Origin of the sequence: Vibrio sp. T9 (assembly GCF_003123985.1) — a bacterium.
In the GTDB taxonomy this organism is placed as follows: domain Bacteria; phylum Pseudomonadota; class Gammaproteobacteria; order Enterobacterales; family Vibrionaceae; genus Vibrio; species Vibrio diabolicus.
On the sequence record NZ_NIGY01000004.1, the window covers coordinates 288,358 to 346,028 of the forward strand.

The 57,671-nt window shown below is 45.4% G+C and carries 48 protein-coding genes (2 of these 48 only partly in view); 24 read left to right on the top strand and 24 right to left on the bottom strand.

Going from position 1 to position 57,671, the window contains the following annotated elements:
• Positions 1–452 carry the 5' portion of a YbhB/YbcL family Raf kinase inhibitor-like protein gene (locus tag CBX98_RS10160; RefSeq protein WP_005482606.1) on the bottom strand. It extends 82 nt beyond the left edge of the window, so only the first 452 of its 534 coding nucleotides appear in the window; the start codon lies at positions 450–452; the stop codon falls past the left edge of the window.
• A gap of 188 nt (positions 453–640) precedes the next feature.
• Here CBX98_RS10160 and CBX98_RS10165 point away from each other — a divergent pair, with 188 nt between their 5' ends.
• Entirely contained in the window at positions 641–1,432 is a 792-nt protein-coding gene (locus CBX98_RS10165; RefSeq protein WP_109169128.1) for a PhzF family phenazine biosynthesis protein, read from the top strand.
• An 86-nt stretch (positions 1,433–1,518) separates the two neighbouring features.
• Here the strand turns inward: CBX98_RS10165 and CBX98_RS10170 are convergent, their stop codons facing one another.
• Positions 1,519–2,553, bottom strand: coding sequence for a lactonase family protein (locus tag CBX98_RS10170; RefSeq protein WP_109169129.1), 1,035 nt, complete (start codon positions 2,551–2,553; stop codon positions 1,519–1,521).
• 406 nt (positions 2,554–2,959) lie between these two features.
• Between CBX98_RS10170 and CBX98_RS10175 the strand changes: the two genes are divergently transcribed.
• Genes CBX98_RS10175 through CBX98_RS10185 form a run of 3 tightly spaced genes read left to right on the top strand, consistent with a single transcriptional unit; the run spans position 2,960 to position 5,935 of the window.
• Complete coding sequence (locus CBX98_RS10175; RefSeq protein WP_109169130.1) at positions 2,960–3,907, top strand: HlyD family efflux transporter periplasmic adaptor subunit; 948 nt, start codon at positions 2,960–2,962, stop codon at positions 3,905–3,907.
• A 4-nt stretch (positions 3,908–3,911) separates the two neighbouring features.
• Positions 3,912–4,838, top strand: a complete 927-nt coding sequence (locus CBX98_RS10180; RefSeq protein WP_109169131.1) for an ABC transporter ATP-binding protein — start codon at positions 3,912–3,914, stop codon at positions 4,836–4,838.
• Entirely contained in the window at positions 4,838–5,935 is a 1,098-nt protein-coding gene (locus CBX98_RS10185) for an ABC transporter permease (RefSeq protein ID WP_172605955.1), read from the top strand. The genes CBX98_RS10180 and CBX98_RS10185 overlap by 1 nt, the downstream gene beginning before the upstream one ends.
• Before the next feature lie 108 nt (positions 5,936–6,043).
• Here the strand turns inward: CBX98_RS10185 and CBX98_RS10190 are convergent, their stop codons facing one another.
• The 3 genes from CBX98_RS10190 to fdhF form a co-directional block, all read right to left on the bottom strand.
• The gene (locus CBX98_RS10190; protein ID WP_005391248.1) at positions 6,044–6,415 is read right to left on the bottom strand and encodes a hypothetical protein; all 372 of its coding nucleotides are present in this window, start codon (positions 6,413–6,415) and stop codon (positions 6,044–6,046) included.
• Between the two features lie 176 nt (positions 6,416–6,591).
• A complete protein-coding gene (locus CBX98_RS10195) occupies positions 6,592–7,533 on the bottom strand; it encodes an endonuclease/exonuclease/phosphatase family protein (protein ID WP_172605950.1) in 942 nt (313 codons plus the stop codon).
• A gap of 78 nt (positions 7,534–7,611) precedes the next feature.
• The gene (gene fdhF / locus CBX98_RS10200; RefSeq protein WP_109169134.1) at positions 7,612–11,880 is read right to left on the bottom strand and encodes a formate dehydrogenase subunit alpha; all 4,269 of its coding nucleotides are present in this window, start codon (positions 11,878–11,880) and stop codon (positions 7,612–7,614) included.
• A 244-nt stretch (positions 11,881–12,124) separates the two neighbouring features.
• Between fdhF and CBX98_RS10205 the strand changes: the two genes are divergently transcribed.
• The 5 genes from CBX98_RS10205 to CBX98_RS10230 all read left to right on the top strand — a co-directional run bounded on the left by CBX98_RS10205 (position 12,125) and on the right by CBX98_RS10230 (position 19,791).
• Positions 12,125–12,544 (top strand): hypothetical protein, encoded by a 420-nt coding sequence (locus tag CBX98_RS10205; protein WP_109169135.1) that lies wholly within the window; start codon positions 12,125–12,127, stop codon positions 12,542–12,544.
• A gap of 217 nt (positions 12,545–12,761) precedes the next feature.
• Complete coding sequence (locus CBX98_RS10215) at positions 12,762–14,183, top strand: TolC family protein (RefSeq protein ID WP_172605951.1); 1,422 nt, start codon at positions 12,762–12,764, stop codon at positions 14,181–14,183.
• Positions 14,184–14,286: 103 nt separating this feature from the next.
• Positions 14,287–16,002: an efflux RND transporter periplasmic adaptor subunit gene (locus CBX98_RS10220; protein ID WP_109169136.1), complete on the top strand. Its 1,716-nt coding sequence runs from the start codon at positions 14,287–14,289 to the stop codon at positions 16,000–16,002.
• A gap of 2 nt (positions 16,003–16,004) precedes the next feature.
• Complete coding sequence (locus CBX98_RS10225) at positions 16,005–19,145, top strand: efflux RND transporter permease subunit (protein WP_109169137.1); 3,141 nt, start codon at positions 16,005–16,007, stop codon at positions 19,143–19,145.
• A gap of 64 nt (positions 19,146–19,209) precedes the next feature.
• On the top strand, positions 19,210–19,791 hold the full coding sequence (locus tag CBX98_RS10230; protein ID WP_053313544.1) for a cupredoxin family protein: 582 nt from the start codon (positions 19,210–19,212) through the stop codon (positions 19,789–19,791).
• A gap of 98 nt (positions 19,792–19,889) precedes the next feature.
• Here the strand turns inward: CBX98_RS10230 and CBX98_RS10235 are convergent, their stop codons facing one another.
• Positions 19,890–21,239: a ferric reductase-like transmembrane domain-containing protein gene (locus CBX98_RS10235; RefSeq protein WP_172605952.1), complete on the bottom strand. Its 1,350-nt coding sequence runs from the start codon at positions 21,237–21,239 to the stop codon at positions 19,890–19,892.
• A gap of 239 nt (positions 21,240–21,478) precedes the next feature.
• Here CBX98_RS10235 and blaCARB point away from each other — a divergent pair, with 239 nt between their 5' ends.
• Complete coding sequence (gene blaCARB / locus CBX98_RS10240; protein ID WP_053809595.1) at positions 21,479–22,330, top strand: CARB family carbenicillin-hydrolyzing class A beta-lactamase; 852 nt, start codon at positions 21,479–21,481, stop codon at positions 22,328–22,330.
• A gap of 341 nt (positions 22,331–22,671) precedes the next feature.
• Complete coding sequence (locus tag CBX98_RS10245) at positions 22,672–23,673, top strand: sensor domain-containing diguanylate cyclase (protein ID WP_226977544.1); 1,002 nt, start codon at positions 22,672–22,674, stop codon at positions 23,671–23,673.
• Between the two features lie 118 nt (positions 23,674–23,791).
• On the opposite strand, the gene CBX98_RS10250 is transcribed toward CBX98_RS10245, so the two are convergent.
• On the bottom strand, positions 23,792–23,944 hold the full coding sequence (locus tag CBX98_RS10250) for a hypothetical protein (RefSeq protein WP_005375418.1): 153 nt from the start codon (positions 23,942–23,944) through the stop codon (positions 23,792–23,794).
• Positions 23,945–24,189: 245 nt separating this feature from the next.
• Between CBX98_RS10250 and speG the strand changes: the two genes are divergently transcribed.
• Positions 24,190–24,729 carry a spermidine N1-acetyltransferase gene (speG, locus tag CBX98_RS10255; protein ID WP_041853120.1) on the top strand — a complete coding sequence of 180 codons (540 nt, stop codon included), beginning with the start codon at positions 24,190–24,192 and terminating at the stop codon, positions 24,727–24,729.
• A gap of 48 nt (positions 24,730–24,777) precedes the next feature.
• Here the strand turns inward: speG and CBX98_RS10260 are convergent, their stop codons facing one another.
• The 7 genes from CBX98_RS10260 to CBX98_RS10290 form a co-directional block, all read right to left on the bottom strand.
• Positions 24,778–25,575, bottom strand: a complete 798-nt coding sequence (locus tag CBX98_RS10260) for a hypothetical protein (RefSeq protein WP_046873738.1) — start codon at positions 25,573–25,575, stop codon at positions 24,778–24,780.
• Between the two features lie 175 nt (positions 25,576–25,750).
• Positions 25,751–26,851, bottom strand: a complete 1,101-nt coding sequence (locus CBX98_RS10265) for an outer membrane protein transport protein (RefSeq protein ID WP_109169139.1) — start codon at positions 26,849–26,851, stop codon at positions 25,751–25,753.
• A 120-nt stretch (positions 26,852–26,971) separates the two neighbouring features.
• Entirely contained in the window at positions 26,972–30,112 is a 3,141-nt protein-coding gene (vmeQ, locus tag CBX98_RS10270; protein ID WP_109169140.1) for an efflux RND transporter permease subunit VmeQ, read from the bottom strand.
• A gap of 10 nt (positions 30,113–30,122) precedes the next feature.
• On the bottom strand, positions 30,123–31,265 hold the full coding sequence (vmeP, locus tag CBX98_RS10275) for an efflux RND transporter periplasmic adaptor subunit VmeP (protein ID WP_109169141.1): 1,143 nt from the start codon (positions 31,263–31,265) through the stop codon (positions 30,123–30,125).
• A gap of 90 nt (positions 31,266–31,355) precedes the next feature.
• Entirely contained in the window at positions 31,356–32,147 is a 792-nt protein-coding gene (locus CBX98_RS10280; protein ID WP_021450687.1) for a hypothetical protein, read from the bottom strand.
• 530 nt (positions 32,148–32,677) lie between these two features.
• Positions 32,678–34,837 (bottom strand): prolyl oligopeptidase family serine peptidase, encoded by a 2,160-nt coding sequence (locus CBX98_RS10285; RefSeq protein ID WP_109169142.1) that lies wholly within the window; start codon positions 34,835–34,837, stop codon positions 32,678–32,680.
• Positions 34,838–35,043: 206 nt separating this feature from the next.
• Positions 35,044–36,615 carry an ATP-binding cassette domain-containing protein gene (locus CBX98_RS10290; RefSeq protein WP_109169143.1) on the bottom strand — a complete coding sequence of 524 codons (1,572 nt, stop codon included), beginning with the start codon at positions 36,613–36,615 and terminating at the stop codon, positions 35,044–35,046.
• 391 nt (positions 36,616–37,006) lie between these two features.
• Between CBX98_RS10290 and CBX98_RS10295 the strand changes: the two genes are divergently transcribed.
• From CBX98_RS10295 to CBX98_RS10305, 3 genes are all read left to right on the top strand, one after another.
• Positions 37,007–37,432 (top strand): universal stress protein, encoded by a 426-nt coding sequence (locus CBX98_RS10295; protein ID WP_005392539.1) that lies wholly within the window; start codon positions 37,007–37,009, stop codon positions 37,430–37,432.
• 167 nt (positions 37,433–37,599) lie between these two features.
• Positions 37,600–38,217: an NAD(P)H-dependent oxidoreductase gene (locus CBX98_RS10300; protein WP_005392538.1), complete on the top strand. Its 618-nt coding sequence runs from the start codon at positions 37,600–37,602 to the stop codon at positions 38,215–38,217.
• Positions 38,214–40,172 (top strand): monovalent cation:proton antiporter-2 (CPA2) family protein, encoded by a 1,959-nt coding sequence (locus CBX98_RS10305; protein WP_065645746.1) that lies wholly within the window; start codon positions 38,214–38,216, stop codon positions 40,170–40,172. Before CBX98_RS10300 ends, CBX98_RS10305 begins: the two co-directional genes overlap by 4 nt.
• Positions 40,173–40,271: 99 nt before the next feature.
• Here CBX98_RS10305 and CBX98_RS10310 read toward each other — a convergent pair whose 3' ends face one another.
• Positions 40,272–40,565, bottom strand: coding sequence for a hypothetical protein (locus tag CBX98_RS10310; protein ID WP_012842444.1), 294 nt, complete (start codon positions 40,563–40,565; stop codon positions 40,272–40,274).
• A gap of 245 nt (positions 40,566–40,810) precedes the next feature.
• On the opposite strand from CBX98_RS10310, the gene CBX98_RS10315 reads away from it, so the two are divergent.
• Entirely contained in the window at positions 40,811–41,104 is a 294-nt protein-coding gene (locus tag CBX98_RS10315) for a metalloregulator ArsR/SmtB family transcription factor (protein WP_005375388.1), read from the top strand.
• Positions 41,105–41,212: 108 nt separating this feature from the next.
• Here CBX98_RS10315 and CBX98_RS10320 read toward each other — a convergent pair whose 3' ends face one another.
• Positions 41,213–42,562, bottom strand: coding sequence for an alpha-amylase family protein (locus CBX98_RS10320; protein ID WP_012842443.1), 1,350 nt, complete (start codon positions 42,560–42,562; stop codon positions 41,213–41,215).
• A gap of 517 nt (positions 42,563–43,079) precedes the next feature.
• On the opposite strand from CBX98_RS10320, the gene CBX98_RS10325 reads away from it, so the two are divergent.
• Together CBX98_RS10325 and CBX98_RS10330 are read left to right on the top strand one after the other, a co-directional pair.
• Positions 43,080–43,436 (top strand): MerR family transcriptional regulator, encoded by a 357-nt coding sequence (locus CBX98_RS10325; protein WP_005392533.1) that lies wholly within the window; start codon positions 43,080–43,082, stop codon positions 43,434–43,436.
• 58 nt (positions 43,437–43,494) lie between these two features.
• On the top strand, positions 43,495–43,872 hold the full coding sequence (locus CBX98_RS10330; RefSeq protein ID WP_006742181.1) for a carboxymuconolactone decarboxylase family protein: 378 nt from the start codon (positions 43,495–43,497) through the stop codon (positions 43,870–43,872).
• An 82-nt stretch (positions 43,873–43,954) separates the two neighbouring features.
• Here CBX98_RS10330 and CBX98_RS10335 read toward each other — a convergent pair whose 3' ends face one another.
• Entirely contained in the window at positions 43,955–44,185 is a 231-nt protein-coding gene (locus tag CBX98_RS10335; RefSeq protein ID WP_005375384.1) for a PAS factor family protein, read from the bottom strand.
• A gap of 285 nt (positions 44,186–44,470) precedes the next feature.
• Positions 44,471–46,897: a M9 family metallopeptidase gene (locus CBX98_RS10340; protein WP_109169144.1), complete on the bottom strand. Its 2,427-nt coding sequence runs from the start codon at positions 46,895–46,897 to the stop codon at positions 44,471–44,473.
• 448 nt (positions 46,898–47,345) lie between these two features.
• Between CBX98_RS10340 and CBX98_RS10345 the strand changes: the two genes are divergently transcribed.
• Complete coding sequence (locus CBX98_RS10345) at positions 47,346–48,323, top strand: hypothetical protein (protein WP_109169145.1); 978 nt, start codon at positions 47,346–47,348, stop codon at positions 48,321–48,323.
• 31 nt (positions 48,324–48,354) lie between these two features.
• Here the strand turns inward: CBX98_RS10345 and accD are convergent, their stop codons facing one another.
• On the bottom strand, positions 48,355–49,218 hold the full coding sequence (gene accD / locus CBX98_RS10350; protein ID WP_047008421.1) for an acetyl-CoA carboxylase, carboxyltransferase subunit beta: 864 nt from the start codon (positions 49,216–49,218) through the stop codon (positions 48,355–48,357).
• Between the two features lie 142 nt (positions 49,219–49,360).
• Here accD and CBX98_RS10355 point away from each other — a divergent pair, with 142 nt between their 5' ends.
• Complete coding sequence (locus CBX98_RS10355) at positions 49,361–50,260, top strand: LysR family transcriptional regulator (RefSeq protein ID WP_109169146.1); 900 nt, start codon at positions 49,361–49,363, stop codon at positions 50,258–50,260.
• A 131-nt stretch (positions 50,261–50,391) separates the two neighbouring features.
• Here the strand turns inward: CBX98_RS10355 and CBX98_RS10360 are convergent, their stop codons facing one another.
• From CBX98_RS10360 to CBX98_RS10370, 3 genes are all read right to left on the bottom strand, one after another.
• The gene (locus tag CBX98_RS10360) at positions 50,392–51,951 is read right to left on the bottom strand and encodes a methyl-accepting chemotaxis protein (RefSeq protein ID WP_047008423.1); all 1,560 of its coding nucleotides are present in this window, start codon (positions 51,949–51,951) and stop codon (positions 50,392–50,394) included.
• Positions 51,952–52,296: 345 nt separating this feature from the next.
• Complete coding sequence (locus CBX98_RS10365) at positions 52,297–52,647, bottom strand: DUF3147 family protein (protein WP_005392525.1); 351 nt, start codon at positions 52,645–52,647, stop codon at positions 52,297–52,299.
• Positions 52,648–52,698: 51 nt separating this feature from the next.
• Positions 52,699–53,775, bottom strand: coding sequence for a nickel/cobalt efflux protein RcnA (locus CBX98_RS10370; RefSeq protein WP_109169147.1), 1,077 nt, complete (start codon positions 53,773–53,775; stop codon positions 52,699–52,701).
• 136 nt (positions 53,776–53,911) lie between these two features.
• Here CBX98_RS10370 and rcnR point away from each other — a divergent pair, with 136 nt between their 5' ends.
• The 3 genes from rcnR to CBX98_RS10385 all read left to right on the top strand — a co-directional run bounded on the left by rcnR (position 53,912) and on the right by CBX98_RS10385 (position 55,732).
• Positions 53,912–54,184 carry a Ni(II)/Co(II)-binding transcriptional repressor RcnR gene (rcnR, locus tag CBX98_RS10375; protein ID WP_046873754.1) on the top strand — a complete coding sequence of 91 codons (273 nt, stop codon included), beginning with the start codon at positions 53,912–53,914 and terminating at the stop codon, positions 54,182–54,184.
• 196 nt (positions 54,185–54,380) lie between these two features.
• On the top strand, positions 54,381–55,307 hold the full coding sequence (locus CBX98_RS10380) for a zinc dependent phospholipase C family protein (protein ID WP_109169148.1): 927 nt from the start codon (positions 54,381–54,383) through the stop codon (positions 55,305–55,307).
• Positions 55,304–55,732: a hypothetical protein gene (locus tag CBX98_RS10385; protein WP_109169149.1), complete on the top strand. Its 429-nt coding sequence runs from the start codon at positions 55,304–55,306 to the stop codon at positions 55,730–55,732. Before CBX98_RS10380 ends, CBX98_RS10385 begins: the two co-directional genes overlap by 4 nt.
• Positions 55,733–55,856: 124 nt before the next feature.
• Here the strand turns inward: CBX98_RS10385 and ppiC are convergent, their stop codons facing one another.
• Positions 55,857–56,198, bottom strand: coding sequence for a peptidylprolyl isomerase PpiC (ppiC, locus tag CBX98_RS10390; RefSeq protein ID WP_074189873.1), 342 nt, complete (start codon positions 56,196–56,198; stop codon positions 55,857–55,859).
• 214 nt (positions 56,199–56,412) lie between these two features.
• On the opposite strand from ppiC, the gene CBX98_RS10395 reads away from it, so the two are divergent.
• Complete coding sequence (locus CBX98_RS10395) at positions 56,413–57,327, top strand: chemotaxis protein (RefSeq protein WP_005392519.1); 915 nt, start codon at positions 56,413–56,415, stop codon at positions 57,325–57,327.
• Between the two features lie 100 nt (positions 57,328–57,427).
• Here the strand turns inward: CBX98_RS10395 and CBX98_RS10400 are convergent, their stop codons facing one another.
• Positions 57,428–57,671, bottom strand: partial view of an ATP--cob(I)alamin adenosyltransferase gene (locus tag CBX98_RS10400; protein ID WP_048625311.1) — the 3' portion only. 293 nt of this gene lie beyond the right edge of the window; the window shows 244 of its 537 coding nt (coding positions 294–537); its start codon lies beyond the right edge, outside the window; its stop codon occupies positions 57,428–57,430.

Here is a 57,671-nt window from a genome sequence, read left to right on the forward strand (position 1 = left end):
TTCTCATCCAAGTTCAACTTGTCACTTGGCAAGGCCCAAACGGTAAACTGGTAGCGGTGCATACCATCTTTTTCTGGAGGACATGCGCCGCCAAAACCAGTAGTACCGTAATCGATACGAGACTCCTTACCGCCGAGCTTGCTAATATCAACGCCACGAGGCAATTCGTTAACTGAGGCTGGAATATCAAACGCTATCCAATGCCAAAAACCACTGCCTGTTGGTGCATCAGGATCGTACGCGGTAATCGCAAAACTTTTTGTACCCTTTGGAACGTCTTTCCACATCAGTTGTGGAGACTGGTTCGCACCATCACATCCCCAACCTGAATATTCAAATGTCTTCGCCATTGGATGACCTTCTTGAATATCTTTGCTCGTTAGTTCAAAAGCGTGGGCAGAGCCGATAACCAAAACGCTAAGGGCCAAAACAGACTTGTGAATCGCTTTCATGTGTTTATTCCTTTCAATGAGTTCAATTCAAGTCTATTCATCAACCCAAGCCAAGATACATCAATAAGTATCACAAAATATAAAACCATCGTCTATTTTGATACTTTAAGATTCAAATATAAATTTCTTATTCTCTGAGTTGCATCTGGTTTATGCTAACTAACCACTCATAGAACAAGGAAGACAAAATGGAACTGGATATCTACGTCGTTGACGCATTTACAGACACGCAATTTAAAGGCAACTCAGCCGCAGTTGTACCCTTGCAAGAGTGGTTAGAACCAGATCTAATGCAAAACATTGCAGCGGAAAACAACCTCTCTGAAACCGCGTTTGTTAAAACGATTGGTACGAATCAATATGAAGTACGCTGGTTTTCTCCACTCACAGAAATCGACTTTTGTGGACACGCAACGCTCGCTGCTTCCATGGTGTTGTTCGACCAACTCGGCGTTACAGGAAGTATTGAGTTTCACACATTAAAAGTGGGCACCTTAACCGTAATTAAGAACGCACTTGGCAAGATTGAAATGACATTTCCGACAAGAGTGCCACAGCCCGTCAACGCCATTCCTACGCAATTAATTGAGGGATTAAACTGCGAAGTCACACACGTACTGCTTAGCCCACAAGCTTACTTCGTCATCGTGGAAGATGAGCAAACCGTTTTCGATGTTCAATATCGATCCGACCAACTGAAACAACTCGCCCCTTACGATGTCGTCGTCACATCAAAAAGCAGTCAATACGACTTTGTATCTCGCTACTTTTGGCCAGCAAACGGCGGAGATGAAGACCCTGTCACAGGATCAATCCACGCAGGCTTAGCACCATATTGGGCGCAAGAGCTCGGCAAAGCATCTTTAGTGGCGTATCAAGCATCAGCGCGTGGTGGCGTTCTGTACTGCGAAGTCAAAGAGGATTGCGTCAATGTATCTGGTGATGGTGTGTTGTATATGAAAGGCAAAATTTACGTCTAAGTGTGCCTCGAAGATTGGCGTTAACTGTTTTTATCCTTGAGAGCCTAGCCGCCCGCTAGGCTTTTCTATTTCCTGCTGCTTCTGCGTTAATCGTTACAAAGGTGTTCGACAATACACACTGGAGAGCCTATCTCACAGTCATAACCCGTTGCAGTAATTTCCCCTGTTTGAGGATTGCGACGAAAGCTCACCACATTGTTGGAATGTTGATTGGCAACCAGCAACCACTTTTGATCATGAGACAACACAAAATCTCGTGGAAAAGCCCCTTCACAGTGAATGGCTGCTCGCCTTTTGGGCGTATCACCAGACACATCAAACACACTGATTTTGTTCTGAGCTCGGCAAGAGACATACAAAAACGTTTCATCTAACGAAAGACGAATCGCCGCCGCCGCTTGCTGATTCTCTTCCCCTCCTAATAATTCTGTTTGATTCAAGATAAGCCATTTATCTTGATGCTTAACTAGAACAATCAAGGTTTCTGACAGTTCGCAAACCACATACGCTGTCGACTCTTGTTGGTTAAACACCACATGGCGCGGTCCCGAACCTGCGGGTAAATGAATCACTTGCGACAGTGAAAAATCCGGCTGCTGGGCATCGTAATCATAAATAAGGACGCTATCGCTGCCTAAGTCTACGACAACCAATTGATCACTGTGCTTTAAAAACGTGACTTGATGAGCATGAGGAGAAGTTTGGCGTTCTAAATTTGGCCCGCACCCATCAACGTATAAATCCGTCAACAAACTAAGCGGTTTACCATCGCGATCCAATTGAAATACGTTAACATTTCCAGAGCCATAATTAGCAACCGCCAACAACGGTTTTTTGATATCCAAATGACACGGATAATCGCCATTAATCGGCAAAGAGACGGATTCACTACCGCGAAAAAACGCGAGCTCTGCACCTTCATTTCTATCCATTTCGCTAAACGTATACAGCCCGTGTTCGGTGGTCGTGAGATAGGACGGATTACGTTGAACTACAGCATCGTCAAGCCGAGTTAGTTCACCCGTTTCAGTGTTCAGCGCTACACGCGCGATGCCCGTGCTCGTACTCGGTGGGTTGGTGTAAGTGCCAATATAAAAATGCACGTGACCAGTTGTTGTCATGGATGGCCTTATATGAGTGATTCGTATTATTCAACACCTTGCCTATTGTCATGGCCGACCGCAATCCATTTTACGAATCAACCACTTAAAATGTGAAGTGATTTCTAATTCAGAATCAATTGACAACTTGCAGCCTCAACTAGCCTAGTGTTTATCGCTGGGCATTTAATTTTACTTATCAGGAAAAACCTGACCTCGTTCAAGGTTTTTTCATTCCACCTCGCGACAAGCTTGTTCCAACGCTAAGCCTCTCTATTTAAAAAGAATCGCTTGTAGATAAAATGCTAAGCTCTAAAAAGAAATCGTTATGGATGGCGGTTAGCGACGGGTTGGCGGGCTCAATTAACACGCTCCCGTTCGCAAGTTATCTATTCATGCATTACTTCTTCAAAGGAAGCACCGCACTATGAAGCGAATCATTTTTGGCACATTGATTATTGCCCTTTTAAGCGCCTGTTCAAAAGATAACATGCACCAAGCGCTTGGCACTCTAGAGCGTGACCGCGTAACGTTTACCGCCACATCTAATGAGATAATTAGAGCCCTTCCTGTCAAAGAAGGCAGCTTGGTCAGTGAAGGGGAAGTGTTGGTTCAGCTCGATACTAAGAATCAACAAGCCGTTCTTGCACACGCCGTTGCCGAGCAAGCCAAAGCGGGAGCGTATTTGCTTAAATTGACCAATGGTGAACGCCCAGAAGACATTGCTGCCGCATCAGCACGCGTAGCCCGAGCGGAAGCGCAGCTCACCGAAGCGCAGAAAAACTATCAACGCAAAGCAGAACTGGTGCGTAAAAAGCTCATCAGCCAATCCGAAAAAGATTCCGCTCTTGCGGCAAGGGACTCTGCGAGAGCGGAATTAGACTCAGCAAAAGAAGAGTTCAGTAAGCTCACCGCAGGTTCTCGCCTAGAAGACATCGAACAAGCTAAAGCCGCTTTAATGGCGGCAAAAGCCGAAGTGGCGTTGCAAGAGCAAAAACTGGCAGAACTCACCATCACGGCCACGCGTGACGGTACGCTCGATAATTTGCCTTACAACCTTGGCGAACGCGTACCAGTGAACGGTGTGGTTGCCGTGATTCAAGCCAACCGCGTGCCGTATGCGCGAGTGTATGTTCCTGCCGATTATCGAATCGGGTTTATTCCTGGGAAAACCGTGACGGTAAATGTCGATGGCCTGGAGAGTCCATTACAAGGCACCGTTCGTTGGGTGGCTAGTGAGCCGTCATTCACGCCCTACTTCGCACTAACCGAAGAAGAACGTTCACGATTGATGTATCTAGCAGAAGTTGATTTACCTGAGACTGCCAAAACGTTGCCGTCCGGTGTGCCTGCCCAAGTAGATTTGATGGAGTAAGCCAATGACCGAGTATGCAATTCAAGCTCAAAATGTGGTCAAAAAGTTCGGCGACTTTACTGCTATCAATAACATCACACTCAACGTGCCCAAAGGCAGCATTTACGGATTTTTGGGGCCAAATGGTTGTGGTAAGTCGACCACCATTCGTGTGCTCACCGGCCTTCTTAGCCCAAGCGAAGGCAGTGTGAATGTGCTTGGATTAGAAATCCCAAAGCAATCCGAACAACTGCGGCTCAAAATTGGCTACATGACACAAAAGTTCTCGTTGTACGACGACCTATCCGTTCAAGAAAACCTCGAATTTATTGGGCAAATTTTTGGTTTAAGCAGCAAGTCGCTGAAAGAGCGGATCGAAGAGCAGCTCACCACTTACGGGTTGGATCAATTGCGCAAACAGCGCGTAAGCGGCATGAGTGGCGGTCAAAAGCAGCGCCTTTCACTCGCCGCGGCAACCATGCACAAACCCGAACTGCTGTTTTTGGATGAGCCAACATCCGCCGTTGATCCCGAAAATCGACGCGATTTTTGGGAGCAGTTGTTCGACTTGTGCGATCAAGGTACGACGATTTTGGTCACCACGCATTACATGGACGAAGCGGAACGCTGCCACCGTCTGGCGATCATGGAATCAGGCGAAATTCGTGCCGATGGCGAACCCGAACAGTTAATGGAACAGATGGGCGTTAATATCATTGAGGTGAAAGCCGACAAACTTCGTGAACTCAAAGAAAAGCTAATTCAACGTGACGAAGTTCGCTCTGCGGCGCAGTTGGGGATTCGTTTACGCATCCTTATCCACCAGCATGTCGAGCAGCCGATTGAATGGTTAAAGCAGACGTTTCCCGAACTTCAAAACACTGAAATGAACCACGCTCGCCCAAGCTTAGAAGATGTTTTTGTCAGCGTGACAGGGAAAGGCCGCCAATGATGAAACCTATCGCTCGCATGAAAGCCGTCATGATCAAAGAGATTCGCCAACTTTCCCGTGACCGAATCACATTTGGCATGGTGGTGATGATCCCGCTTATCCAGCTTTTGCTGTTCGGCTTCGCAATCAATACGGACATTCGCAACATTCCGGTAGGGGTTGTCGACCAAAGTGGCAGCACTGCCGGGCGGATCATTACCCAGTCCGTCAAAGTCACTCAAGTGGTGGATATCAAAGAAACCTATGCCACCGCGCAAGAGGCTGAACAAGCGATTCAAGATGGTATTGTGCGCGCCGTGCTGATTTTGCCAAGCGATCTCACACAACGCATGATGCAAGGTCGAGAGCTTGGGCAATGGATTGTGGATGGGTCAGATACCATGATCAGCTCGGCAATATTGTCGTTGCAAACCATGCCATTGACCGATTTTGATTTCGAGATTCGCCCAGCGCCCAGCAAAACATTCGAAGTCGCACTCTACTACAACCCAAGTCGGCGTTCTGCGGTCAACATCGTACCCGGCTTACTCGGTGTGATTCTCACCATGACGATGATTTTGTTCACCAGTGCCGCGATTGTACGAGAACGTGAACGGGGAAATTTGGAGCTATTGATCACCACGCCCATCCACTCGATAGAGCTAATGGTGGCGAAAATCGTGCCGTATATCTTTGTCGGCTTAATTCAGGTTTTCATCATTCTAGGGTTGGGACATTGGATTTTCGGCGTGCCGATTAACGGTGCAATCAGCCAAATTCTGTTTGGAACCTTGTTGTTTATCGCCGCCAGCTTAACTTTAGGATTGGTCATATCCACCATCGCCACAACTCAGCTTCAAGCCATGCAAATGACGGTGTTCATTCTTCTGCCTTCAATTCTGCTGTCTGGATTTATGTTCCCTTACGAGGGCATGCCAGTCGCAGCACAGTGGATTTCAGAAGCCCTGCCCGCCACTCACTTTATGCGCATGATTCGAGGCATAGTGTTGCGAGGAGCGGATCTGATCGACTTATGGCGAGATACCCTTTGGTTGCTCGGGTTTACCGTATTTGGATTGGTCGTTGCGTCACTGAGGTTTAAGAAATCGCTCGATTAAACTTGCCAATTTTTCTCTTTCGCAGAAACAAAAATAGCCTCGACAATGAGGCTATTTTTGTTTGGATATTCAAATTTAGTTTTACCGGACTTAACTAAGCAACTCACCTTAATAATATTCGCCGTACGAGCAGTCTCGTAAGTCTGAAATACTGTAGTTTTTCAAAGAGTTGATTTTAAAGTTAAACACCACCTGTTTACAGACGACACCTTCACGATCGGTATAGGTAATAAAGCCTTCACTGTAAGCACGTTTGCCATCAGAAGACGTAACATCGGCCACGAGTTCTAAATGCCCTTTGTGCGCCTCTACGCGATTCATCATCTCAAACACATCCATCCACTCTTCGCGATTTGCCATTTGTATCAACATGGATTTGGCCTGTGTTTCCAACTGCTGCGGATACACGTAATAACGGTTGTAACCAAAGTATGCGCACATCAGTAATAGAACGAGTGCAAATGAGGTTGTTCTTGTCATGCAAGCTGCCTCTTGTTGTTATAAAAATCCTGCTTCGTTAGTTCAGTATAGGAAGCAAGCAAAGTTTAGGTCATGGAACTTGCTCAAATAACAGAGAACAGTCAGAGACAGTCAATTCTATGAAAAGCTCAGTACCGGTTTTACTTATGAAACATGACAAACTCTAAGGGCTTGAACTATGGGATATGCACACCGATCTGGGTTGTCACCATGCGGTGATCTGAGCCTTGAGGAAAAGCAGAGGATTCACGAGAGCAGATGATTCGCTGTCCTTGCTCAGATTTTAGCCACAAATGATCAATACCTATCATCATCGGCTCTGGCACGTTGATGCCTTTGATGTTAGTTGGCCAGCTCGTCACTGGCGCGGTTTGAAAACTCGGGAACAGCGTAGCAAAACGAGGGCTAACCGAGGAGAGATTGAAATCCCCCACAACCAACACTTCTGGCTCGGGATAAAGCGCGGTCAGCATTTCTATAGTTCGCACCAGCGCATTTCTTTGATGCCAAAGCTCGCTGGTTCTTGGTGACGGTGGATGAGCCGCAAACAAAGAGATCGGTGCTTGACCTTTAGGCAGCCAAACCGCTCTGATGACTTCTTGTCCATTTGGCGCACGATAAACCGAAACCTCCGTGATGGGGTGTCGGCTAAGAATCATCAAATTTGAAGGGTACCCCACGTCACGTTGGCCACCATAATAATGCGGATCGATATCATCCAACATGTGCAAAAGGCTGCCAACTCGCGGCGTCAGCTCTTGCATCACCACCAAATCAGCAGGATGCCTCAACAGATAGTTGATGAACTGATTGATGTCTGAGTTTTCGTAAAAAAGATTGAATTGAATGACGCTCAAAGACTGCGAGCAAGACGCCACATGGCTGCGCTGCGGCGGAACAAGTAACGAGACAAACAAAATAGCGACAAAGGCAGAAAATGCACTTTGCAACCATCGGCGAGCAATAAAAAACGCCGAGGCTAAAACAACGTAAGTGAACACAATGAGGGCGGGAATCGAGGTAAGATTCTCCGCCCACCAAATATGTTCAATTTGCCTGACCGCCAGCCAAATAAGAGCGGGTAGAAGCAATATGATCCACTTAAAAACGCTCGACACACGCACTGCTCGTTTCGCTATTACATATCATAAGCTTAAATGCAATTTCTCAACTCGCCAGTGCGTGAAGCGTTGATGTTAGACGTGGTGTACCGCCTCCTCGACAGGCTCTGGTTGACCGGCCGTTTCACTGATTTCAACCTTAACCGCTGCTACTTTGAATTCAGGAATTTTCGCATGCGGGTCCGTTGCCGTAGTCGTCAAGCGGTTGACTGGCGACTCAACGAAATGGAACGGGATAAACACGACGCCTTTTTGCATTCGCTTGGTCACAAACGCATCAATTTCGATACTGCCACGACGAGTCGACACTTTTAGGCGCTGACCATTATGGATACCAATTACTTCGGCATCTTCAACACTGATCATCGCTCTTGGCCCAGCAAGGTTATCCAACCCTTTCGTTTTGCGTGTCATCGTACCGGTGTGGAACTGTTCTAGCACACGCCCTGTTGTAAGCACCAAAGGATACTCTTCATCAGGCAACTCGGCTGCATAACGGAACGGCACGCCCACCATTTGCCCTTTCCCTCGGGTAAATTGGGTTTGGTGCATGATACGAGTACCGTTTGGATTGTTCTTGTTACTTGGCCATTGAACACCGTTCGGCGTGATCGCGTCCCAACGCAACCCTGCATATTGCGGCGTTACACGCGCGATTTCGCTAGTGATTTCAGAAACGCACTGGTAATGCCAATCGCTGCCCATCGCATTTGCGATCGACTGAATGATCCACCAATCTTCTTTCGCCTCACCCGGCGCTTTCACTGCCGCATTAACGCGCTGCACGCGTCGCTCAGTATTGGTGAAGTGACCGGATTTTTCCGCAAATGAACAAGAAGGCAATACCACATCGGCATACTGCGCCGTCTCGGTGAGGAAGATGTCTTGCACGACCAAGAAGTCGAGAGCTTCCAACCCTTCAATCACGTGAGCTTGGTTTGGATCACTCAGTACTGGGTTTTCGCCCATGATGTACATCCCACGAACTTCTCGTTTGCACGCCGCATCGATGATTTCCGTTAGGGTAAGCCCTTGCTCAGAAGGTAAATTCGGCGCATCCCACTCAATCGCGAATTTCTGACGAACAATCGGGTTATACACTTTTTGATATCCCGGATAACAGTTCGGCAAAGCGCCCATATCACACGCACCTTGTACGTTTGATTGACCGCGCAGTGGGTTAATACCACCACCCTCAATACCGATGTTGCCACACAACAATTGCAGGTTTGCAATCGAACGAACGTTGTCGTGCCCTGTTGTATGCTGGGTAATACCCATTGAGTAATACACCGCCGTGCGTTTTGCCGTACCAATCATTCGCGCCATCGCGAAAATATCGTCCGCTTTTACGCCCGTCACTAACTCAACTTTGTCGAGGTTGTACGCTGGCGACATCACCTCTTGAAGCAAGGTATCAAAGCCGTCGACGCGCTCTTCGATGTATTCTTGATCGTACCAACCATTTTTGATGATTTGCTGCATCACGCCGTTGAGCAACATAACATCCGTGCCCGGACGATGCGCTAAGTACAGCTCTGCATGTTCGGCCATGTCTACTCGTTTCGGGTCTGCCACAATCAAGCGTGCCCCGTGATGACGAATCGCCTGCTTGATGTGCGAAGCGATGATCGGGTGCGCAGATGTGGTGTCAGAACCGATAATAAAGATCACATCGGAATGCTTAATGCTTGGAATGTCGTTGGTCATCGCACCACTCCCCAACGATGCTTCAAGCCCTGTCACACTTGATGCGTGACACAAACGTGCGCAGTGATCAACGTTGTTCGTACCAAGTTCACGACGGATGAATTTTTGAAATGCGTAGTTATCTTCGTTAGTGGTTTTCGCTGAAGAGAATCCGGCCAGTGCGTTGCTACCAAAATCTTGCTTGATCGTCGAAAGCTTCGAAGCCACGAGCTGAATCGCTTCGTCCCAACTTGCTGGCTGCAACCAACCATCTTTACGAATCAGTGGTGTCGTTAAACGCTCTTCGCTGCTAATGAAATCAAAACCGAAACGGCCTTTCACGCACAGCATACCTTGGTTAACTGGCGAATCCGCACCTTTTACATAGCGGATTTTGTTTTGTTGCTCATCGACAAACATGGTCAACTTACAACCCACACCACAATAGGTACAAATGGTGTCGACGGCTTTTAGGTGTTCGGTTCTGCCTTGAGAGCGGTCACGGCTGTCCACCATCGCGCCCGTTGGACATGCCTGAACACACGCCCCACATTGCACGCATTTTGAATCGCCCATGAGCGTCAAACCGCTGCAACTTGCGCCTTTTTCATCGGAGCGGAATCGTGGACGATCATCTGGTCGTAAAGCTGGTCGGCCATTTTTATCCGACACAAAACTCAACACACCATGTACCGCTTGCTCACGGCATGCTTGAATACACTGACCACAACTGATGCAGCGGTTAGCATCAAATTCAATGAACTCAGAGCTGCGGTCTACTTCGTATTTATGACGAAGATCTTTCGCTCGCAAATCGAGCCAATCTTGATGACCAATCACGCTAGCAGAGGAAACGTCCACGGAAACATCGAAATGTTGCTCGGCATGATATTCCGTTGAGTAATCTCGCAAGGCACAGTCGGTATTCGCTTGGCAACCACACTCTAAGCAGCGCGCCGCTTCTTTCATGGCCTCTTCGTTATCAAAGCCCAGTTCCACTTCAGCAAAACTCTGCTCACGCTGCGCTGGAGTCAACTCCGGCATGATTGAACGAGCAACTTTTTGGATATTTTCGAAATGAAGTGGGTCAACCTGCGCCAGTTTTTTCTCTTTACGAGAGTTGAACGCAGGTTTCGGCATGTCCGCCATATCGCCATTGAGGAACAGATCAATCGCTTTTGCCGCAACTCGCCCATCGCCCACCGCTTCAACCGCTGTTGCAGGACCACGACGAAAATCACCGATACTGAAGATATTGCCCGTACCCGTGTGCATGGTTTGAGCATCGGATTCAGATGTGTTCCAACGTGTTAGTGGAATAGACAAATCATCGTTTTCTAAGAAGCTGAGCTCCGGCTTTTGCGATACCGCTGCAATCACTGTATCAAATGCTTCAGTAAAGAACTCACCTGTTGGTTTCGGACTACGACGACCAGACGCATCTGGCTCACCTAACGCCATTCGTTCTAATCGAATTGCCTTCACGCGGCCGTTTTCATCCGCGATGTTTTCCGCCGGATTCGTTAAGAAATGGAACTTCACACCCTCATGTTCAGCTTCGACGATTTCGTAGTCTTCGGCTGGCATTTCGTCGCGAGTTCGACGATAGATCAAAGTGGTATCGGCACCCGCACGACGCGCCGTACGCGCACAGTCGATCGCAGTGTTACCACCACCAATCACGGCAACTTTTTTGCCCGTAACGTAGTTTTGTCCTGTAACGTAATCTTTCAGGTAATCAACACCGAGATAACAGCCGTCCAAGTCGCTACCAGGATAATTCATTTCTACCGCTTGAGACGCCCCCACAGCCAAACAGACGGCATCGTAGTCTTCACTCAATTGCGACAGCGTGAAATCAACACCAAGCTTTTTGTTGGTTTCAACTTGCATACCGTTGCGGCACATCAGTTCGATTTCTTTGTCTAGAATGTCTTTGGGTAGGCGATATTCAGGAATGCCGTAGCGTAGCCAACCGCCTGCTTTGGGCATGGACTCAAATACGGTGACGTCATAACCTTCATTCGACAAGTAATAACCTGCCGTTAAGCCACCGGGGCCACTACCAACAACGGCGATCTTGCGATGCTTCGCTGGTTTTTTCTCTGGGACATACGCTTCATGCGCCACTAGATCTGCGTCTGCGGCATGGCGTTTGAGTTGGCGAATGGCAATCGGCTCATCCACCAAATAACGGCGACACTCACTTTCGCAGAATGCCGGACACACACGCCCAATCGATAACGGCATTGGCAGTGTGCGTTTAATAACTTCAATCGCTTTTTGATGATCGTTTTGCGAGATATGGTAGAGATAAGATTGGATGTCTACCCCAGCAGGACACGCCGTTTTGCATGGAGCTTCACAGTCTGCGTAGTGGTCCGTCATGATTCGGTTGAGCGCTTTTCTGCGGTGCTCACTCAGTTGTTCTGATTGTGTGACGACATTGAGACCTCGGTACACTTTGAGATCACAGGCGCGCTTAGTTCCGCCTCTTTCCACTTCGACAACGCACAAATCACACGGAATTTTCTCGTTACTTTTGTTCATTCCGCACAGTGAAGGGATTTCGACCCCACACACTTTGGCTGCTTCCAGAAGGGTTAGCCCCTCTTCTACAATTCTATATTTTCCATCGATGACAATTTCTATCATACAACCCCCGAAGCAGGCACACTAAACCTTACATTCTATAAGGATAAACCCTACCATGGAAAGTTCGTGTGACAAAAAACTCACTAGCGAGATATTTCTTAGCGATTAATATGTCCAATTGACTTTAAGATGTAGAACTCATTATCTCGAAGTGGGGTCGGTATAATCCTTGACTTTACCCCTAGGGTAACCTTTATTATTTAGGGGTTACTCGATATATAAGCTCATTTTGACTGGAAACCGTATGCGTCTGAAATCATTGCATACAATTTGGCTAACGTTATGTACAACGCTGATACTACTGGTATCTAGCGTGGTTAACAGCGCGCCTTTAATGAGTATCAAAATGATGTCGAGTGATGTCATGATGTCAGCTCACATGACGGAAATGGCAAGCGAGAACGATCACTGCGGCTCACCGAGTATGAGCATGGAGATGGCCTCATCGTTGAGTTCCAACTCTGTAGAGATGACCATGAGCTGTATTGATGGCTCCGGGATGATCCACAATTGCTGTACAGCATCTTGCTCATTCGTTTTTGTCCCATTACCAGTCACTGACAGCCAGCTCTCCCCATTGGCTTGTCGCGCATCCATTGCCTCAGAAATTACCGCACCAGTGGTACAAGTCACCCATGATTTGTATCGGCCTCCGATAGTTTAATCCATACAAAGCATTCGACCCTGCATCGCTTTGCAGGCAGTTTCTTTGCGCCCAACTGATAGCGTGCTCACCTCAGCTATTCGCTCGTAATTTCATTTGTTACCTGCTATTTAGCGATAAAAAAGTACGTCATCCGTTTGGCAAATACCAACGCTCTCATGCTCGGTTCAATCGATCCGAAACGCAAAAGAGCTTGGTATCAATTTGGATGTAAATTATGGAATTCAACCCAAATCGCTTAGTGGCACCAGTATGCTCACTGGCTCTGGTTGCCCTACCTGCTTTCAATGTGGTGGCGCAATCGCCAACCAATACGAAAGCACAACAAGAAGCGCAAGCTCAATCAATCCAAGCCCAATCAACCAATGAGCTAGCAAACCTCATTAGCATCGCGTTGAGCAACGATGGCAACCGCAAGCAATTCTATGCTCAATCGGAAGCGATGCGTGAAACAGGCGTAGCCAGCGCAACCTTGATGGACCCGAAACTGAAAGTCGGTTTTGGTGGTTTGCCTGTCGATAGCTTCAAATTTGACGAGGATCCGATGACCAATATCTCCGTCGGTTTGATGCAACAATTCGAACGTGGCTCGACGCTCAACCTTCAACAAAAGAAAGCCAATCAACAAGCCGATGGTTTGTCTCTGCAAGTTCACGCACGGGAGCTTGAAGTGGCAAACAGCATGACTCAGCTTTGGTTGGAGTTGGGCTATCAGCAGAAAGCAGAGCAAATTTTGTTAGAAAACCGTCGGCTCATGACGGAAATGGAAAACTTCATTCAAACCAATTACTCAATCGGCAAAAGCGAAGCGCAAGATTTACTGAATGCACAGCTTCAAGTGAGTAAGTTGGATGAAAAGCTGCAAGCCAACGCACAAATGCAGCGCCGTTTGGTCTCGCAACTCTCAGAATGGTTGGGCTCGGACTGGCTCAATACCTATACCCAAAACGGACGCTCAACACTTCAAGCCAGCAACACACTGACTTGGGCGTCATTAAACCAAAAGTTGTCTGCAAATAACGAAACGACCAAGCACTACCAACAGTTGAGTGAGCACCCGATGGTGAAAATGGCAGACGTAAGTATCTCTGCCAATGAAACTCAAGTGGACATTGCAGAGCAAGCTTACACGCCTCAATTCGGTGTGGAAGTGATGTACGCCTATCGTCAAGCCAACAATATGAAAGGCGAACCTGCATCGGATTTGGTGAGCGCGTATCTAACAATGGACATTCCCCTGTTCACTGGCAATCGCCAAGACCGCAACTTAGCCGCCGCTCAGTATCAAGTGGGTGCTGCTCGCTCACAAAAAGATACGTTACTGACTCAGATGAACGCGAAGGTCAACACATTGCTGGTTGATCGCGCCAACTTGAGTCAGCGTTTAGAGCGTTATCAATCCACCTTACTTCCCCAAGTTCAAGCTCGTATTCACGCGGTAGAAAGGGGTTATCAAAACAACACCGCACAGTTTAACGACGTGATCATGGCAAGCACAGACGAGCTGGCGCTAAAGATCGAACAGCAACGTCTTATTACCGATTTAAACATCGTAAACAGCAACTTAGCGGCTTTATTGGGTGGTTTCGAATATCAAGTATCCACACCCAACATCACGCCTGAAGCAAGCGCGAACTAAAACAAAAACATGAGAGAACCCAAGTTTGGGGACGATGGCGAATGCACACCAATAAACAATCAACATCGCTGTCATGCCTCATGGGGAAAATAAGGAATTAGGAATGAGTTCAAATTCAATAAAGATAGCAACCATCGCTCTGCTTGTTGGCGGGGCACTAGGGTTTGGCGTTAATCAGTACCTATCTGGTGCAAACCACGACATGAGCGGCACAGGCGGTAGCGCTTCGAGCAACCCAAACGAGCCACTCTATTGGGTTGCGCCGATGGATCCAAATTATAAGCGCGACAAACCGGGTAAGTCGCCAATGGGCATGGACTTGATCCCAGTGTACGCTGAAGATCTCGCAGGTGAACAAGACAAACCCGGCACGGTAAAAATTGACCCATCAGTTGAAAACAACTTAGGTGTAAAAACTGCTCAAGTCTCTTTAGAGCAACTTTCACCTCGGATTGAAACTGTCGGCTATATCGCGTTTGACGAAAGTCATTTGTGGCAAACCAACGTTCGCGTGGCCGGCTGGGTTGAAAAGCTTTACATCAATGCCGTAGGTGAAAAGGTCAACAAAGGCGATGTGCTGTTCACGCTGTATTCGCCTGAGCTAGTCAAAGCACAAGAAGAGCTGCTGAACGCCTACCGAACTGGGCGTAATGGCCTGGTGAAAGGCGCGACAGAACGTTTAGTGACACTGGGTGTTGATCGCTCTCAAATCAGAGCCATCACTCAACGCGGGAAAGCATCGCAAACTATTGAAATTAAAGCTCCGGAAGATGGCGTCATCGCGAGTTTGAACGTTCGTGAAGGTGGTTACCTATCCCCTGCTCAAGCGGTGATCAGCGCGGGCCCACTTGAAAATGTATGGGTGGATGCCGAAGTATTTGAGCGCCAAGCGCACTGGATGAAAGCAGGAAGTAGCGCCACTATGACGCTTGATGCTATTCCAGGCAATGAATGGAAAGGGGTTGTCGACTACGTATACCCTATTCTGGATCCTAAAACTCGTACCTTGCGTGTACGCCTCAAGTTCCCTAACCCGAATGGCGATCTTAAACCTAATATGTTTGCCAACATTGCCCTTCAACCAGTCACTGATAACGCAGTTATGACGATTCCTAAGTCTTCCGTTATTCGATCCGGCGGTATGACCCGAGTCGTGTTGTCTGAAGGCGATGGTAAATACCGCTCAACGCGCATCAAAGTTGGGCGTGAAGCCGACGACAAAATCGAGGTGCTGCAAGGTCTGTCTCAAGATGATCGCATCGTAACCTCTGCACACTTTATGTTGGATTCGGAATCGAGCCAAACGGCTGATCTATCCCGTATTTCATCACCTACTGAAGCCAAAGTAGAAACAGTTTGGGCTAAGGGTGAAATCACCGATGTGATGAAAGATCACCGTATGTTGACCATTAATCATCAGCCCGTAGCAGAGTGGGATTGGCCGGGTATGGTCATGAACTTTACCCTCGCAGATGACGTTGATGTGGGCACTCTGCAAAAAGGCCAAGCTATCGAGTTTGAAATTCAGAAAACAGAGTCCGGTCAATATGAAGTCGTTGACTACAAAACCGATGACAGCGTTGTCGTGACTGACGTATGGATTACCGGAGATATCAGCATGTTGATGGCGGATTTTGGGATGATAACTCTCAACCACCTCCCAGTTACAGAATGGAACTGGGAGGCAGGAGAGATGAACTTCTCTGTGGGTGATGAAGTGGATCTATCCGGATTCAAAGAAGGTCAGAAAGTACGGTTTTTAGTTGAAAAACAAGGAGCTGACTACGTCTTGAAGCAACTTGAAGCGGTTGAGGGCTAACTATGATTGGAGCAATAATCCGCTGGTCGATCAAAAACCGTTTCATGGTTTTGATCGCTACCTTAGCGCTTGTTTTAACCGGACTTTACAGTGTAAAGAATACACCTGTAGACGCCATTCCGGATCTTTCTGATGTTCAAGTGATCATCAAAACAAGCTACCCAGGCCAAGCACCTCAAGTGGTGGAAGATCAAGTTACTTATCCGCTAACCACCGCGATGCTCGCCGTACCGGGTGCAGAAACCGTTCGTGGTTATTCATTCTTTGGTGACTCATATGTTTATATCATTTTTAACGATGATACCGACATGTATTGGGCACGTTCGCGCGTTTTAGAGTACCTAAGCCAAGTAGCACCTAAATTACCACCGAGTGCAAAACCGACATTAGGACCAGATGCAACGGGTGTGGGCTGGGTCTACAGCTATGTACTGCAAGATAAAACTGGCAACCATGATCTTGCTGATCTACGCAGTATGCAAGACTGGTTCTTGAAATATGAGCTGCAAACCGTCGATGGCGTCTCTGAAGTCGCAACCGTTGGCGGTATGGTGAAGCAATATCAAGTTCAGATTGACCCAGCTAAGCTACGTGCTTACAACCTGACACTGCAACAAGTGAACATGGCGATCCAAAACGGCAATCAGGAAACGGGCGCCTCTGTTGTTGAAGTAGCAGAAGCGGAACATATGGTTCGCACTACAGGTTACCTAACGAGTATTGAGGATATTGAATCACTCCCGCTCAAAGTGACAGAGAAAGGTACACCGCTCTTATTGGGCGACATTGCTGACATCAACTTAGGTCCGCAAATGCGTCGCGGCATCTCTGAGCTTAACGGCGAAGGTGAAGCGGTTGGTGGCGTTATTGTCATGCGATTCGGCGAAAACGCGAGTGAAGTCATCAGCAAAGTAAAAGACAAACTTGAAGATTTACAGCGTAGCTTACCGGATGGTGTAGAAATCGTTCCTACTTACGATCGCTCCACGCTGATTAACGCTGCCGTAGAAAACTTGTGGAAGAAATTGGCGGAAGAATTCATCGTCGTGGCGGTTGTTTGTGCCCTTTTCCTATTTCACATCCGTTCATCTTTGGTTATCGCACTGAGCTTGCCCGTCGGTATTTTATCCGCGTTTATCGTCATGCATTCTCAAGGCATTAATGCCAACATCATGTCGCTCGGGGGGATTGCCATCGCCATCGGTGCTATGGTGGATGGTGCCATCGTAATGATAGAAAACGTCCACAAGCATATTGAACGAACGCCTCTCACGGATAAGAACCGCTGGCAAGTGATTGGCAAAGCCGCTGAAGAAGTGGGCGCGCCCCTGTTCTTCTCACTGCTTATCATCACGTTAAGCTTTGTGCCAGTATTTGCACTGGAAGGTCAAGAGGGCAAGATGTTCTCCCCTCTCGCCTTTACTAAAACTTATGCAATGGCCGCAGCGGCAGGTTTGGCAATTACCCTCGTACCTGTGCTCATGGGTTATTTCATCCGTGGCAACGTATTACCAGAGCATAAGAATCCAGTAAATAGAGGCTTAATTGCGCTGTATCGCCCGTTACTGAATACCAGCCTCAAGTATCCTAAGAGTATGATCGTTATCGCTTTAGGTCTAATGGCGTCAGCTTACTATCCAACCAGTCAACTGGGTAGCGAGTTCATCCCACCATTGGATGAAGGCGACTTGATGTACATGCCGACTACGTATCCGGGAATCTCGATTGGTAAAGCACGTGAACTAGTTCAGCAAACTAACAAACTGATCAAAACCGTACCGGAAGTCAAAACGGTTTGGGGCAAGATTGGCCGTGCAGAAACGGCTACCGACCCTGCGCCACTCACTATGATTGAAACTGTTATTCAGCTAAAACCTCACGATCAATGGCGTGAAGGCGTGACGACAGAGTCGTTACGCAAAGAGTTCGATGAACTGATTCAGTTTCCAGGACTCACCAACGCTTGGGTAATGCCGATCAAAACGCGTATCGACATGCTTGCGACGGGCATTAAAACGCCAATTGGGATCAAAATCGCAGGCCCAGACCTGAAAGAGATCGAAAAAATTGGTGCTCAGCTGGAACCTATTCTTAATAGCGTTCATGGCACCTCATCTGTATATGCGGAACGTGTCGCGGGTGGCCGTTACGTAACGATTGATATCAAACGCCGCGCAGCTGCGAGATATGGATTGAGCATCAAAGACGTTCAGCAAGTCATCTCAACCGCTGTCGGTGGTATGAATGTTGGAGAAACCATTGAAGGCTTGGAACGCTACCCGATTAACGTCCGCTATCCGCAAGACTACCGTGACTCGGTTGTTAAACTGCAAAACCTACCACTGGTAACTCCCAACGGCGCACGCATCGCACTCGCAGATGTGGCAGATATTCGTTATGAAGATGGTCCACCGATGATCAAAACCGAAAACGCGCGTCCAAACGGTTGGGTTTTCGTGGATATCGAAGGTCGTGACCTAGGCTCATACGTCGTGGAAGCACAACAAGTAGTAGCAGATCAACTTGAATTACCTGCGGGTTATTCGCTGTCTTGGTCAGGTCAGTACGAATACATGGAACGCGCCAAAGACCGCTTAAGTGTCGTAGTACCAATCACTATTGCGATCATCATGATGCTACTTTACTTCAGCTTTCGCCGTGTAGGTGAGGTGCTGATCATCATGCTGACGCTGCCTTTAGCAATGGTTGGTGGCTTATGGCTGATGCATTATCTGAACTACAACTTCTCTATTGCCGTGGGGGTTGGGTTTATCGCCCTCGCCGGCGTTGCGGTGGAGATAGGCGTCATCATGCTGGTGTATCTCAACCAAGCGTGGCACCACCGAAAACTGGATGCAGAAGAGAAACAACGACCGCTTCAAGCACGGGATCTTACAGACGCAATTCGCGAAGGCGCTGGCTTGCGTGTGCGGCCTGTCATGATGACCGTATTAACGGTAATCATTGGTCTTATTCCAATCATGTACGGCGAGGGGACAGGCTCTGAAGTGATGCAACGCATCGCTGCACCGATGATTGGTGGCATGGCCTCTGCCCTGCTGTTAACGCTGCTTGTGTTACCTGCCATCTTCAAGCTGTGGAAACAGCGTGAAGTGAAATCAACTCAACACCAAGATAAATAACAACGAGCGCCATTATTCAGAAGAATAATGGCGCGATATCTAATTGATAGTAAAGGAAATCAACATGAAAAAGACTCTTATCACTCTTGCTCTAACCATGGTATCGAGTGGCGTATTTGCTCAAATGGATAACTCAAACATGAACCACGAAAATATGGAGCATGGTCAAATGGATCACGGTTCCATGAACATGGATAAAATGCCGATGGATCATGGAAAAATGGACCACGGTAAAATGGATCATTCTGGTATGAGCGGCATGCCGGGCATGTCAGCGGTTGGTATGCCTGCAAATGGCGCAAAACCAGACAAAGTCGTTCATGTACTCTTAACGGATGATATGAAAATTACATTCAAAAAAGATGTGACAATAGAACCGGATGATGTGGTTCAATTTGTGGTAATGAATACAGGCAAAATCAATCACGAATTTACCATTGGCTCAGCAGAAGAACAGCTTAAACATCGTGAAATGATGAAAACCATGTCTGGCGATCACATGCATGACTCCGGCAATGCTGTCACTGTTGAACCAGGCAAAGCGAAACAACTCTTGTGGCACTTCCATGGCGATAAAAATGTAGAGTTCGCGTGTAATATCCCCGGACATGCAGAAGCCGGCATGGTCAAAAAAGTGGAACTGTAGTGAGACCGGATTAACGTATTAACACGGTTCATAGACGTTAAATGTAAATACAAAAGGAGCTAATATCAGCTCCTTTTTATTTCGCCCCAAATGCTAGATTATCGCATCACAAACAGCTCTTCATGATAGTGATGTTCTGTATCAAAACGATATGCCTCTAACTCTTTTTTCAGGGTTCGAGAGAATACCTCCGGTCCACAGAAATAAAACTCATAACGCGATAAATCGCCGCATTCCTTCGCAATTTGTTCAACATTAAGTCGAGGTGAAATCGCAGTATCTATCACGTTCAGTTTCACTTGTGCCTGACGCGCAGCATTCCACAGTTCATCCACTAAATGACTATCTAAGCCACGTGTACAATAAAACAAATGCACTGGCGGATGTCTTTTTAACGCTTTCAATGAAGATAAGATAGCAAAGAACGACGCTATCCCGACACCACCAGCAACCCAAACTTGCGGCTTGTTGACATCAAACTCTAAACGCCCATACGGTCCTTCAACAACAACCTCATCGCTCGCTTTCACGCGCTGGTACAAATTGGTCGTGAAATCGCCTAGCTCTTTGATCAAAAAGCGAATCTCTGGATCGTGCTCACCTGAAACAATCGTAAACGGATGCGGATCTTCATTACCAAAACGAACATAAGCAAACTGCCCGGCTTTGTGTCCTTGCCAAGGTTTTCCTTGACCGTTATTGCTTGGCGCCAAAACCAGCTCCATCACGCGCGCTTGAGGGAAGTAGCGAGTCGACACCACTTTGGCGGGATAGCGATTCGCTCGTCCGACAAAGCCAAACAAGCTATAAACGGCAGCCGCAGAGCCCATCAATGCAAAACCAAAAGCGATAAAATGAATGGGATCGCCCCAGTACGCGTGCTTGATCAGCAAAACGGAGTGAACAGCAACCATCAAATACACCACAGCCATTAAACGATGGGATAACTTAAACGGTTTGTATTTAACAACAGTCCAGAGTGACACTGCCAGCAATACCAATAGCAAATAAAAGCCCCACTCACCTAAATCCAAGCCTACATCACGCAGTTCTTTAACCCATAACTCAAAACCAACGAAGTTATTGCCTGATGGCCCCTCTCCAGTGTGTTTTACTGGTTTTTCCAACCAACCAGCAGCAACGAGCCACTTCGGCACTTTATACATAAGCCAATGGATCACACCCAAACTGACGCCTGCTATACCTAACCACTTGTGTACTCGATATGCCTTGTCCATGCCATGAACCCATTGCTCTATCACAGGTAAGCGCAGCGCCAGCACCATCGCAATAGACATCAAAGCTAACGACAAAACACCAGAATATTGAATAAGCGCGGAGCGCCATTGGAAGAATTGGGTCGAGGAAAGCAGTTGCGGTTCACTCATCCACCACAACACAGACACGGCGGTAATTATCATCCATACAAAATTTCGTACAGTTTTCATGAACATCACTCTTAAATTGACGACAACTCTAGTTTAGTTTTTCTAGCGTAATGCAACGTCAATATTCGTAAAGTTGAGTAAACCCACAATATACCTAAGGTCAACAACAAACTTGGAGGTATTGCGCAGAATCCTACAAAAAATCGACATGGATTTAACAGTGGTTAGAGTATTCGCTCGTTATAGTTTGCGTAACATCGCCACAGTGCGAACCAAAACCAAAATGAAGAACACGACGCATGAAAAAGTTATTTTTGTTGGCTGGGCTAATGGTTTGCTCAACCCTAAGTTACGCTTCCCAATTGAATGAAGACATTTCTCTCATCGAACAACAAACCTCAAGCAGAATTGGAGTCTCGGTTTGGGATACGCAAACCGATGAGCGCTGGGATTACCGTGGCGATGAACGCTTCCCACTCATGAGCACATTCAAAACCTTGGCTTGCGCCACAATGCTAAGTGATATGGACAGCGGTAAGCTAAGTAAAAATGCGACCGCGAAAGTCGATGAGCGCAGCATCGTTGTGTGGTCTCCAGTGATGGACAAACTCGCAGGCCAAAACACACGCGTAGAACACGCTTGTGAAGCCGCGATGTTGATGAGTGATAATACTGCTGCCAACTTAGTATTGAATGAAATCGGCGGTCCTAAGGCCGTGACAATGTTTCTGCGATCAATTGGTGATAAAGCGACGCGCCTAGATAGATTAGAACCACGTTTGAACGAAGCGACACCGGGAGACAACCGCGACACAACCACACCTAACGCCATGGTAAACACTCTGCGAACCTTGATTGAAGGAGAAACGTTGTCTTACGAGTCTCGCGTGCAATTAAAAATCTGGATGCAGGACAACAAGGTTTCAGACTCGTTAATGCGTTCAGTATTACCAACAGGTTGGTCTATCGCCGACCGCTCTGGTGCGGGTGGTCACGGTTCGCGTGGTATTAACGCAATCATATGGAAGGAAAACCATCGTCCTGTTTACATTAGTATCTATGTCACAGAAACCGAGCTATCACTGCAAGCCAGAGACCAGCTCATCGCGCAAATCAGTCAGTTGATTTTACAGAAATACAAAGATAATTAATTCACTGCTTACATATTTACTTTCCTAAGTTCACCCTCTTTGCCCTTCTCTTCCCTGAAGGGCTTTCTTACTTCTTTGGTTCTACCTCAAAAACACCCCTTATTGAGTAATGACCTACTTATAAATAGGTATAACATTTATTCATTTAGGCGTGAGTTAACGCCCACATTAAGCAATTGAACACACATAGATGGCGATAAATAAACCATAATCTTACGTAGAAACGTATTTTTCTTGAAAATAGCTTCGTGTAACTTATTGTTGGTATTTGCAACATCGCAAGGAGATGTCTATTGAGACTTGAAAGAACTTTTAACCCTGATGACTTATCGATGCAGAACATGGAAAGTCCGATCTGTATGCCGATAGGGTTTGTTCACTTTTTAGCTCAATCGGAAACATTGCAGCAGGTGCTCGATACGGTCGCAGAATGGATAAATCGTATATTCAATTCCGACCGCGCGAGTATCACGCTTTATGAAAATGATGATCATCTAAAGGTCTACTCTTTCTCTGGTAATAAAGCGATTCCGGCTGAATTCTTGGTACCTATTCACCGAGCTTTTGTTGGCCGAGTGTTCAAAAAACAACAACTGATGATCTGTGACGATGTCACTCAATCTGATGAGGTCGATTGTGTGATGCTGGCATCCAATGGCATGGGGACGTGTATGGATGCGCCTTTAATGCACGGTAAAGTCTGTTTGGGCACGCTTAATGTTGCACATCATCAAACGCACACTTATACAAACGAACAAGCGGCACAGCTTCAGTGCATCGCTAACTGGATTGCTTTAAACATTGCTCTTCATATACAAATTATGAAAATGGAGCATCTCGCCACAACGGATGATCTGACTGGCATTCCAAACCGCAGAGAATTCATGCGACAAATCGAAAGCCGCTTGACTGAATACCGTACCCAAGGCATTGACTTCCATGTTGCTATTCTAGATTTAGACAACTTTAAGAGCCTTAATGATCGGTTTGGTCATGATGCTGGCGATAAATCGCTGATCCATGCAGTCAACACCATTCAAAGTCATCTACTTGACTGTGACTTACTTGCCAGAGTTGGCGGTGAAGAGTTTGCCATCGTACTAAGAAGCCGCTCATCGCAAGAAGCCCTAAACACATTAGAAACGATTCGCAATGCGCTAGAAACTACGACGATTCAACACTCAGGTCGTGATATGAGCTTTACCGCTAGTATTGGTGTAACTCAAGTCTGTAGCTTGGATGACTCGTTTGAACCACTCGTAAAACGCGCCGACTTAGCCCTTTACAAAGCCAAAGAAACCGGTAGAAACCGTGTTGAGGTTCATAAAACAGAAGAAAACTAGAAAAGAGAGTGATAAAAAAGGTAGCGACTTGTTGCGCTACCTTTTATAAATTCTAACCCGCCTAAAATAAGTAATACGAACTTTAAGCCAGTTTAGAAATAAGAGTGAGCAAATTTAATTATGCTTTCTTAAGATCTTTAGCTGGGTAAGTTAGCGTTTTCTCGCCTGCTTTTACGTGTGTGTAAAAACCGCCACTGCTTAAACCTGTAACAACCATTTCGCCAAGATCGATACCTTTAGTCGCTACTACTACGTCACCGATTGAAAACATATTGAATACCTTGTTTATTTAGATTAAGACACTAAGTCGTTGCGCGGTATTTAATATGATATTAGGCAAACCACCTAATCGAATTTTTTATCGTAAAGATTAATTTTTATTTGGCGTGAACTCTAAGTTTCCATATTGAAAAAACCACAATATTTCCCAAAAACAGATGCGCTATTCTTGTTAAATACGTTAAGATTTTCTAGCATCAATTGCGGAGGTTTACTCCGCCTCATTGGAGATAAATGATGAAGAAAGGCCTAAAAATGCGTGCACTAGAACGCTCTGATTTGCGCTTTATTCACGAACTAAATAACAACCGAAATATCATGGCCTACTGGTTCGAAGAGCCTTATGAATCTTATGATGAGCTCGAAGAACTTTACCGAAAACATATACATGATGACGCAGAAAGACGCTTTGTGGTTGAAGATGAAGACGGCATAGTGATTGGATTGGTCGAACTTATTGAGATCAACTACATTCACCGAAGCGCTGAGTTTCAGATAATCATCGCCCCAGAGCATCAAGGACGAGGTTATGCGACAGAGATGATTAATCGAGCATTGGATTACTCCTTCTCGATTCTTAATCTACGTAAAATATACTTATTGGTCGCAGTGGATAATGAAGTCGCTATTCATTTATATAAGAAATGTGGTTTTATTGAAGAAGGCCATTTAGTAGAAGAATACTTTATTAACGGAGCCTATAGCGATGTTAAGCGCATGTATATATTAAAACACCAATATCAGAAAAAGATCGAAGAAAAGAACGCGATTCACTAATTTATTCCATCAAAGTAAAAACGCAGCCATCGTTGCTGCGTTTTCAATTTACTCAAATTGATATTGGTAAGATAATGCGACGCGCCTATCTGCCTCATCTAAATAGGTGTTGTTGTCCATGACAAACGTCATTACGTTAAACGAGTGACGTTTATTCACGAGATAACCAAGGCCGATACCACCAAAGAAGCCTTTGTAGTTCTCTCCTTCACTGTTTTCTGAGCCGTAAGTGCCTGCTGCGAAGCTGATTAACGTCAGCTCTTTGGTAAACGATTTCAGCGCAAATGCACCAACGTAACCGCTGCTGCCTGAAGAGCTCATCATATTGAAGCCATTCTCTGCACTTGGAGTGCCCGTAAAGTTAGGCTCGCTACAGTTGCTGCCTGCTGCACCGTCACAAACAGGAACATCACCAGTGTTGTACGTATAGCCTGCCATTGGGAAAATTTGGAAGCCTGCTGGCTCAATCCCGAAATAACTTAGCGGCATAAAGGTACCAACGCTGTAGTTGGTTTGATCCGCGCCGTTTACGTATTCATTTTTACCGAAGTTGAAGTTCACGATACCGACCGGAAACAACCACGAGCCACCAATACGCCACTCGCTCGCATCATCATTGATACGCAGGTTAATTTTGCGCGCTTGGTCAAGCGCAAGTGAGCCCGAGAATGAGATGTTTTGATCATCAAAATCGTAGTTGTTTGCGTACGACGCGCCAAATTTCGTAATGACTTTTGTTGGGTCATCCGCCAACTTGTTTTTATTGTCTTTTACTCGGTGCTCGGCACCATGAGCCAGCGTACTGACCAACAAAGTCGTACACACTAACGCTAGTTTATTTTTCATTTTTAGTCCTTTGAGATGTTGAATACCCGCACTTAGCCGCGCAGATACTTTTTAAATCATCACTCACTGGGTGTGACAGAAGCGCCCTAACTACCTTAGATAGCGTGACAGCATCCAGTGCAGGTAGTTAGGGTAGAATGGCCTGTAAGGAAGGCGTTTTAGCGATTAGGAATGATTAGTTTTTCCAGTTGTAGCTCATGCTCATGAAGTACAGAGCAGGCTCATCAAAGCCAGCTTGTAAGCTTGGCGTTTCTGACGATTCCATCAAGATCGCTTCAAACGCGAAACCAATTGAGTTTTCTGAATCCAATGTGTAATCAATGCCTGTACCAATGCGGTACGCCTTGCCAGTAGGAACGGTAATATCACCGTTTGATTGGCTCTCATACATGCTGGTATCGAATGCAAAACCTGCATTCCACATCATTTTGTCATTCAGTTTGTACTGAGTACCCAATGCGATTTGGTAACTGTCTTGTGTCTCTACGTTCAGCGTGGTTGTGTATTCGCTCCAGTCTTGCCAGTTCACGTTCCACATCACCGCTAGGTCATCATTCAATTCGTGGTAAGCACTGAAGATAAGTTGTTGTGGAGCAATGGAGTTGCTGTTGTCGAATTCAAATTCGGTTTCAGAAGAGTAAGACAGACCAAGACGCGTGCCTGGTGTTGCCTCATAAAGCACACCTACTCGGCCATTAACCTGAGTATTTTGGTCTTCGTCTAAGTATTTTTTATGCACGCCAGAGCTAGCCAACGTCCCTTCTACTTCATACATACCGTACTGAATACCAAGCCCCGCACCCACAGACCAGTGATCATTGATGCGGTAAGAAGCGGAAGGTTGAATGGTCAAGGCTTGCGTCGTTGCTGTAGGAATATCTAAATGATTATCCAAAAGACCTTCGTACTCGAGGCCAAGACCGTAGTTGCCATATAAACCAATACCCAGCGTCCATTTGTCGTTCACTTGTTGGCTGTAAAATGCCGACGCCATAGGAACAAAACCAATCACGTTGCCAGCATCGCCAGTCATCGTGTCTAGTTGCGCGTCACCGTAAAGGCCAATCAGGTTACCAGAGAAAGATTTACCAGAAACATTCGCCAGACCAGCCGGGTTTGCAGCCATTACTGAGGCATCTTGCGCACGAGCCGCCATACCAGCGGATGCCAAACCAATATCCGATGCTGTTGTTTCGTAAAGGTATAACCCACCCGCTTGCGCAGCAGCACACGTCAGTAGAGAGCTCGCTACGACGATTTTTGAAAGATTTTTCATGCTAAAACCTATTATTGTTTGGGGAACCCACGCTGCGACGGTGGTTGTATATCAATGAAAGGCATTGGCCAATCGCACACAACGTGGGGGTGTTGTGGAGTCAGTCAGTTGAAATCAGCGTTATTGCTCGCTCACCTCAAGTTCAGTGGGTTTCTTTCGCTTAAACTTCTCGCGCAGAGATTGCATCATCACGAAGAACACCGGCGTCAGTAACGTGCCTACAAACGTAGAGAGAATCATGCCGCCGAATACCGCAAAGCCCAGTGAGTGACGAGATGCCGCACCAGCACCCGATGCAATCACCAACGGGAATACCCCCCAGATGAAGGCGAATGCGGTCATCTGTACTGCACGGAAACGGATTCGAGCAGCTTCTTTGGCAGCATCAATGATGGATAAGCCCTTTTCTTCTCGCAGAACTTTGGCAAATTCCACGATAAGAATCGCCACTTTGGCGGACATACCGATCAAGATGACCACACCAATCTGCACATACAAATCGAACGGTTGTCCCACCAGCAGTAGCGTGCCCATTGCGCCGAGAATCGCGACTGGAACCGCCATCATTACCGCAGCAGGAATGGTCCAACTTTCGTACTGAGCCACCAAGAACAAGTAGGTGAACAGCAAAGACAATGCGAACGCGATTGGCGCCATGTTGCCTGCTTTCATCTCTTGGTAAGTCATGCCTGACCACTCGTACGAGTAACCACTTGGCAAAGATTCCGCAGCCAGTTTTTCAATGGCTTTTACAACATCACCCGAGCTGTAACCTGGCGCTGGCGCACCGTTCACGGTTGCGGAACTGAACATGTTGTAGTTCGACAAGGTATCAGGGCCGAAGATCGGCGTCACTTTCACTAGTGTTGCCAGTGACACCATTTTTCCAGAGTTTGAACGAACAAACAGATGGTCGATGTCGTCGATGTTGTCACGGTATTGCTCTTCTGCTTGCACTTTCACTTGGTACGAACGACCAAACAAGTTGAAGTCAGAAATGTAGGCGCCGCCCAACTGTGCTTGTAGTGTGCTGAAGATTTCATTCAACGGTACGCCCATCGAAATCGCTTTATCGCGGTCAATATCGATGTAACGTTGCGGAATGTTCGCACGGAAAATCGAGAACGCACGCGCCACTTCTGGCAGTTGATTGATTTGGGCAACAAAATCAGCGGTTGTTTTTGCCAACTCTTGTGGAGAACGGCCCAAGTTGTCTTGCAGCACAAGGTTGAAACCATCCACCGCACCCATGCCTTTGATTGCCGGCGTCGCGAAAACGAACGAAGCGGCATCTGGCGTTGAGTTCAGCATTTGGTTAACTTTATTCATCAATGCGCGTTGGTGTAGCTCAGGGTCTTTACGTTTGCTCCAGTTATCCAGTTTGATGATCAACATGCCCGAGTTTGGAATCGACGCCATGTTAATTACCGAGAAGCCCGCAACAGAAACCACGTTCTCCACACCTTCCATCTGTTTTAGCTCATCAACGTACTTCTTCATTAATGGCGCAGTACGCTGCAATGCTGCTGCATCTGGCAAACGCATTTCGACCATGAACACGCCTTTATCTTCGTTCGGTACGAAAGAAGAAGGTACGGTAATGAACGCAAACGCCAGTACTGCAATAAGCGCGCCATACACACCGATACTCAGCACAATACGACGGCTCAAGAAGCCAACTAAACCTTGGTATTTGCGCGTTATTGCTTCAAAACCTCGGTTAAACGCACGCAAAGGCGCAATAGGTTGCGAGTGAGTTGATTTCAACATCAACGCACAAAGCGCTGGCGTTAACGTTAATGCGTTGATCGCAGAGATCAGCACCGACACACAGATGGTGACCGCGAACTGGTTGAACATTCGACCAGAAATACCCGGCAATAGCGCAACCGGTACGAATACCGCCAACAAAATAAGCGTTGTTGCCAATACTGGACCCGTCACTTCTTTCATGGCTTGGATCGTGGCCGGAATCGGGTCTAAATGCTCTTCATAGATAACCCGCTCCACGTTCTCCACCACGATGATCGCATCGTCCACCACGATACCGATGGCGAGGATCAAGCCAAACAACGAGATCGTGTTAATGGTCATGCCCATCACGCCCATGATTGCGAACGTCGCAATGATGGAAACCGGAATCGCTAAGGTTGGAATGATGGTCGCTCGCCAGTTCTGCAAGAAAACGTACACAACGAAGGTTACAAGAAGTACCGCAATCACCAGCGTCTCATACACTTCATCAATCGACGTCTCTACGTATTCGGTAGAGTCATACGCGATGTCGTAGACCAAATCATCTGGGAACGATTTCTCGTACTCTTTCATGGCCTCTTTCACGCGTTCCATCACGTCTAGCGCGTTCGCTGTCGGCAACTGGTACAAGGCCAGAACGGCGGCTGGTTCGTTATTCATACGACCATCAGCTTCGTAGCCTTGTGCGCCAACTTCGACACGAGCCACATCTTTCAAGCGAATCAAAGAACCTTTCTTGCTCGCACGGATGATGATGTTCTCGAACTCTTCCGCAGAAGTAAGGCGGCCTTTGGTTTGCAAAACATATTGATATTGCTGGTCACCCGGAGCTGGCATACCACCGATCTTACCCGCCGCCACTTGGATGTTTTGCGTTTTAATTGCGCCGATAACATCGCTAGCAGAAAGCTTCAAGGTGGCCAATTTATTTGGGTTCAACCAAATACGCATTGAGTAGTCTTTCTTACCCAGCAGCGTAATGTCACTCATACCTTCGATACGTTTTAGACGCTCAACAATATTGAGATCCGCGTAGTTAGAAAGGTAGATACTATCGTGAGACTGTTTCGGAGAACGCAGTGTAATAACGCCCAACATGTCGGAAGATTTCTTCTTAACCGTCACACCGATTTGGTTTACTTCTTGTGGAAGAGAAGACGTCGCTTGCGCCACCAAGTTGTTCACACGAACTTGCGCCATATCGCCATCTGCGCCCACTCGAAAATAGATACGTAGTGTGTATGAACCATCGTTACCAATCACAGAAGACATGTAAATCATGTCTTCAACGCCGTTGACTTTGGCTTCTATCGGCTGTGCAACCGTCTTTTTAACCACGTTCGCGTTTGCACCCGGATACATGGTGCTCACCGTAATTACCGTCGGAGAGATTTGAGGATACTCAGAAATTGGCAAGACTTTCAGGGCGATCATACCCATCAATGTCATCGCCAGTGAGATCACCAAAGCAAACTTCGGCCGGTGAATGAAAAATTTACTTAACATCAGTACTCACTCAGCCTTGTTCACTCTGTAGTTCAACGTCTTTCACCGTTGCACCCGGACGCACTTTTTGTAGACCATTGACGATGACTTTTTCGTTAGCCGCCAAGCCAGTCAGCACAGCACGTTTCACACCGTAGGTCTGACCAAGTTCAACGTTACGACGTGACACCACGTGATCATCACCAACCACCATGACGTAGTCACCCGCTTGATCTTGCTGAACAGCCGCCGATGGGATAAGCAAACCATCAATGGTTTTGTTGCGCAGCTTGATGGTCAAGTTGCCATATTCACCCGGCATAAGCGCGTAAGTTGGGTTATCAAATTGTGCTTCTGCTCGAATTGAGCCTGTTTCCAAATCGATCTTGTTGCCAACGGCGTAGATCTTGCCATCAAGTGGATACAATGAACCGTCTGAAAGCGTCAGTGTTAAATCAACATCCAGTTTGTCATCGTTACGATGAGCCACATCAATCGCGCTTCTTACGCGGCGGTAGAGCTTCTCATCCACATCAAAGCCAAAGCGAATTGGGTCGATTTGAGTGATCGAAACAAGAGGAACGAGTTGAATTTTCGAAATACGGTCACCCACTCGGAAGTTGCTGAAACCCACGCGGCCAGAGAAAGGAGCACGCACAGAGCTAAACTCAAGATCGAGCCTTGCTGAAACCAGCGTCGCTTTCGCCTCTTCTACCGAAGCAATCGCTGCGGCGTGCGCGGCAATGGCGTCATCGTATTGCTGCTCACTGATGCTTTTATCTTTGATGAGTTTCTTCACACGTTCTGCATCACGCGTAGTTTGAACGAGTTGTGCTTTTGCTTTTTGCAACGACGCTTTTGCATACGCCAGTGCCGCTTTGTAAGGACGGTCGTCGATTTCAAACAGCAATTGGCCTTTTTCGACCATATCGCCATCTTTAAAATGAATCGCGGTTAATTCGCCACCGACTCGAGGCATAATATCAACGTCATTTACTGCTTCAGTTCGACCGATAAAAGTATGATAAGGAGTGATTTTTGTTTCGGTTAGGGTAACGGTTTCAACAGAGGGTGCTTGGGCAGTTTTCGTTGCGATATCGCCAGTTTTGCATCCTGATAGTAATGCAGAAGATATAGCAATAGATACCAACGCATATTTATATTTGGCTTTCATGATAAACCTACTTTATGTAGAAAGTGTCCTAGCCTAAATATTAAAAAATATGGATAAACACACTTTCTATTCTGGAAATAAACGAGGGAGTTAGAATTGGTAGTTAAATTCGATACGGTGATCACCATCACCGAAATTAACGTGCTCATTCCAGTTTGCAAAGTAACGAATATTAGCGCGAGGATTAATTTGATAAGACAACGCAAACTCATGAGTTAAGATATTATCTTCACCCGCGTAATAAGTATCTTTATATTGACTAGACCCTGATAATGTATGCATATACATTGGGTTGTAGTTAATCCAGATTTTATCGGTTAATTCAATTTTTGAGTACATACCGACAACGGTGAAAGTACCTGGAATTTCATAACCTTTGTCATCACCACTAAAACCATTAGCAATAGTGACACCCGCACCAGCTAAAGGAAATAACTGCAACATACCAAACTTAGGTAGGCCTTGAATAAAGCTATAAGATGCATCTAATTTATCGTTATCAACATCGTAGTTTACATCCAATTGACGGCCTAGACCTTTTGCGACTTCTACTTGGAAATTACGTAGCCGGAAAGAGTCAATGCTGTCATCAACATTGGCATACATTGGATCGTCATTGTCGCGAATGCCAAATAGCTCACCACCAATGCCTTTCATTTCGATGATGTTCATCGCCATGGTGCCAGGCTGGCTAGATTGGTAAGTTTGACCGATTTTGATGTTCGCGCCTTTGTCAGTAATACCAAAGCCCGCTTGGGTGTAAACCGCAAGTGGGTCAGACATATCTTGTAGTTCTTCGTCATTATTTGTCTGAGCATAAGCAGAAGACGCGAGTTGAAGGGCTGCTGCCATGATAACAACAGACGGTTTCACTAAATTCATAAAACTGTATCCATTTTAATGATTATAAAATTATTCACGTCATGAGGTCATCATAAATAGCAAGCAACACAACTCGCTTTGGATAATATAAATTATCAAAGCAAATTTAATAATGACGAAACATTAGACGTTTTAATTAAAATAAAATAAAGCGTCGTAAAAGTTCAATCACTGCTACTTATATCTTATATAACTTGAAATTTGGTAAGCTTTACGAAGAAGGGAATATTAAAACTTATGAAAATTCAATTATCATTAGAACAAATGATTAATTAAATTTACCATATAAATAAGGAGTGCAATGGTGTTAGGTGATCGCGATCAAGTTTTATTTTTATCGTATATTACTCTTCAGGTAAAGAAGATAGTTGTAATAAATTGCAAATACCTTAATTTAATTAGCCTTGCGGTCAATTTAGAATAGTTACTCCACAATAAATTGAAAGGAAATCACACTCTGTGATTCCCTTTTATTTTCGAGTGCAAAAGCACCAATGCATTTCGTTAACTAAAAACGCAAACGATTCGCACTATTGCAGTTTCTCTATCCCCATATTGAACAGTGCAAAGCTATAAATATCTGCATTTGTCTCAATTATTTTACGCGTTGGTGTGCCAGCACCATGTCCTGCATTGGTTTCGATGCGAATCAAGGTCGGATTTGAACCCGCCTGTTTTGACTGCAACTCAGCAGCAAATTTGTAAGAGTGAGCAGGAACAACACGATCATCATGATCACCCGTTGTAATCAATGTCGCTGGGTATTCCACCCCCGCTTTTACATTGTGCACTGGCGAATAACCTTTCAGATATTGGAACATCTCTTTACTTTGCTCTGCCGTACCGTAGTCATACGCCCAACCAGCACCTGCGGTAAAAGTATGATAACGCAGCATGTCCAGTACGCCGACTGCTGGCAGCGCCACTTTAAACAACTCTGGACGTTGCGTCATAACAGCCCCCACTAACAAGCCACCATTCGATCCACCGTTAATGGCTAACTTGTTTGATGACGTTACCTTTTCATCAATTAGAAATTCAGCCGCCGCAATAAAGTCATCAAACACATTTTGCTTTTGCATTTGAATGCCAGCGTTGTGCCACTCTTTACCATACTCCCCACCGCCACGAATGTTCGCTACCGCGTAAACACCACCAAGCTCAAGCCAAGCTGCACGTGTCGGGCTAAAAGATGGTGTGAGGCTAATGTTGAAACCACCATAACCATATAGGATGGTTGGTGCACTGCCGTCCATCGGTGTCCCTTTTTTATAGGTGATGATCATCGGCACTTTTGTTCCGTCTTTTGAGGAGTAAAACACCTGGCGAGATTCATACAAAGCAGGGTCAAATGGCGCTTTAGATTTGTAGTACACCTCGCTATCACCATCTTTGATGTTCAGACGATACGTAGTGCTTGGCATCTTGTAGTTGGTGAAAGAATAGTAGACTTCGGTTTCTTCTTTTTTACCTGAAAAACCGTACGCACTACCAATATCAGGCAATTTGATTTCTCGGATGAGTTTGCCGTTCATGTCGTATTGCTTCACCATCGAGATCGCATCAACAATATAGCTCGCAAACAAATTGCCACCCGCGGTAGAAACACGTAACACGTTCTTTGTTTCAGGGATCAAATCTTTCCAGTTTTTGGGCTGCGGCTGACTCGCATCCACCGTCACGACGCATTTGTTCGGCGCATTAAGGTTCGTAACCAAGTACAGTTTCGTGCCTTGGTTGTCTATTACCCAAGTATCAGAACTGGTGTTATCTAAAATGGTTTTAAGCGGGCTGTTTGGCTTACTCAGATCTTTAAAGAACAGTTTGTTACCCGATGTCGATATGCTGGCTGAGATAAACAAGTAGCGTTCATCTTCCGACGTATAGCCGCCAACATAACGGTATTTCTCTTCCTCAAAGCCGCCGAAAATCAGCTGGTCTTCACTTTGTTTCGTCCCAAGCTTATGAAAGTAGAGCTTGTGTTGATCCGTCTTCGCGGAAAGTACACTCCCCTTTGGCTTGTCATAACTTGAGTAATAGAAGCCTTGATTGCCGAGCCAACTGATGCCGCTGAACTTAATATCCATCAGCGTTTCGCCGACGGGCTTTTTGGTTTCTGTCTCTAGAACTATGACTTTTCGCCAATCGCTACCGCCTTCCGAAATGCTGTATGCAACTAAAGATCCATCTCGTGAAAAGCTCACTCCCGCTAACGATGTGGTGCCATCTTCACTAAAAGTATTTGGATCGAGGAAAATTTCTGCTTCACCATCACCTAGCTGCCGATAAAGCACATCTTGGTTTTGTAAACCGTCATTTTTGTAGAAATAAGTGAACTTACCCTCTTTGAACGGTTGGCTTTGCTTTTCGTAGTCCATGAGCTTAGTGATGCGCTCTTCAATCTGCTCGCGGTAAGGGATTTTCGACAGATAATCAAACGTCACTGTATTTTGTGCCTTCACCCATTCTGCGGTTTCTGGGCTGAGATCGTCTTCCAACCAACGATAAGGATCACTCACTTTTGTACCAAAGTAGTCATCGACAACATCCACTTTTTGTGTGGTTGGGTACGTGATGGCTTTCGGGGTTACCTGTTCAACCGACGATTGCGCCGCTTCATTTGCATGCGCCACAGACAACACACTTCCGAGTGCGAGAGCCGTTGCGAACGCTAGGGTGTTCTTTTTCATGAAATTCCTTTTTATTTTTCTGTTGTCTTTTTGTGCAATACATCAGAACTCTACTATATATCGACAAAATGAATCTAATTTCATTAAACGAGTTGTGAAAGCCATCCTAACTCCCTTATTTCCTGCCAATTCTACATATCGGTAAGTGGCGGTGTAGAGCTTAGGAACAACGCTGAAGAGCTACGATGGCGTTTACTCTCTTTCGTCTAAGTCAGCTCGATTTGGCGCAAAACCCCAGACTCAGAAGCGAAATCTTGGTCGTGACTAATCAGAACAAATCCACCTTTGTATGCATTTAACGCCTGACTAAGCATTATTTTTGAATCGAGATCGAGATGATTATCTGGTTCATCAAGCAGCAGCAAAGGCTGAGAGTGTTGGTGGCTGACGATCAGCATTGCGAGCTTCATCTTCTCGCCACCGCTTAGTACGCATCCCAACCGAAACACAGTGTCTCGACGAAAACCGATCCCCGCCAATAAGGTTCTCGCTTCACTTTCCGTCATCTCTTGGCAAGTCTCCATTACGTTCTCAAGTAACGAAAGATTTGGATTCACTGCGCCAAAGTGTTGGTCGAGATAATACAAGGGAGTATTCACTTGCAGCTCACCACTCAGCAACGACAACTCGCCAAGCAACGTCTTTAACAAGGTTGATTTTCCGCAGCCATTTTTCCCTTTGAGATGGACTTTGTCGTTCGCAAAAATCTGCAAAGTGATAGGAGTAGAATCCCCAAAAGGCAATATACCTTCTTGTATCGACAACACTTTTCGCGAACGGTTCGGATTATCTGCAAGATAAAGCTTTTGCGCTTTGAGCTGCTCATGTCGCGATTGCAACGCCCGCTCTTTGGCTTGTAAATGCACTTGTCTGAGTTGCTCATTCTTATTGCGATTTGAGGCGCTGGCGGTCGCGCTATCCTTTTTGCCATCAAGCAAAATTTTGGGCTGACTGTCGTCTTTGCGCAGTTTGTTCCCTTGCGCGGCGCGTTGGTCTGCTTTTTCGCGATTTTTCTGGGCTTGCTCAGCTAACCGTTTTTTCTGTTTATCGACCTGCGCTAACTGCCTTTCGATCGCTTGTAGCTCAGTGCGTTTTTGCTCGGCATACACATCGTAATTTCCACCAAAAACCTGTAAACCTAGGCCCGATAGTTCCCAAATTTCCTCCATTGATCGCAGCAGCTCACGATCGTGACTGATGAGTAAAATCGCGCCGCCGAAATGCGTCATAGACTCTATCAGCCATTGTTTCGCCTCGGTATCGAGGTGATTGGATGGCTCATCGAGAATCAAAAGCTCCGCTTCGTTTTCAAACAATTGCCATAACTGCAAACGCGCCAACTGACCACCACTGAGCCGAGCACATGAGAAATCAGGGTCTTGCGGCAAGCCCATCGCAGCAAGCTGCTGTTTGAGTTTCGGTTCAATATCCCACTGTTCGCCAACCAGTTCGAACCAATGCTCAGAAACATCACCTTGTTCAATCTGCTTCAAAGCATGCAAGACCGAGTCTGTTCCCAGAAACTGGGCGATCGATTGCTGACCTGAAAGCAGATCAGACGGCTGCTGGCGATACATCATGAAAGAAGAGGGAGAAGTCACAACACCGCTGGCTGGCTGAGTTTCGCCTGCCAAAATGGAAGCCAAAAGCGACTTACCGATGCCATTGCGCCCAATCAAACCAACACGTCGTTTAGTCATGGAACAAGAAATAGACTGAAATAGCGTCTCGCCATTATCAAACTGATGGCTAACATTAAAAGCTTGTAAAACTGGCATAATTTGCCTCCTGTATGACAGGGACAACAGCCGTAGCTATGATTTGAGATTGCAACAAAACGCGTGCACAAACGCATTAAGCTCTATGTAAAGCTCGACGATAAACGTCAAATCAAAAAGTCGTCTTGTTGCAAAGAAATATCGGAAAGTGAGCTACGCCTACTAACCCTGCAGATCCAAAAAATAAGTAAAAATATGGATAACAGGTTTAGTTCTTCATGTTGGCGTAATCTCCTAGAGAAATGATTTGCGAAGTTTAGCGGGTTTTCTGACTAAAAAGCAAGCAACATTATTTATCAAAACTTTGAACGATTTCGAGATCTTATCTACACAAATTTTGCCCAAGCCATACTATGCTTACAGTAAAGCTAATCCACATAAGGGCGTGGTAATGAAATACAAACATATCCTTGTTGCACTCGAACTGTCCGATGAGAGCACTGTTCTGATCGACAGAGCCGTAGCGATGGCTAACTATCTCGACTCCGATATTTCATTCATCCATATTGATGGAACTCACGGGGAAATTTATCGTGAGCTCGTAGACATTAAAGAGAACCCAGACCAAAGGCCGCTGAATGAGCACTCTATGGAATGTTTGAGAACATTCAGTGAGTACATGGATTATCCACTCAAACACTTCTTCGTGGGTACTGGTGATTTAGCCGATAAGCTCGAAATTACCATCAAAGAGCAAGAAGTGGACTTGCTGATTTGTGGCCATCACCAAGATTTCTGGAGCAAAATCATTTCCTACTCAAGACATCTTATCAACAAGTCACCAGTCGATATTTTAGTCGTTCCTATTCATGATTAATTAAAATTTGACGCTTGCCAAAACCACCAACTTATTTGGTGGTTTTTTATTGATATTGAAACAGCTTAAGCACTTTTCCAAGCTAGCTTGACGGCCATTTATGAGTTACATTTTCTAACCAACCTGCGCTCCTACTGGGCATGGTTATTTAGATAGCAAGGATCCTTATGGCGAATAAAAAAGTATTAATTCTCTTTGCTCATCCTTCCCAGCATCGTTCAGAAGTGAATACTCCACTTTTCAAAGAAGCTCAAAAAATTGAAGGCGTGACATGTGTTGATCTCTATGGTGAATACCCTCGTTTCGATATCAATATCGACCGTGAACAACAACGCTTGCGTGAGCATGATGTAGTGGTTTTTCAATTCCCACTATATTGGTATTCAACCCCAGCAATTTTAAAAGAGTGGCAAGATCTGGTTTTGGAGTATGGCTTTGCTTACGGCACTGAAGGAACCGAACTACAAGGTAAAACCATGCTGTGCGTACTTTCGGCCGGCGGCAAGGAAGAAGCCTATAAAGCCGAAGGCTACAACCATTTTACGATTCGGGAACTGCTCGCTCCTATTGAGCAAATGTCAGCGCTCACGGGTATGCACTACATTGCGCCTCTTGCTTTGTTCGGCGCACGTACTGCCGAAGAAGAAGGACGAATTCCCCGTCATGTCGAACGGTACAAAAGCCTGCTAACAGCATTAGTCGAAGATAGACTGGATGTTGAAGCAGCTGCGTCATTAATCAAACTCAACAGCGCACTTCCGAAGCTCATCAAGGAGGCTTCATGACAGGGATATTCTTACAAGCCTTCGTGTATTTGATTGCCGCTGTAATTGCGGTACCACTTGCCAAGCGTTTAGGGCTCGGTTCCGTTTTAGGTTACCTCATCGCTGGTGTGGTAATTGGTCCAATTATCGGTTTAGTTGGTGAAGAAACAACGACAATTCAGCATTTTGCCGAATTTGGCGTGGTTATGATGCTATTCCTAGTGGGGTTAGAGCTAGAGCCTAAAATGCTTTGGTCAATGCGAAATCGTTTAATGGGCTTAGGCGGTCTTCAAGTTGGCGGTACCATCGCGGCGATTATGGGTATTGCCCTGTACTTTGAGCAGCCTTGGACCATTGCCTTAGCCATCGGCTTGATTTTCGCCCTTTCTTCTACTGCGATTGTTTTGCAAACTTTTAGCGAAAAAGGGTTAACGAAGACAGAAGGCGGACAAAACGCGTTCTCTGTTTTGCTTTTCCAAGATATCGCTGTTATCCCGATGTTGGCCTTTATTCCATTGCTGGCCCTGCCGGAGTTAGTCGAACAAGCACAAAATGCTGTTCAAACGGCTGCTCAGCATCATGACGATTTAAACCTCGTGGCCGATTTACCGGGCTGGGCGTACGGAATAGTCATCACAGCATCGATTGCGATTGTTGTCGTTGGTGGTCACTTTTTAAGTCGACCTCTGCTGAGCTATGTTGCTAGCTCTGGGCTGCGTGAGATTTTTACCGCCACCGCATTGATGCTGGTGATCGGCATCGCAGCACTGATGAGTTTAGTGGGCTTATCTCCTGCCTTAGGAACCTTCTTGGCTGGCGTTGTATTGGCGAACAGCGAATTCCGTCACGAGCTAGAGTCCAATATCGAACCATTTAAAGGGTTGCTGCTGGGTCTGTTCTTCATCACAGTCGGAGCTGGGATCAATTTCTCAGTTCTATTTGGTGACTTCTGGTTGATCATGGCACTGACCATTGGCGTGATGGTATTGAAAGCCTTGGTGCTATTTATTCTCGCGCTGATATTTAGAGTGAAAGGCAGCAACCGCTGGCTGTTTACCTTAAGCTTGGCTCAAGCGGGTGAATTTGGTTTTGTGTTGCTAAGCTTCTCTGTGCAAAACCACGTCATTCCGTTTGAACTCTCGCAAACGCTTGCGCTGGTTGTTGCTATCTCAATGTTCTTAACGCCAGGTTTGTTCATTCTATTTGACAAATTAATACTGCCGCGTTTTGAAACTCAATCAAACGAAAGGGAAAGCGATACGATTGAAGAAAAAGGCACAGTAATCATCGCTGGTATCGGCCGTTTTGGTCAGATTGTTAACCGCTTGCTTGTTTCTAATGGTGTAACAACAGTGGTGCTCGATCACCAAGCCAACCAAGTTGATAACATGCGCCAGATTGGCACTCGTGCTTATTTTGGCGATGCGACTCGACCAGATATGCTGCACACTGCAGGCATCGAGCATGCGGCTGCGTTGGTCGTCGCAATTGATAACCAAGAATCGAGTGTGGAATTGGTGAAGTACGTCAAACACACGTATCCCAAAGTAACGGTGATCGCACGCGCCTTTGACCGTGGTCACGGCTATCTTTTGCGTCAAGCTGGGGCTGATATTATTGAATCGGAAACCTACCATTCCGCATTGGAGATGGGCGGTCACACGATGAAAGCACTTGGTATTCATCCCTTCTTTGTTGAGCAGCAAAAAGCGACATACAAGCGTGTTGAAGCGCGCAAGTCCGAGATACTCTACAAAGCTTGGGAAGATGATTCTGAAGGCGAACGTTATGACAACAATTTCCGACAACTGTTTATTCAGTTAGAGGAAAAAATGGCGGAAGAGATGCAAAAAGATCGCCATGACAAACTCTCGCGCTCAGAACGTGGTTGGACGCCACCGCCGAAAGGTTACGCCGATGACTTCAATGAAGATAACGTTCAAGAACTAACACCGCCGAGAGAAGAGCCGCTCTGACGGTAACTTGCTCAATATTAAAAACCTCCCGTTTGGGAGGTTTTTCTTTTTCAGTACCGAGTCACATGCCGTGCAGGATAAAATGATCTTCTCACGAGATTACATAAGATCATTCATTAAAATCTCATACTCTTCGTTTGCTTCTTCCACTAAGTGAGAAAGCTCTAACGCATCAGTAACTGCAAGATTGAACTGCCACTGAGTTGTGTCTTCTTTACCACAGATTCGAGTTTCACACCCACGGCTCTCAAAAGACAAATCATCAAACTCTGTGGTATGGCGCTCTTGAAGTTCTACAATCTCAACTTCTAATTTACCGACAGGGTTAACTTTAACGTGAGCATGTAAATCTGAACTGTTAGACAAACAATAATCTCTATGAACCGCAATCATGGCCGCCTCCTTGGTCTGCCAACTGACAACTCACCCATGAGTGTAGACGAGGGAGTTTGAACGTGGGGTGAAATAATAATGAAGATTGATCTGTCTCATTGGAGTAGACAATTATTGTTGTGCTGGTATGAGCCGGTATGAATCTCATCTGATTTAAATCGTTCCTAGATCACAAGAGTTGGCATTTACCGAGACTTTCCCTATTATCGAAACAAATTTACTGTAGTCATTCTTTAGAGGTCAGTATGGAGCTTGAAGCCGTCGCTAAAGCACTAAAAGAGTTAGGGCATCCTACTCGTTTAAGTATTTACAAAGAAGTTGTCAAAGCGGGATACAAAGGTATCGCGGTAGGCGGCGTACAAGAAAAGCTTGGCATTCCTGCATCCACTCTCTCTCATCATATTTCTAGTCTAGCCTCAGCCGGGCTTCTCACCCAACGTCGTGAGGGGCGAACCCTTTTTTGCGTTGCAGAGTACCAATGTTTAGATGATGTGATCGGTTTTTTAAAGGCTGAATGTTGCGTTAATGAGTGCTCATAACCTCATAGCAGACGCGAAAGACTTCGGTTTTACATTAGACTTTACCCGTTCTTGAATGACCGCCGATAAACATAAACACCGAGCTCGCTAAGCTCGGTGTTTTATTTTTTAGTTTTCGACGAGCAACATTGAGGCTTTAGGTGGCACAATTAACTTACCGTCAGATGGAACGTCCTGATCCGTCATCAAATCCACCCAGTCGCCATCCATTTTCAATGCCAAAGACTGCTGACGCTGCGATTTATTAAGCACGACAATGCCTTTGCTCCCTCGCTTAAGTACCAGCATATCATCGTTACCTTCAAGAACACTCATCGACTCGCCATGCGTCATATTGTGGAACTGGATCATTTTCGCCATTCGCGGATCGTTCCATGCGCCTTGCCATCTTGGTTTGCCATTTTTATCTGTAATACCGCTAGTGTTTAAGTCGGTATAAACCAATGGCACACCACCATCGCGGCCTAGAATGTAGGCATAAGCTAACCATTCGTTTTCCTCATCCATGATCAGATCAAGGAAAACGTCATTGTTAGGAATGTCATGCGTGACAACAAATGTAATGGCGCGACCAGGCGAAAGGGCCTGACCGAAACAGTATGGGTCAATCAACGACTTGAAACTGCCTTTTTTAGCAAACGCCTTAAAAATGGTCGAGAACAACGGGAAATCGTAAGCGCCTAAGCGAGTTTCCTGTAAATACGGCTCAAGAAACAACTGATACTCTTCTTCTGTCGCACCGCCATCGGTAATAATTTCGCCAAATATATGCACATCGCGCGTGATGTCATCTGTCCAAACACGTTTAAGATGCTCTAACGTCATGTGTTTCGCGGCATCAATACGAAAACCTTTCACACCAATGGCTTTCAGTGCTTTTAGGTAAGCGCGTTGCTGCTCAACGACATGGTCACAAACACGGAGGGTTGGCAAGCCAGGATCAGTTGGTCCACCAGTGATGCGTCCATTTTGTACCTGCCATTTATCTTTCCAGTCTTTAATACCGAACGCTTCAACAAAGTCCTCTTCATCAAAAAGCGGTTGAGATAAGTCGCCAAATAACGTTAGCGACTGATATTTCTGTTTGTTTTGTTGGTATTCCTCCAGGACCTCTTGCCTTGGGTATTGGAGGTCTCGGCGAAGGTGGGCCTCATTTGCCATATGGTTAAACACCACGTCAGCGTAAACCCACACGCCAACTTGCTCCAGTTCACGAACCATACGGATAAAGTCTTTGGTATCACCCAACGCATTGTCGATGACACGGTAATCTTGAGGTTGATAGCGCTGCCACCAGCGATCATCGTGGGCGCTTTTCATTGGTGGCGAAACCAACACGGAGCCGTAACCTAGCTCGTGGATTTCTTTTGCTCGTTGGGCAATGTCAGCATACTTCCAATCAAACGCATGTAAGATAACATTCGCACCGAATGATTGTATTTCCTGTGAGCCACTCATGTTGTTCTCCTACTCGTTTTCACTCACGATTACTTGTTTGCATTTTTTTGTGAGTGAATTCAATAGTCGAAATTATAAGAGCTATTAATCAGACGCCCTCACCCTTTTCGCCCTAACTCAAGGCTGAAAATGAAGGCGTAGTGACTCCTCCATTGCATAAGTAGAAACGATTCTGGACGTAAACGAGTAGATGACATTCAAGTACACCGCACATAAAACACACTAACCCATTGTTTTGTATTGAAAAAATTGCATTCAAAATATATGAAAGAAAATATCCGGGTACGCCCTAAAGGAGGCCAAAGACTAAAAACAGCCAAACCACTCTATTGAGTAACTAATTTTTAATAAAGTGAAACTGGCAGGTGGATCACGTTTGGCGCGTATTCAAAACAGCCCCCTTCTGCGTATCCCACCTTAAAACATGGAAGATTACCGTTTGTATCTATCCCGAAATGACTTCAAAATGCGGAACTTAGCTTATGCCTATTGGTATGAATTACCTTGGAGGGTAATCATGAATATCAAAGAGTTTTCTAGCCTCGTCGGCTTGTCTGCTCATACACTTCGATACTATGAAAAAATTGGCTTACTTAAACATGTCCATAGAAACGCGAGTGGGCATCGAGTGTATAGTGCGAAAGATCTAAGCTGGATTAGCTTCGTAAAGCGATTAAAAGAAACTGCAATGCCGCTTGAAGAGATTCTGGAATATGCAAAATTAAGGGAAGTCGGCTCAGAGTCTGTACGACAACGCCAAGCCTTGCTAGAGCAACACCAAGAAAACCTCAAGCTCCACATTGAACAGCAGCAAAAGCACTTAACGGCTCTAGAAGAAAAAATTGCCTTGTATAAAAGCGGAAAAGTTCGTTGACTTAGAGTTAACTCTAAGGATTAAGGTATGTTTGCATTTATTCACTAGGAACATATCGATGGAACAATCACGCTTTAACAAAGGATTAGAACTGCTCTCTCACATTGATGGCGACGCTGGTCATAACGTCATCGAAAGCTTACAAGATATTTGCCCAGATTTAGCTCAGTACACCATTGAGTATCCGTTTGGCGATATTTATGCTCGCCCAGGCTTAGACCTAAAATCGAGAGAAGTCTCAACCGTCGCCGCGCTAACGGCAATGGGGAATTGTACACCACAACTGAAAGTACATCTCAATGCAGCACTGAATGTAGGCTGCAGCGAGGCTGAAATTAAAGAAGTCATCTTACAGATGTCCGTCTACGCAGGGTTTCCAGCGGCATTAAACGGCATGTTTGCCTTCAAAGAAGTGCTAGCGGAAAGAGCAGAGTAATCACGACGTTGAAATCAATTTAAAGGCAATTAAATTAAAAACGGCCCTTGGGGATCGGGCCGTGATTTAAACAACGAGTGAATTAGCGCTCAGGGGTTTCAAGCAGTTTAACCGCGCAATCTACCGCGTTGTTAATGCCTTGACTACTCTCCAACTTGCCTGAACTTGCAGGACCAAGGGCACAAGAATACAAAGCCAGCTGCTTATCGAACGGCAGATCCAACTGTTCATATAGATTTTGTCGGATTCTTGCATGTTGTTCTGGTTCTTGGTTAGCAAGGCTAATCAACGTTTCATAAATAAGCGTTTTCATGTCTTTCCCTTTTCACTTTATTGCACGGGGTGCATATATATTGTATCCGTTTGGAAAGCACAAATCAGAAGCTAGGTCACAGAACGCGTCGCTAAAAAAGTTTATGTGCGCGGTAAATTGTAATACAAACCTAAAGCCGTTTAGAAAAAGAGCAAAGGATAACTCGATAAATCAGCCGATTAACTGGCATTCGCCGCTGTTTGATCACAATAGCGTCCGATACAAACAAAAACGCCGCTCTATGAGCGACGTTTTTTATCTCGATTTCAGCTAATCGAACATGTTTTAGTTGAAGTGCACTAACATTTCAACGTCATCACCTTGTTCTGGTGCTTGAAGAGAGAAGTGCACATAGCCCGCTTCAGTAACAGGAATCGCAAGGTATTCGTTGCTGCCTGCATAGTTGGACACGTACTCGTGTTGCTCAACTGTAGGCCAATGCTCCCTACTCGCGTATAGGTCGACATTACCTGTTTGAGAGTGAGCCGTTAGCCATACACGAACCTCTTCAACACCTTCAGGTACATACACTGCCGCATAACGCTGCTTGTGAACGGTCAGCATTTTTGCTTCACCAGACTCTAATACCACCGGTGCCAAATCGTCTTGCACTTGTGTTGGCGGTGTTTGCGCTTCAAAGTCTAAAGCAGCCACAAGATTCACTGAGTCATAGTTATCACGGCCAGTTAAACTGATGTAGTAACGACCTGCTTTCACGTAACCATCCTGCTCTGGCTCAAATACAATCTCTTCATTGCTGCCATCGCCATACTGGCTCATTTCAAAGTCGTAGTAATGCGCAACTTTGTTGTAGCTCATGTAAAGATCCGCATCCCCCGCACCTTCAATAGATACATTAAAGCGAACGGTGTTGGCTGGTACGTCAACGTAGAACAGTTTTTCACTGTATGCTTCGCCACTGAGTTGAAGGCTTTGGTTCGCCGTCAATTCGGTCACTTGTGCTTCAGGTTCTGTTGGTTCTATTGGCTCTTCTGGGTCAGTAACTGGTTGCTCTGGCTCCACTTCTAACGTATCCAACCAGCGTTCAAACTCTGCGTCATATTGTTGACCTAATGTCGTCACCTGTTGCGCCCACTGTTCAAACTGACCAGTGCGCGACAACGCCAACAAGCTTTCTACGTCTTGCGGATGATTTTCCAGCATGAATCGAACGGCCAAGTAACCCCAACGATAGATACGATTAGTATCGTGAGAATATGTGGTATCAAACACAGTTGAAAGGCTCAATTTACCGCCTGCAATCAGTTCGATCGCAGCTTGGTAGCCTTGTTTGTAATGCATGTATTCAGCAAAACCTTCCAGCCACCACACGATATGACCGTGGGCTAAGTTATCACTGAATGAGCCGTACTGGTTAAATCGCGCGTCCAAATAGTGCGTGTACTCATGCTCTAGATTCAAAATCGATAAATCTTCGCCATTCGCATAGCGATAAGCCACGAAACGGGCGGTATTGTCCGCTTTTGATGGATTCCCTTCAAGGTACTGACCACCGTTGTCCGTTGTATTACCAAACAGGAACGAAGAATAATCAACGTAGCTGTCGTTACTAGCAAACACCGCCACCTCAACACGGTCATTCAAGTCATCAGCGACAGGTTGATTGCCCGTATTCGCCACTTGATGGAAGTCGGCTTCTTTCGCAGCCAGTACTTCACACGCTTTCGCAGCTTGAGCATCGGTCAGATCTTCAGAGCGAATGATGGCAGGTCCCTGACACTCAAAACGATTTGGCATCACGCGCGCTGCTAGATCTTGCTTCGCTTGATCTAGGTCCAGACCGTTTAAACCTTCAGGTGCGTAGTAGCTCATCATCTCTACGGCAGCAAGCCACAGTTTGTCATGCTCACTACCCAGTGGGTAACGCTGCATCACTTGTTGCATCACAGCCAAGGCTTTGCGTTTGGTCTCCTGATCTGGGCTCGCAAGCAAACGACCAGTTTCACGTAATGCATTGAAAACAATAAAGCTCGCATCCGTATCCAATGCCCAAGCGTTATCAGATGCGAATCTCGCTAATGTATCAATATGGTGAGTATTGTTTGCCATGTAGCGGTAGAACTCATCGTTTGCTACATGACCTGCCATAGAACGGAACAGGTTGTTTAAACCATCGACCCATTGCGTGTCCTGCGCGGTTTCACGGTTAAAGTGCATCAACGCGGCCATCATGCTATCCATGGTCAGCGGCAACTGCTTCACGTTATCAACCATCAAAGTCAAGCTCTTCATTGCGCCAACTTGTTCACGGCCTTGATCCAAAGCATGAGGGTTGTTAAGGAATAGGTTCGTCGACTGAGCAAAACGCTGACTCAACGCTTCTGAAAACTCAGGTGTACCTGTGCCAGCATTGTAACGAACGTAGTATGCAGCACGAATAAACTCGCCCAGATTTTCTAGAACACGAGCTTGCTCTGCTTCTCCACGATAGCGGGCAATTTCTTGATCCAACGCGACTTGGATACGGCTTAAGCTCGCTTCGCTGTAAATATCGTTCAGCGTTGCGGAAGGAGCTGAAAACCAAGCGTGGTAGCAATCATACTCTGCACCAGAAACGGCAGCAGCCAAGTCTCTCGATTGTTGTAAATCAGCAACAGCGCACTGGTTTTGTGCAAAAGAGAAGCTAGACACACTCGCTAGCATACAAGCAAGCGCCAAACGATGGCGCGGGAAAAAACGGATATGAGACATAACAACACTCATTGATTATTAACATACATTGAGTGGGGGTTTATATTCTTTACAGCTCAAACAGTGAAATCAGTATCATAAAATTTATGAAATCGCTCCCAAAAATAGGCTTTTTACTCTAAATTTATGGGATCAATCCCAACCCAAGATTTCTCACAATTATCAATAAAAACATTAATTTACCTTTTTCTAAATAACGACTTTATGAGGAAAATTGCCCTTAAACGCCCCCCTTAACTCTTCCAGATAGAATTCACGACAATCAAAGGTTCTAAATTAAATTTTGATGCTTGATACCATCTATTTTTATTTGTGACTCATTCCCAATAAGTCATCGAGTGCATATCAAAAGGTTGGCATTAATGGTAAATTCTCCGCCAAATCAAACACATTTACTCCTCGAGTCATTGATGAGTGAATAAAGCAGATATTTGGCTAGGGATAATACATGTCACTTTGGGGATTTTTGGGAACGGGGATTGCCTACTTCATGACAACGTTTGCCTTTGTTTTTGGCGGCATTTTTTGGTTATGTGCTGAAGGTAATACATTAAGAGAAACAAAGCGCCAATCATCAATAATGTCCGGGGTTATTGCTTGTACTATTGGAACTTGGGTGCTTGCTTTTGGTGTTTACGTTTACGGTTACTTTTGGGATAACTCTTCTCACTATTATTTTTATTTGCTCGCTCCATGGGGACTTGCCATTTTTGGGGTAAAACTTCGTAACCGCTGGGTTAAGCAATACGCGCGTGTAAAACACGCAAAAGAAGAACAGTGGCAAAAGCGCTGGCGAGAATTATTAGGGGAAGATACTGAAGATCTTCCACCATATCCACATGATTACGAGCTCTACTCGGGCATTTGGCAAGCCAATGACGCGCTCCGAGAACAGTGCTTTGCAGCGCTTCCTCACGGGAAAGCAGTCTACGAGAGAGTGAAAGCCTTCCAAACGATGGCCTCCCCCGCTGGTGACATAAACAATCAAGTTTTGCTGAGTAAACTCGATCAACTAGAGGATGAAATCATTCAAGTTCTTGAGCAACACTCGCAAAAGAAAGTAAGCATTGAAACTGGCTCAGGTACTTTACGCAAAGAGTCAAAACGCAATGTTTATCACCATGAGAATGGCCCAACAGAAGAGCAACTGTACGACTCAATCAACCTCCAACATGATTTGGATCGAGAGCTACGCAACATTATCTATGATCGGCTCGGTTACGATGGTGAAGATGAGTACTTTTTCCTCCAAGCGCCACTCGAAGAGCTTACCGAGAATGAAACCGCAATCAACTGGATGCTCTGGGGTTTAGTAAGCGACCATTTTGCTGTTGACCCATACCAAACGGCGTTGGATCTCAGCCTAATGAATGCGGAACCAAGATGGGGGAAAAATGAACGGTTTGTAATGATTACGGCTCAATAAACGCAAGTACTAAGTCTAACTTTAATACCACCTATTCTGAAACCACCCTCGCGTTGGTTAACTTAGCCAATAAGCCGCCAACGCGATCACGCATTTCACGTCTGTCTACAATCATATCTAATGCACCATGTGCTAATAAAAACTCACTTCTCTGAAACTCGTCTGGTAACTTTTCACGTACCGTTTGTTCAATAACACGCCTTCCCGCAAAGCCGATGCTTGCTTTAGGCTCACCAATATTGATGTCTCCCAACATGGCTAAACTCGCCGAGACGCCACCATAAGTTTGGTCCGTCAATACTGAGATATAGGGTAATCTGTGCTCAGATAAGTGGTTTAACGCGGCGCTGGTTTTTGACATTTGCATTAGTGCTACCAAAGACTCTTGCATGCGCGCCCCTCCGCAAGCAGAAAAACACACTAGCCCAGATTTTGTATTAATTGCAGTTTCAACGGCGCGGACAAATTTCTCGCCAACCACCGCCCCCATCGAGCCAGCCATGAAAGAGAATTCAAACGCACAAGCTACAACAGGCAAGCCTAGTAACTTCCCCTGCATCACAACCAAGGCATCTTTTTCTCCAGTCGTTTTCTGCGCGATGGCAATTCGCTCTTTATATCGCTTTAAGTCTTTAAAACCCAAAATATCCTGCGGTTCCAACTCACTTGCCAACTCTTGCTGTGTTCCATGATCCAGAAAAGTGTTCAACCTTTGACGTGCAGCCATTCTCATGTGATGAGAGCACCTAGGACATACTTCCAAATTCTCTTTTAATGCCGCGCGATAAAGTATTTGTTCACATTCAGGGCATTTTGTCCAAACGCCCTCAGGAATAGACGCTTTGCGCGAACCTATTATATTTTTATTCTCAAATAACCTTTCTAGCCAACTCATTAGTACCTCATTATTTATCACCTCGTAGCAGGACATCTGCATCGTTTGCCCGCTCTGACTTTTAAATAAAATTGTATGCTACTCAGTATGAGGATAAAGTGGGATATACTGGCTTGATAATCCAATAAAGTGGGACAATAAAATGTTTGATAACGTCGACCAAATCTGGTTAAAAAGTTTTCACTGTGTGTATGAAAACAACAGCTTTAAGCGAGCCGCTGAGTGTTTGAATATACCAACATCGAATGTCAGCCGACATATTACCCTGCTTGAAGAAAAGTTAAACATCAGGTTGTTCAATAGAACGACAAGGCGAATGACGCCTACCGAGGCTGGAGAAGAACTCTATAGCAGCACTCGTCCATTATTAGAACAACTCAACAACGCGCTAGAAACCGTGACTCGCCACTCGCACACCGTAACGGGAGAGCTACGTATTCTTATGCCAGACACACCTGTACTGGCCAAAGCGGTTGTCACCTTTTGCACGCAATACCCTTCAATCTCTTTATCTTGCGATACAACGCTAAACCCTAAAGATGAGATTATTGATAGCTTTGATGTCATTTTAAGTTTTCATAGAGGGACTTTGTCTGACAGCAATTGGGTGGCAAGGGAAATCAAACGCTGGCCCAGTGCTATTTTGGCTGCGCCTCAACTGCTTAATAAGTACGCCAGCCCTTACAAAATTACGGATTTAAATCATGTTCCCTGTATCACGACACTTACTGCAGTAAATGGCGCTCCCTGGGTGTTTAAAAATCCCGACGGAGGTCATATTACGCAAACAGTACAATCCTCGTTCAAAGTAAACAGTGGTCATCTCGCTAAATCTGGCGCGTTATCAGGGCTTGGATACGCAATACTTCCAATAGAATCATGCAAAGATGAGGTCGAGAGCGGCAAGCTTGAAGTCATCCCTCTAGAATACGAACCTGAAGATTTAGTGCTTTATGCGTTTTACTCTTCTAGAAAGCACTTAGCCAAGAAAATCTCTATGTTTGTTGAGCACTTAAAACAACACGCGAAGCTTAACGCCTAGTTAAGCACTAATCATTTATCCCAATAACTATAAAAACTGGCATAGTAGAGCAAATCGACATTCGATTTTCTCAAATAAAAAAGCCAGCAATCGAGATTTACTGGCTTTTGCAAAAGGATTTCCGTTGGCGTTTAAATTCTAAACGCTCCTACGTGACGATCGAGAGTTCTCGATAATTCCGCAAGTTGTTGACTTGATTCTTCCAATTGCTCACTCGCCGTTAGCGCGTTTTTCACGGAGTGACTGACGGTATCCATATTCATGTTAATTTCATTTGCTACCGTCGATTGCTGTTCTGTTGCCGTTGCCACTTGAGTATTGATATCCAAAATAGTAGTAACTTGATCAGCAATTGCCTCTAGTGCTTGTCGAGCGAGCTCCGTTTCTGCAGTGCCTTCTTCAATAAGGGTTCTACTGTTACTCATTGAATTAACCGCACTTTGGGCTTCGGTTTGCAACTGATGGATCATATTGTCAATTTCATCAGTGGACTGAGCCGTTTTAGTGGCAAGATTACGGACCTCGTCTGCCACTACGGCGAAACCTCGTCCAGCATCACCGGCGCGCGCTGCTTCAATAGCAGCATTTAACGCCAATAGGTTCGTTTGCTCAGAGATCCCTCTAATGACTTCGAGAATACTACCAATCGACTGAGTGTTGTCCGCAAGGCTTACGATAATATTGGAAGTACTGTTCATCTCGTTTTCAAGATTCGTCATCGCCGTCTTGGTGCGTTCTAGCGTCTTGTAGCCATCTTGAGTCTCATTACTTGCCGTGCTCGCAGCACTCGCTGCACCAGCAGCATTTGACGCGATTTCGTTGACGGTCGCGATCATTTCGTTCATAGACGTGACAACCAGCATGGTTTGCTCATTCTGCTCCTGGCCTCTTGCAAGCGCTTGTTGAGATTGTCCACGCAGCGCGACAGCGGAACCATTCAGATCCACACCAGTATTTACAACTTGTGTAATGATCTCATGTACCTTGCCAACAAACACGTTGAACGCCGAAGAAATTTGTGCGACTTCGTCATTACCTTTTGCTGGTAAACGAACCGTTAAGTCTCCGTCACCTTTCGAGATGTCTTGCAACGCCTCCTTAAGCGCAGAGAGCGGTCGCATCAGCTTGTTGAGTAGAAGCGATAGAGCCAAAACACACAGAACGAAGATCACCACCATGGAAATCAGTTGGGAAGTAATAATTCCATTCGTCGCTTGGCTTACTTCTGTAATAGGAATACCAATATCAAACGTGCCGTACAACTGACCATTCACGTAGATCGGCGCCATGATATCAAACACCCACACTTTCTGGACATCGGCATACCACTTTGAATACTGTTGTACACCTTTGGTTGCACCTTCAACGGTGTAGTTATCATTGTAGGTTTTATTTAGCTTTTGCTTATCACTGTGAGCAACCGCCGTCACATTGCGATCAATTACGACTGCATAGCTTACGTCTGAACGTTGTTTCAAACCCTCAACGAGCGATTGTAAGTCTTGCATTGGATTGGCTGAGTTCTCCAAAATATAACTTGCATTTCCTGCTAAAAACTCAGCTTGAACTTGGGATTTGTTTAAGATGATGTCATCGATTTTCTGACTCGAAATTAGGTACGTTGATGCCATACTTGCCACGACAGCAATACCAAACATGGCGCAAACGGCTAATAAGATGATTCTTTTCATTTTAATTGTCTCGGTACAATTCAATGTGATGCTCACGACAGAGCGTTAAGCCTTTCGCCTCTTATAACCAACACAAACTGTATTTTTAGCCTGTCTGGCAAAGCTAGACGTAACTTTGTAGCCACTGTATCTGCCTGATTACCGATAACTTTAGAATGAAGGAAGAAAAGTCTTCAAAACGTCACATTTCTACGAGGTTTGGCTGAAAGACAAGGGAGCAATCGCTAACTTCAAGTAAGCGGCCACACTAGCATCGAGCGTTAAAGAAAGAGTTCTAGTTAGAGCCTTGAAAATATAAATAAGCGAGCGCTTCGACCTATATTCTTACAATTCTCCTTTGCTCAATTAAGTTAATTCTATTCCAAACTCTTTGATAACGATGGTCACAATGAAGAAACAAACGATTGAAATAATGGCGCAAATCCCCAAAGAGAACCAAAACGAATATCGGCTCAGTAAGAAAGGAAAAACTAGAAACATCGGCAATGTAGGCAGTACATACCAAAAAGTATAAAACGCGTGGTTCGCGAGCTTTTCCTGACCTTGCCCTTCAATATACATCCAAATCAAAGCTAAAATAGTGACCGTCGGGAGCGCGGCAATCAGCGCTCCCGCTTTATCACTTCTCTTGGCAACTTCAGATATCAGCACCACTATTCCTGCGGTTAACGCGTACTTAGTAATCATCCACAACATGAAAGAGCTACCTTTAATAAACAAAAAGCGACGTAATAATTACAACAGAGCTTAGCTCATTAACGTCGTAAACCCGTGCATGCCCATATATACACCAACGGCACTAATCAAGATCCCCGATAAATAAGGTGCACGACGAGCCACATCGTTCAAACCACTCCACTTCGATGTTGCTTTTTGAACGCCCACTGCCGCGACAACACCAACCGCAACTAAAGTTAACGCTAGACCAATACTGAACGACACCACCAAGGTTGCACCAAGTGTCATGGCCTTAAGTTGCAAACAAATGAGTAAAACAGTGACCGCCGCCGGGCATGGTATTAACCCACCCGTCAAACCAAACAGAAGTATTTGTCCATTGGTAACATCTCGATCGCCAAAGCGCTTTTGAATATCTAGAGCGTGAGCACGCTCATGAGCATCTTGGTACTCTTTATTCTCACCTTCCGAATGGGAATCCGCATGAAAATGCACCTCGAAATCGTGGGTGTGATCATGGTGCCCGACCATCAACGTGACGAAAAAATCATCAGAGGCTTCAATACAGGAGGCGGATTCCAAATAGCCATCGCGATCAATAAAGTGATAAATATCAGAAGGCTGTCTGATTGCGTTGGGTAGCACTAGTTTAACGTCTTCAGCCGTTAAAGGCTTACCGTTAAGTGTGCGTAATTGAAAACGGCAGTGATACCCTTCTTCTACGATAGAAAGCGATAGATGCCCATGACCAGTATCGACAACTTGCGTTCTCCAGTCTCGAGCTTGCTTATGAGCTTTGTGCCAAGCTCGCTCATCGCTCCACGTTCTCCAGAACATCCATAAACCCGTCGAGACGATAATTACCCCAGAGATAAGCTGCATCCATGGCTCCGCAGCTTCTGCAGTAAATCTTTGACTTATATACATCCCACCCGCAGCAATTATCCATACGATCGCCGTATGGGAAAGCGTTGCAGCCAACCCCAACATCACCGCCTGCTTCACTGTTCCTTTTACGGCCACAATAAACGCGGCCATCATCGTTTTTGAATGTCCTGGCTCTAATCCATGTAACGCTCCTAATAAAATGGCGCTGGGTATAAAAAACCATCCATTACCTTGTTGTAATAATGCGACAAAATCCATTGTTATTCTCAATATGCTCTTCTAAAGTTGCCCCAAACTATACTCCCCCCTAGTATTCAATACTACCCCCCAGTATAAGATAAGTGCTACATTATCAGTTAGAATCTCGCAGTCAGTAACTTAAAGAAGATAAGTCATGTCCCATACAACCAGAGATCAAAAGAAGCTCAATACCCGTGTCAGCAAAATACAGGGTCAGGTGAATGGTCTTAAAAAAATGCTGGAAGAAGAACATGAGTGCCAAGATGTGTTGCAACAAATCGCTGCAATTCGAGGGGCTGTAAATGGCTTAATGAAAGAAGTAATTAAAGGCCATCTGATCGAACACGTCGTATTGGAGGAAGAATTAGAAAAGCGTGAAGCTGATATGGAAGTTGTACTGAAAGTGTTGGACTCCTATATCAAATAACACGATTTCATTAATTTTTTGAAGTGCCATTATCGATTTTCATTAAAATAGATAACGCAAGTCCTAAGGCGATAATTTGCAAATGCCTCGCTCGATATCCAATACATAAACATTTATTTTTCTAAGACTCGAGTCGCAACGAACATATTGCCTGCATAGTAAACTCCATGCATTTAAACTGTACATGGAGGTTACTATGCCTGGTGCTTTCGCACATATCACAGCGGTAAATGAAGCTTCTGCTAATAATGCATTGATGAAGTTAAACATACCTCAAGAAGCAAAAAAGGCTTTAGCTCAAAATAAACGGTATTTAGAGCTCGGTTGTGTAAGCCCCGACTATCCTTACCTTGCTCTAATGAATTCTGCGCAAAATAAGTGGGCAGATAAAATGCATTACAACCACGTTGGTAAGCTAATTGATGCTCTTATTCAACAGGTAAAAGCCGAAGATAACGAACACTTTGAAAAAGCCTTCTCATGGTTATGTGGCTTTGTAGCACATGTAGCAACCGATATTACTCTTCATCCTGTTGTTGAATTAAAAGTGGGCCCTTACGCAGAGAACGCCCAGCACCACAGAATTTGCGAAATGCACCAAGATGCTTATATTTGGCCATCCAGGATGCAACTCGGAAGTATTGGCCTTGCAGATAGAGTAAGAGACAACATCGGCAGTTGTGTGGACCAGAGTAACAACAACCTAATAGATCCAGTTATTCGTACTATTTGGTCTAGTGCCCTTTCAGCTACTTACCCTGAATATGCTAAAGAATGCGAACCTGACGTAAACGTCTGGCACGAAGGATTTCAATCCATTGTGGATAATGCTGAGGAGTCGCATCGCTTATTTCCTTGGGCGAGGCATGTGGCTTCCAAGCTAGGGTTAACTTACCCGCTTCCAAACGAAGTTGACTCTACTTATATTCAGGATTTAGAAACGCCAGATGGTATTAAGCACTACGATGAAATTTTTGATAAGGCGATTAAGACAATCCAAATATTTTGGGAAAAGCTGGCAGCTACCATTTATGAAAACCAAGATACTGGCTTTTTTGAAAATTGGAATTTAGACACTGGCCGAAATGAAAGCGGACAGCTTAGTGCTTGGAGAAATCTATGAAGCTAATCATCGTTATCACCCTTCTTCTCTCATTGACTTCTTGCGCTAACAGCTCTCAATATCCTGAAGAGGTCATGTTTGATATGGCCTCGATTTTAAAAGATGTAGCCCAAGCTGTTGACGGTGAGCTCAAGTTTGGAGACACAGCAGGACTAGCAGAGAAAGAAATATTCGAAAATGCGATGTCAGCTAATCCAACTCAAATCACCAAACTCTCACAGTTAGCTATCGATGGAAACATTTCTAATTATCGAATTCTTTCAGAGTTTCAAGGTAATAATGCAGTTATGTTGATATGTGACGGGGATACAGCACTAATGGAAGATGCAGGTTGCAACTCAGAATTTGATAAGATCTATTGGGACTCCCCAAAACCTTACTCATGCCAAATCAAACTTGATGCGGCAGCTCTTTGTACTGATTAACAGTAGGGGAAATAGAGGAAATTTATGAGTAATACATGGCTTTAACTTATGCCTGTCATGTATTACTCACAATATGCAGAAACAGGTAATATTTAAAAAGCTCAAGCTTACCTGTAAGAAATCACTACGTTCTGTAAAGCACCTTTACAACATGCCAGCCGAACTTGGTTTTGACTAGATGTGGCGTCAGAACCTCGCCAGAAAAGCACACTTTGTCGAACTGAGGTACCATTTGACCACGGCGGAACTCACCAAGATCACCACCGCGCTTACCTGACGGGCAAGTGGAATACTTCTTCGCTAGTGTCTGAAACTTTGCGCCTTTTTTCAGTTGCTTGATAATGTCTTCTGCTTGCTCTTTGTGCTTCACAAGAATATGTAATGCGGCTGCTGTATTTGCCATTGATCTATCTCTCACTATTCTGGTCGCGCAAGTGTACCCAATCCCTTTTAACACGCCAAACATTTCTTGTTTATACCTAGGCGGCTTCAAGGCTCAAATACATGGGACTATAAAACTTTCGGCATAACAAGATTAAAAGACAACCAAGTTTTGCTCAGTTAATCACTATTCTTTAAGAGATTGTCTAAAAAGCTCACATTTGTCTCTCCGATGGTTGAAGCCTTCGTCTGATAAGATTAGATTAGACACAATTCGGTGGTATTTATAAGGTTATTTCATGGCAAAAGTCGTTAGTAAAGCGAATCAATCTCAGGGCATGTTGATGTTCAAACTCACCCTGCAACAGAGTTTCGCGATAGGCACGCTAAAAGTCCGTGAAATCGTTCCGTATATGCCAACCACGAAGATCCCTTACTCGCATCATCACGTCATTGGCACCGTTACAATACGTAACTTAACAGTGCCTGTGATCGACATGTCAGCGGCTGTCGGCTTTCGTCCTATCAGTGAAGAAGAATACAAGAATTGCTACTTGATCGTGACAGACTGTTTGCGAACCGTGGTCGCCTTTATGGTTCGTAGTATTGAGAAGATCATTGAATGCGATTGGAAAGCCATTGAAACCCCACCAGCGAGCGCTGGGAAAAATATTTTCGTAACAGGTATTACTCGCTACGAAGACAAAACGGTTCAGATGCTGGATGTAGAACTGCTGCTTTCCAAAATTTATCCGCAATACGAAAACTCAAAGATCCCGATGCTGACAGATGTTGAACGTGAGCGCCTAAAAGCATTAAGCATTCTTTTGGTGGATGACTCTTCCATCGCTCGTAAACAGCTGTGTGATGCTCTTGATAGTATCAATATCGGATACCAAATTTGTAAAAATGGTTTAGACGCACTAGAGCTGATGAAAAGCGAGGCTGAGGCTCATCGACCAATCGATATTTTGGTCAGTGATATTGAGATGCCAGGGCTTGACGGCTACGAGCTAGCATTCGAAGTACAAAATGACTCCGCTCTTAATCACTCATACCGCATTTTGCATACGTCGTTATCGAGCGAAATCTGTGTAGACAGAGCTCACCAAGTTGGCGCACACGAGGCGCTTGAGAAATTCAATGCTGGTGAGCTGATTGAAGCCATGCTGCGCGGAGCAAAAGAACTAGAAGCCAAAGCTATGGCTTCTTAACTCTAAACTAAACAGCCAAGAAGCAAATTGTCGAATATGGTGTTTTGCGGCCATTTTTTCGCGCAGAAGCTTTGATGTTCGCAGCTGTTAGTTTCTCAGGTCACTTCTTTGGCATCGAGTAACTACGAGATACAAACTCTGTCTCTTCGACTTGATTGATGTGATTAATATAAGAAGCCAAGCTATAAAGTACATTCGCCAATAAGTTCGCGTAACGAAATAGAATGGGGGCAGGTTGCTTCTTACCTGCATGTTCGATCGCAACTAATGCTCGTACCGTTTTTTTAGCTTGGCAACGGCACAAATGCAATTGACTGGATGCAGGGTGCCCTCCGGGTAGAACG

Excerpts from the sequence above, each read along its gene's own strand:
- speG (WP_041853120.1), top strand. The coding sequence starts at position 24,190 with ATGAAGAAAGGCCTAAAAATGCGTGCACTAGAACGCTCTGATTTGCGC.
- CBX98_RS10290 (WP_109169143.1), bottom strand. The coding sequence starts at position 36,615 with ATGCCAGTTTTACAAGCTTTTAATGTTAGCCATCAGTTTGATAATGGC.
- CBX98_RS10310 (WP_012842444.1), bottom strand. The coding sequence starts at position 40,565 with ATGATTGCGGTTCATAGAGATTATTGTTTGTCTAACAGTTCAGATTTA.
- CBX98_RS10235 (WP_172605952.1), bottom strand. The coding sequence starts at position 21,239 with ATGAAAACTGTACGAAATTTTGTATGGATGATAATTACCGCCGTGTCT.
- CBX98_RS10315 (WP_005375388.1), top strand. The coding sequence starts at position 40,811 with ATGGAGCTTGAAGCCGTCGCTAAAGCACTAAAAGAGTTAGGGCATCCT.
- CBX98_RS10260 (WP_046873738.1), bottom strand. The coding sequence starts at position 25,575 with ATGAAAAATAAACTAGCGTTAGTGTGTACGACTTTGTTGGTCAGTACG.
- CBX98_RS10280 (WP_021450687.1), bottom strand. The coding sequence starts at position 32,147 with ATGAATTTAGTGAAACCGTCTGTTGTTATCATGGCAGCAGCCCTTCAA.
- CBX98_RS10220 (WP_109169136.1), top strand. The coding sequence starts at position 14,287 with ATGAGTTCAAATTCAATAAAGATAGCAACCATCGCTCTGCTTGTTGGC.
- CBX98_RS10225 (WP_109169137.1), top strand. The coding sequence starts at position 16,005 with ATGATTGGAGCAATAATCCGCTGGTCGATCAAAAACCGTTTCATGGTT.
- accD (WP_047008421.1), bottom strand. The coding sequence starts at position 49,218 with ATGAGTTGGCTAGAAAGGTTATTTGAGAATAAAAATATAATAGGTTCG.
- CBX98_RS10395 (WP_005392519.1), top strand. The coding sequence starts at position 56,413 with ATGGCAAAAGTCGTTAGTAAAGCGAATCAATCTCAGGGCATGTTGATG.
- CBX98_RS10355 (WP_109169146.1), top strand. The coding sequence starts at position 49,361 with ATGTTTGATAACGTCGACCAAATCTGGTTAAAAAGTTTTCACTGTGTG.
- CBX98_RS10185 (WP_172605955.1), top strand. The coding sequence starts at position 4,838 with ATGAAACCTATCGCTCGCATGAAAGCCGTCATGATCAAAGAGATTCGC.
- CBX98_RS10230 (WP_053313544.1), top strand. The coding sequence starts at position 19,210 with ATGAAAAAGACTCTTATCACTCTTGCTCTAACCATGGTATCGAGTGGC.
- CBX98_RS10365 (WP_005392525.1), bottom strand. The coding sequence starts at position 52,647 with ATGTTGTGGATGATTACTAAGTACGCGTTAACCGCAGGAATAGTGGTG.
- CBX98_RS10215 (WP_172605951.1), top strand. The coding sequence starts at position 12,762 with ATGGAATTCAACCCAAATCGCTTAGTGGCACCAGTATGCTCACTGGCT.
- CBX98_RS10300 (WP_005392538.1), top strand. The coding sequence starts at position 37,600 with ATGGCGAATAAAAAAGTATTAATTCTCTTTGCTCATCCTTCCCAGCAT.
- CBX98_RS10175 (WP_109169130.1), top strand. The coding sequence starts at position 2,960 with ATGAAGCGAATCATTTTTGGCACATTGATTATTGCCCTTTTAAGCGCC.
- blaCARB (WP_053809595.1), top strand. The coding sequence starts at position 21,479 with ATGAAAAAGTTATTTTTGTTGGCTGGGCTAATGGTTTGCTCAACCCTA.
- CBX98_RS10340 (WP_109169144.1), bottom strand. The coding sequence starts at position 46,897 with ATGTCTCATATCCGTTTTTTCCCGCGCCATCGTTTGGCGCTTGCTTGT.
- vmeP (WP_109169141.1), bottom strand. The coding sequence starts at position 31,265 with ATGAAAGCCAAATATAAATATGCGTTGGTATCTATTGCTATATCTTCT.
- CBX98_RS10360 (WP_047008423.1), bottom strand. The coding sequence starts at position 51,951 with ATGAAAAGAATCATCTTATTAGCCGTTTGCGCCATGTTTGGTATTGCT.
- CBX98_RS10165 (WP_109169128.1), top strand. The coding sequence starts at position 641 with ATGGAACTGGATATCTACGTCGTTGACGCATTTACAGACACGCAATTT.
- CBX98_RS10335 (WP_005375384.1), bottom strand. The coding sequence starts at position 44,185 with ATGAAAACGCTTATTTATGAAACGTTGATTAGCCTTGCTAACCAAGAA.
- rcnR (WP_046873754.1), top strand. The coding sequence starts at position 53,912 with ATGTCCCATACAACCAGAGATCAAAAGAAGCTCAATACCCGTGTCAGC.
- CBX98_RS10330 (WP_006742181.1), top strand. The coding sequence starts at position 43,495 with ATGGAACAATCACGCTTTAACAAAGGATTAGAACTGCTCTCTCACATT.
- ppiC (WP_074189873.1), bottom strand. The coding sequence starts at position 56,198 with ATGTTTGGCGTGTTAAAAGGGATTGGGTACACTTGCGCGACCAGAATA.
- CBX98_RS10250 (WP_005375418.1), bottom strand. The coding sequence starts at position 23,944 with ATGTTTTCAATCGGTGACGTAGTAGTAGCGACTAAAGGTATCGATCTT.
- CBX98_RS10320 (WP_012842443.1), bottom strand. The coding sequence starts at position 42,562 with ATGAGTGGCTCACAGGAAATACAATCATTCGGTGCGAATGTTATCTTA.
- CBX98_RS10370 (WP_109169147.1), bottom strand. The coding sequence starts at position 53,775 with ATGGATTTTGTCGCATTATTACAACAAGGTAATGGATGGTTTTTTATA.
- CBX98_RS10190 (WP_005391248.1), bottom strand. The coding sequence starts at position 6,415 with ATGACAAGAACAACCTCATTTGCACTCGTTCTATTACTGATGTGCGCA.
- CBX98_RS10245 (WP_226977544.1), top strand. The coding sequence starts at position 22,672 with ATGGAAAGTCCGATCTGTATGCCGATAGGGTTTGTTCACTTTTTAGCT.
- fdhF (WP_109169134.1), bottom strand. The coding sequence starts at position 11,880 with ATGATAGAAATTGTCATCGATGGAAAATATAGAATTGTAGAAGAGGGG.
- CBX98_RS10285 (WP_109169142.1), bottom strand. The coding sequence starts at position 34,837 with ATGAAAAAGAACACCCTAGCGTTCGCAACGGCTCTCGCACTCGGAAGT.
- CBX98_RS10170 (WP_109169129.1), bottom strand. The coding sequence starts at position 2,553 with ATGACAACAACTGGTCACGTGCATTTTTATATTGGCACTTACACCAAC.
- CBX98_RS10325 (WP_005392533.1), top strand. The coding sequence starts at position 43,080 with ATGAATATCAAAGAGTTTTCTAGCCTCGTCGGCTTGTCTGCTCATACA.
- CBX98_RS10380 (WP_109169148.1), top strand. The coding sequence starts at position 54,381 with ATGCCTGGTGCTTTCGCACATATCACAGCGGTAAATGAAGCTTCTGCT.
- CBX98_RS10295 (WP_005392539.1), top strand. The coding sequence starts at position 37,007 with ATGAAATACAAACATATCCTTGTTGCACTCGAACTGTCCGATGAGAGC.
- CBX98_RS10345 (WP_109169145.1), top strand. The coding sequence starts at position 47,346 with ATGTCACTTTGGGGATTTTTGGGAACGGGGATTGCCTACTTCATGACA.
- CBX98_RS10180 (WP_109169131.1), top strand. The coding sequence starts at position 3,912 with ATGACCGAGTATGCAATTCAAGCTCAAAATGTGGTCAAAAAGTTCGGC.
- CBX98_RS10265 (WP_109169139.1), bottom strand. The coding sequence starts at position 26,851 with ATGAAAAATCTTTCAAAAATCGTCGTAGCGAGCTCTCTACTGACGTGT.
- CBX98_RS10305 (WP_065645746.1), top strand. The coding sequence starts at position 38,214 with ATGACAGGGATATTCTTACAAGCCTTCGTGTATTTGATTGCCGCTGTA.
- CBX98_RS10205 (WP_109169135.1), top strand. The coding sequence starts at position 12,125 with ATGCGTCTGAAATCATTGCATACAATTTGGCTAACGTTATGTACAACG.
- vmeQ (WP_109169140.1), bottom strand. The coding sequence starts at position 30,112 with ATGTTAAGTAAATTTTTCATTCACCGGCCGAAGTTTGCTTTGGTGATC.
- CBX98_RS10385 (WP_109169149.1), top strand. The coding sequence starts at position 55,304 with ATGAAGCTAATCATCGTTATCACCCTTCTTCTCTCATTGACTTCTTGC.